The 57,671-nt window shown below is 44.1% G+C and carries 47 protein-coding genes (1 of these 47 running past the window's edge); 20 read left to right on the top strand and 27 right to left on the bottom strand.

Going from position 1 to position 57,671, the window contains the following annotated elements; all coding sequences use genetic code 11:
- The 15 genes from nuoH to ubiE form a co-directional block, all read right to left on the bottom strand.
- Window positions 1–357 carry the 5' end (the start) of an NADH-quinone oxidoreductase subunit NuoH gene (nuoH, locus tag ABD894_RS23770; RefSeq protein ID WP_345213586.1) on the bottom strand. The gene continues 714 nt to the left of window position 1, outside the view, so the window shows 357 of its 1,071 coding nt (coding positions 1–357); it begins with the start codon at window positions 355–357; the stop codon falls past the left edge of the window.
- Between the two features lie 112 nt (window positions 358–469).
- On the bottom strand, window positions 470–1,300 hold the full coding sequence (murI, locus tag ABD894_RS23765; RefSeq protein ID WP_345213585.1) for a glutamate racemase: 831 nt from the start codon (window positions 1,298–1,300) through the stop codon (window positions 470–472).
- 65 nt (window positions 1,301–1,365) lie between these two features.
- Entirely contained in the window at window positions 1,366–1,878 is a 513-nt protein-coding gene (locus ABD894_RS23760; RefSeq protein WP_345213584.1) for an OmpH/Skp family outer membrane protein, read from the bottom strand.
- Between the two features lie 48 nt (window positions 1,879–1,926).
- Window positions 1,927–2,460, bottom strand: a complete 534-nt coding sequence (locus tag ABD894_RS23755; RefSeq protein ID WP_345213583.1) for an OmpH/Skp family outer membrane protein — start codon at window positions 2,458–2,460, stop codon at window positions 1,927–1,929.
- Between the two features lie 13 nt (window positions 2,461–2,473).
- Window positions 2,474–5,029: an outer membrane protein assembly factor BamA gene (bamA, locus tag ABD894_RS23750; protein WP_345213582.1), complete on the bottom strand. Its 2,556-nt coding sequence runs from the start codon at window positions 5,027–5,029 to the stop codon at window positions 2,474–2,476.
- A 63-nt stretch (window positions 5,030–5,092) separates the two neighbouring features.
- A complete protein-coding gene (uppS, locus tag ABD894_RS23745; protein WP_345213581.1) occupies window positions 5,093–5,833 on the bottom strand; it encodes an undecaprenyl pyrophosphate synthase in 741 nt (246 codons plus the stop codon).
- A gap of 1,346 nt (window positions 5,834–7,179) precedes the next feature.
- Window positions 7,180–7,701: an ExbD/TolR family protein gene (locus ABD894_RS23740; protein ID WP_345213580.1), complete on the bottom strand. Its 522-nt coding sequence runs from the start codon at window positions 7,699–7,701 to the stop codon at window positions 7,180–7,182.
- 110 nt (window positions 7,702–7,811) lie between these two features.
- Complete coding sequence (gene porG / locus ABD894_RS23735) at window positions 7,812–8,597, bottom strand: type IX secretion system protein PorG (protein ID WP_345213579.1); 786 nt, start codon at window positions 8,595–8,597, stop codon at window positions 7,812–7,814.
- A gap of 9 nt (window positions 8,598–8,606) precedes the next feature.
- Complete coding sequence (locus ABD894_RS23730) at window positions 8,607–9,488, bottom strand: NAD kinase (protein ID WP_345213578.1); 882 nt, start codon at window positions 9,486–9,488, stop codon at window positions 8,607–8,609.
- A 7-nt stretch (window positions 9,489–9,495) separates the two neighbouring features.
- The gene (locus ABD894_RS23725) at window positions 9,496–10,158 is read right to left on the bottom strand and encodes a CBS domain-containing protein (protein WP_345213577.1); all 663 of its coding nucleotides are present in this window, start codon (window positions 10,156–10,158) and stop codon (window positions 9,496–9,498) included.
- Between the two features lie 3 nt (window positions 10,159–10,161).
- Window positions 10,162–10,923 (bottom strand): alpha/beta fold hydrolase, encoded by a 762-nt coding sequence (locus ABD894_RS23720; protein WP_345213576.1) that lies wholly within the window; start codon window positions 10,921–10,923, stop codon window positions 10,162–10,164.
- A 109-nt stretch (window positions 10,924–11,032) separates the two neighbouring features.
- On the bottom strand, window positions 11,033–11,482 hold the full coding sequence (locus ABD894_RS23715; RefSeq protein ID WP_345213575.1) for a GatB/YqeY domain-containing protein: 450 nt from the start codon (window positions 11,480–11,482) through the stop codon (window positions 11,033–11,035).
- 64 nt (window positions 11,483–11,546) lie between these two features.
- Window positions 11,547–12,311, bottom strand: a complete 765-nt coding sequence (locus ABD894_RS23710) for an SDR family NAD(P)-dependent oxidoreductase (RefSeq protein ID WP_345213574.1) — start codon at window positions 12,309–12,311, stop codon at window positions 11,547–11,549.
- Between the two features lie 71 nt (window positions 12,312–12,382).
- Window positions 12,383–13,126, bottom strand: a complete 744-nt coding sequence (gene porT, locus ABD894_RS23705) for a type IX secretion/gliding motility protein PorT/SprT (RefSeq protein ID WP_345213573.1) — start codon at window positions 13,124–13,126, stop codon at window positions 12,383–12,385.
- Window positions 13,123–13,854 carry a bifunctional demethylmenaquinone methyltransferase/2-methoxy-6-polyprenyl-1,4-benzoquinol methylase UbiE gene (ubiE, locus tag ABD894_RS23700; RefSeq protein ID WP_345213572.1) on the bottom strand — a complete coding sequence of 244 codons (732 nt, stop codon included), beginning with the start codon at window positions 13,852–13,854 and terminating at the stop codon, window positions 13,123–13,125. The genes porT and ubiE overlap by 4 nt, the downstream gene beginning before the upstream one ends.
- A gap of 195 nt (window positions 13,855–14,049) precedes the next feature.
- Here ubiE and ABD894_RS23695 point away from each other — a divergent pair, with 195 nt between their 5' ends.
- Both ABD894_RS23695 and ABD894_RS23690 read left to right on the top strand, forming a co-directional pair.
- Window positions 14,050–15,411 carry a Gfo/Idh/MocA family protein gene (locus ABD894_RS23695; protein ID WP_345213571.1) on the top strand — a complete coding sequence of 454 codons (1,362 nt, stop codon included), beginning with the start codon at window positions 14,050–14,052 and terminating at the stop codon, window positions 15,409–15,411.
- Window positions 15,412–15,424: 13 nt separating this feature from the next.
- Window positions 15,425–16,153 carry a 3-keto-disaccharide hydrolase gene (locus ABD894_RS23690; protein ID WP_345213570.1) on the top strand — a complete coding sequence of 243 codons (729 nt, stop codon included), beginning with the start codon at window positions 15,425–15,427 and terminating at the stop codon, window positions 16,151–16,153.
- Window positions 16,154–16,270: 117 nt separating this feature from the next.
- On the opposite strand, the gene ABD894_RS23685 is transcribed toward ABD894_RS23690, so the two are convergent.
- Entirely contained in the window at window positions 16,271–16,756 is a 486-nt protein-coding gene (locus ABD894_RS23685; RefSeq protein WP_345213569.1) for a VOC family protein, read from the bottom strand.
- 54 nt (window positions 16,757–16,810) lie between these two features.
- Here ABD894_RS23685 and yihA point away from each other — a divergent pair, with 54 nt between their 5' ends.
- Window positions 16,811–17,434, top strand: a complete 624-nt coding sequence (gene yihA / locus ABD894_RS23680) for a ribosome biogenesis GTP-binding protein YihA/YsxC (RefSeq protein ID WP_345213568.1) — start codon at window positions 16,811–16,813, stop codon at window positions 17,432–17,434.
- A gap of 521 nt (window positions 17,435–17,955) precedes the next feature.
- Here yihA and ABD894_RS23675 read toward each other — a convergent pair.
- Window positions 17,956–19,671 (bottom strand): amino acid permease, encoded by a 1,716-nt coding sequence (locus tag ABD894_RS23675; protein ID WP_345213567.1) that lies wholly within the window; start codon window positions 19,669–19,671, stop codon window positions 17,956–17,958.
- Between the two features lie 81 nt (window positions 19,672–19,752).
- Between ABD894_RS23675 and ABD894_RS23670 the strand changes: the two genes are divergently transcribed.
- Window positions 19,753–20,412: a phosphatase PAP2 family protein gene (locus ABD894_RS23670; protein ID WP_345213566.1), complete on the top strand. Its 660-nt coding sequence runs from the start codon at window positions 19,753–19,755 to the stop codon at window positions 20,410–20,412.
- Window positions 20,413–20,414: 2 nt separating this feature from the next.
- Here the strand turns inward: ABD894_RS23670 and ABD894_RS23665 are convergent, their stop codons facing one another.
- From ABD894_RS23665 to ABD894_RS23645, 5 genes are all read right to left on the bottom strand, one after another.
- Window positions 20,415–20,801 (bottom strand): hypothetical protein, encoded by a 387-nt coding sequence (locus ABD894_RS23665; RefSeq protein ID WP_345213565.1) that lies wholly within the window; start codon window positions 20,799–20,801, stop codon window positions 20,415–20,417.
- 76 nt (window positions 20,802–20,877) lie between these two features.
- Window positions 20,878–21,531 (bottom strand): hypothetical protein, encoded by a 654-nt coding sequence (locus ABD894_RS23660; protein ID WP_345213564.1) that lies wholly within the window; start codon window positions 21,529–21,531, stop codon window positions 20,878–20,880.
- Between the two features lie 306 nt (window positions 21,532–21,837).
- Window positions 21,838–23,538, bottom strand: a complete 1,701-nt coding sequence (locus ABD894_RS23655; protein ID WP_345213563.1) for a M3 family oligoendopeptidase — start codon at window positions 23,536–23,538, stop codon at window positions 21,838–21,840.
- A 158-nt stretch (window positions 23,539–23,696) separates the two neighbouring features.
- Complete coding sequence (locus tag ABD894_RS23650; RefSeq protein WP_345213562.1) at window positions 23,697–24,578, bottom strand: UbiA-like polyprenyltransferase; 882 nt, start codon at window positions 24,576–24,578, stop codon at window positions 23,697–23,699.
- Window positions 24,579–24,670: 92 nt separating this feature from the next.
- Window positions 24,671–26,617, bottom strand: coding sequence for a KUP/HAK/KT family potassium transporter (locus tag ABD894_RS23645; RefSeq protein ID WP_345213561.1), 1,947 nt, complete (start codon window positions 26,615–26,617; stop codon window positions 24,671–24,673).
- A 192-nt stretch (window positions 26,618–26,809) separates the two neighbouring features.
- On the opposite strand from ABD894_RS23645, the gene ABD894_RS23640 reads away from it, so the two are divergent.
- From ABD894_RS23640 to ABD894_RS23585, 12 genes are all read left to right on the top strand, one after another.
- Window positions 26,810–27,304, top strand: coding sequence for a T9SS type A sorting domain-containing protein (locus ABD894_RS23640; protein ID WP_345213560.1), 495 nt, complete (start codon window positions 26,810–26,812; stop codon window positions 27,302–27,304).
- Between the two features lie 249 nt (window positions 27,305–27,553).
- Window positions 27,554–28,165 (top strand): fumarylacetoacetate hydrolase family protein, encoded by a 612-nt coding sequence (locus tag ABD894_RS23635; protein WP_345213559.1) that lies wholly within the window; start codon window positions 27,554–27,556, stop codon window positions 28,163–28,165.
- A gap of 3 nt (window positions 28,166–28,168) precedes the next feature.
- Window positions 28,169–29,878: a M23 family metallopeptidase gene (locus ABD894_RS23630; protein ID WP_345213558.1), complete on the top strand. Its 1,710-nt coding sequence runs from the start codon at window positions 28,169–28,171 to the stop codon at window positions 29,876–29,878.
- A gap of 2 nt (window positions 29,879–29,880) precedes the next feature.
- Window positions 29,881–30,342, top strand: a complete 462-nt coding sequence (gene bcp, locus ABD894_RS23625) for a thioredoxin-dependent thiol peroxidase (RefSeq protein WP_345213557.1) — start codon at window positions 29,881–29,883, stop codon at window positions 30,340–30,342.
- Between the two features lie 51 nt (window positions 30,343–30,393).
- Window positions 30,394–31,242 carry a transketolase gene (locus ABD894_RS23620; RefSeq protein ID WP_345213556.1) on the top strand — a complete coding sequence of 283 codons (849 nt, stop codon included), beginning with the start codon at window positions 30,394–30,396 and terminating at the stop codon, window positions 31,240–31,242.
- A gap of 91 nt (window positions 31,243–31,333) precedes the next feature.
- Complete coding sequence (locus ABD894_RS23615) at window positions 31,334–32,299, top strand: transketolase family protein (RefSeq protein WP_345213555.1); 966 nt, start codon at window positions 31,334–31,336, stop codon at window positions 32,297–32,299.
- 31 nt (window positions 32,300–32,330) lie between these two features.
- The gene (locus ABD894_RS23610) at window positions 32,331–32,885 is read left to right on the top strand and encodes an RNA polymerase sigma factor (protein ID WP_345213554.1); all 555 of its coding nucleotides are present in this window, start codon (window positions 32,331–32,333) and stop codon (window positions 32,883–32,885) included.
- A 50-nt stretch (window positions 32,886–32,935) separates the two neighbouring features.
- Window positions 32,936–33,799, top strand: coding sequence for a hypothetical protein (locus tag ABD894_RS23605; RefSeq protein WP_345213553.1), 864 nt, complete (start codon window positions 32,936–32,938; stop codon window positions 33,797–33,799).
- A 2-nt stretch (window positions 33,800–33,801) separates the two neighbouring features.
- Window positions 33,802–34,284: a hypothetical protein gene (locus tag ABD894_RS23600; protein WP_345213552.1), complete on the top strand. Its 483-nt coding sequence runs from the start codon at window positions 33,802–33,804 to the stop codon at window positions 34,282–34,284.
- 179 nt (window positions 34,285–34,463) lie between these two features.
- Window positions 34,464–35,651, top strand: coding sequence for an aspartate aminotransferase family protein (locus ABD894_RS23595; RefSeq protein ID WP_345213551.1), 1,188 nt, complete (start codon window positions 34,464–34,466; stop codon window positions 35,649–35,651).
- A 247-nt stretch (window positions 35,652–35,898) separates the two neighbouring features.
- Window positions 35,899–38,175: a glycosyltransferase family 4 protein gene (locus tag ABD894_RS23590; protein ID WP_345213550.1), complete on the top strand. Its 2,277-nt coding sequence runs from the start codon at window positions 35,899–35,901 to the stop codon at window positions 38,173–38,175.
- On the top strand, window positions 38,176–39,183 hold the full coding sequence (locus ABD894_RS23585; RefSeq protein ID WP_345213549.1) for a glycosyltransferase family 4 protein: 1,008 nt from the start codon (window positions 38,176–38,178) through the stop codon (window positions 39,181–39,183).
- 328 nt (window positions 39,184–39,511) lie between these two features.
- On the opposite strand, the gene ABD894_RS23580 is transcribed toward ABD894_RS23585, so the two are convergent.
- From ABD894_RS23580 to ABD894_RS23565, 4 genes are all read right to left on the bottom strand, one after another.
- A complete protein-coding gene (locus tag ABD894_RS23580; RefSeq protein ID WP_345213548.1) occupies window positions 39,512–40,978 on the bottom strand; it encodes a glycoside hydrolase family 130 protein in 1,467 nt (488 codons plus the stop codon).
- A gap of 171 nt (window positions 40,979–41,149) precedes the next feature.
- Window positions 41,150–42,070: a DUF58 domain-containing protein gene (locus ABD894_RS23575; protein ID WP_345213547.1), complete on the bottom strand. Its 921-nt coding sequence runs from the start codon at window positions 42,068–42,070 to the stop codon at window positions 41,150–41,152.
- Window positions 42,071–42,294: 224 nt separating this feature from the next.
- Entirely contained in the window at window positions 42,295–42,612 is a 318-nt protein-coding gene (gene trxA / locus ABD894_RS23570; protein ID WP_345213546.1) for a thioredoxin, read from the bottom strand.
- 640 nt (window positions 42,613–43,252) lie between these two features.
- A complete protein-coding gene (locus tag ABD894_RS23565; protein WP_345213545.1) occupies window positions 43,253–44,017 on the bottom strand; it encodes an SDR family NAD(P)-dependent oxidoreductase in 765 nt (254 codons plus the stop codon).
- A gap of 239 nt (window positions 44,018–44,256) precedes the next feature.
- Here ABD894_RS23565 and ABD894_RS23560 point away from each other — a divergent pair, with 239 nt between their 5' ends.
- Window positions 44,257–45,198: a helix-turn-helix domain-containing protein gene (locus ABD894_RS23560; protein WP_345213544.1), complete on the top strand. Its 942-nt coding sequence runs from the start codon at window positions 44,257–44,259 to the stop codon at window positions 45,196–45,198.
- Window positions 45,199–45,552: 354 nt separating this feature from the next.
- Here ABD894_RS23560 and dnaE read toward each other — a convergent pair whose 3' ends face one another.
- A complete protein-coding gene (dnaE, locus tag ABD894_RS23555; RefSeq protein WP_345213543.1) occupies window positions 45,553–49,143 on the bottom strand; it encodes a DNA polymerase III subunit alpha in 3,591 nt (1,196 codons plus the stop codon).
- Window positions 49,144–49,372: 229 nt separating this feature from the next.
- Between dnaE and ABD894_RS23550 the strand changes: the two genes are divergently transcribed.
- The 3 genes from ABD894_RS23550 (at window position 49,373) to ABD894_RS23540 (ending at window position 57,435) form a co-directional block, all read left to right on the top strand.
- Complete coding sequence (locus ABD894_RS23550) at window positions 49,373–54,529, top strand: translocation/assembly module TamB domain-containing protein (RefSeq protein WP_345213542.1); 5,157 nt, start codon at window positions 49,373–49,375, stop codon at window positions 54,527–54,529.
- Between the two features lie 4 nt (window positions 54,530–54,533).
- Window positions 54,534–56,825, top strand: a complete 2,292-nt coding sequence (tamL, locus tag ABD894_RS23545) for a translocation and assembly module lipoprotein TamL (RefSeq protein WP_345213541.1) — start codon at window positions 54,534–54,536, stop codon at window positions 56,823–56,825.
- 166 nt (window positions 56,826–56,991) lie between these two features.
- Complete coding sequence (locus tag ABD894_RS23540; RefSeq protein ID WP_345213540.1) at window positions 56,992–57,435, top strand: aspartyl protease family protein; 444 nt, start codon at window positions 56,992–56,994, stop codon at window positions 57,433–57,435.
- Window positions 57,436–57,671: the final 236 nt, after the last annotated feature.

The following is a 57,671-nucleotide window of genomic DNA, read 5'->3' as shown; positions in this document are numbered from 1 at the left end:
TTCGATAGAGATAATGGCGAATATATAATACAAGCCAATATTTATACGCGATGGCACCAGTCCCGGCCCCCACGGCAATGCCGCGAAACCCATGTAAACCGCCACAAATATAATCACCGGGGCCAGCAGGAACAACCATTTATCGGCAGCCGCCGGAATGATCATTTCCTTTTGCAGCATTTTTAAAATATCGGCAAAGGTTTGCAGTGAACCAAACTTTCCGGTTTCGGTAGGCCCAAGCCTGTCTTGTATAAATGCCGATACTTTTCGCTCGGCGTATACGCCAAAAAGGGCAAAAAGAGCAGCAAAAGCAAATAAGCCAACCGCGACAGCAAAATATGTAATGTAGAAATTCAAGAGCAAATTTGCGTTTGGTGCAAACTTAACAAATGCTTAGAATAATTCTATATAATTAGTAGATTATGTTAATATACATTTCAACTGTAGTGTCAAAAAAATTAACACGGGCCTATTTCAGTGGTGTAAAGGATGACTGTACAGGGGCCGAAAAAAACAGCGATGCATGATGGTCAAAGTCGGCCGTATCGTCAGATGTGGTGAAGAATGCTTTGGTACCGTTACAGGTAATCCCCGTTTCAATTTCGGGATGGCGTTGCAGGTAATCGGTGAGGCTGGCGGCTACGATATCGCCCTGCGCCACTACATTGATACCGGCAGGCAAATGTGACTGTATTTTATCCTGCAACAAAGGGTAATGCGTGCAGGCCAGCAGCACGGTATCAATACCCGGTGATTGTGCCAGTAACTGATCAAGATACAGCTGTACAAAATAATCGGCACCGGGTTTATCATACTCGCCGGCCTCAATAATTGGCACCCATAGCGCGCAGGCCTGTTGATAAACCTTTACATCGGGGAAAAACTTTTCAATCTCCAGCAGGTACGATTCTGAATTTACTGTTCCGCGGGTACCCAGCACGCCTATTTCTTTTGAGCTGGTATAATTACCAATCACCTCGGCCGTAGGCCTGATCACCCCCAGTACGCGTTGCGTTGGATATGCAGGCTGCAAATCCTGCTGCTGAATAGTGCGTAATGCTTTGGCCGATGCTGTGTTACAAGCCAGTATTACCAGGCCGCAGCCTTGCTTAAACAGCCATTGCACACACTCCCAGGTATATTCGTGTATCACCTTAAAGGTGCGGTTACCGTAAGGAGCCCGCGCGGTATCGCCCAAATAAATGTAATCATACTGCGGTAAAGCGGCTGCTATCGATTTAAATACCGTTAGGCCGCCATAGCCCGAATCAAAAATACCAATGGGTTTATTTGTTAGCACGTGCAAAAATAAAAAAAGCGCCCCGTTATTACGAGGCGCCTTTGTAATAGTTTTATAATTAAATATTATTTCAAACCTAATTTCAATTTTGTTGGTGCAAGCAGGTCATCACCGTCAGGCGATACGATCAAATCAATTTGAGATGAATCTAATACATAAGTATAACCTTTTTCTTTAGCAACCTGGCTAATTGCAGCACGGGCTTTAGTAAATAAAGGTTTAGTTAATTCATTGCTTTTTGCTTCAACTTTAGCACGGGCATCGTTTTGGAAATCACCAATACGTTTTTGCAGATCCTGCAATTCAGTTTCTTTTGAGGTACGGATAGCGTCTGTCATAGTTGCTTTACCTGCTTCGTAAGCCTGACCTTTAGTTTGAAACTCCTGGGTCATGGTTGTATACTGATCTACAAATTGTTTTTGATAAGCATCAAGCTGTGTTTTGATGGTTTTAGTTTCAGGCATCTGATCAATAAGGGCATTGAAGTTAATATGACCAATTTTAGATTGCGCCTGGGCATAGCTTCCAACAAACAACATACCTACTGCCACTAAAGCAACTTTAAATAATCTTTTCATTTTTTGTTCTGTGTGTTTAATAATAGTGCGATTTTATATAAAAATAATTTACTTAGCAAATACTCCGGGCTTTAAACCTAAACGTGTTATCACATCGGCGCTTTTATCCAAACGCGGATTAGCGTACAACATGGTTACATCACTGTTCTTGTCAAATATCATATCAAGTGTTTCGCTCTCGGCTACTGCTTGTATTGCTTTTGACACCCTATCCTGAATAGGTTTAATCAGGGCGTTGCTTTTCTGTGTAAGTTCACCATCGGGGCCAAACTTTAAACGCTGAAAATCTTTCGCCTCTTTCTCTTTACCTACTATCTCTGCCTCACGGCGTTTTTTCATATCAGCGGTCATCAATACCTGGTCGGCCTGGTAGGCTTTATACAGGCGGTCAATTTCCTGAAAACGGCCGTCAACCTCTTTCTGCCACTGCTGTGATAAAGCACCCAGTTGTTTTTGCACCGATGTATATTCGGGTATGTGTTTCAATATATAATCAGAATCAACATAACCAAAACGCTGCGCAAACGCGCTTGTGAATGCAGTAAACGTTAAAAACAGGCCTAAAATTATACTCTTTTTCATTGTTGTAGTAAAATTAATTAAATCCGCCGTTCAAGCTTTGCGATATGGAGAAGTGGAATTGACCTTTACCAGCATCTGATGCTCCCGGTATCCTGTCAAAACCATAACCATAATCTAAACCAAGCAAGCCAAATATAGGTAAAAATATCCTCGCGCCTACGCCAACTGAACGTCTAACATTAAACGGATTATATTCGCCAAAATTGTTCCAGGTGTTACCACCTTCGGCAAAAGCCAGTAAGAATATGGTTGCCGACTGGCTTGCAATAACCGGGTGACGAAGTTCAAGCGTGTATTTGTTGAACACCACACTACCCGGGTTGTTACTTGCGTTGTAACCCGAACCTACCGGTACTACCGAGAAGTTTTGGTAACCACGTAAACCGATGATCTCACTACCTTGTAAAAACTGGTAACTCTGCATACCATCACCACCCAGTTTGAAACGTTCAAACGGCGACTGGCCTACTTTTGAGTTGTAGTAACCCAGGAAACCGAAACGTACCTGCGACATTAATACAAGCTTACCTGTAAGCGTTTGGAACCACTGTGCGTCAAACTTCCATTTGTGGTATTCTACAAATTTGTAACGTTCCTCAGGTGTTGCTATCCTATAGTTAGTGTTGTTAAACAATGAGTATGGCGGAGTAGCCTGTATAGTAAACTTAATGTTTGAACCCGTAGTTGGGTAAATAGGCGCATCGATAGAGTTACGGCTAAGTTCCTGGGTAAGTTTAATGTTGTATGATGTACCGGTTGAGAACAAGTATGCCGAACCATAGTTATCCAGGTTATAGTGGTCAAAGTTTAACGAATAGTTTAACTGAAAATAGTTATCAGGCCAGTTTAAACGTTTACCCAATGTTACACCGATACCGTTAATGCGCAGGTTATTATAGCGCCTGTCGGTTTTTGCAAAGTACTGCCCTGTTGAGCTACCTTGTGTATAAGCCGACAAACTGAAGAAGATAGGTTTTTTACCACCTAACCATGGCTCAGAGAAAGTGAACGAGAAGTTTTGATATGTTCTACCACTCGATTGGCCCCTGATGCTCAGTTTTTGTCCGTCGCCTTTTGGCAGCGGGCGGTAAGCTTTAAGGTTGAATATATTACGTAACGAGAAATTGTTGAACGTTAAACCCAGTGTACCCACCAACTGGCCACCACCAAAACCACCCGAAAGTTCGATCTGGTCAGATGGTTTTTCAACCACGTTGTAAACAATATCAACCGTACCTTCTGATGGGTTGATGTTTGTAGGCCTTGGTTCTGTTTTTTGCTCATCAAAGCTACCCAACTGCGAAAGCTCACGGGTACTTCTGATCAATAATTCTTTATTGAAAGGCTGACCCGGTTTGGTCCTGATCTCGCGGTAAACTACCTTGTCGTTGGTTACATCGTTACCTTTCACAATTACTTTGCTTATGGTGTACAGCGGACCTTCGGTGATACGAATATCCAGATCAACAGTATCATTGTAAATACGCGTTTGTACCGGATCGGCATTGTAAGTAAGGTAACCATTGTTCAGGTATAATGATGATACGTCGTCATTACTTGGCGTAGGGCCCGATAGCCTTTTGCCCAATTCTTCCTCGCTGAAAACGTCGCCCTTGCTGATACGTAATATCTTTACTAAATCGGCAGTAGAGTATTTGGCATTGCCCGACCACGTAATGTTACCGAAGTAATATTTATGGCCTTCAAATACCTTCATTTTTACGTCAACCGTTTTTTCATCGTGCTTGCTTACGGTGTCGCTTACTAATTGAGCATCGCGGTAACCTTCGGCCTGCATTTTTTCAACAAGTGTTTGCTTGTCTTCATCGTATTTATCCTGCTTAAATTTCTTCGAGCCGAATATGTTATAAAATTTCTTGGTACGGGTATTTTTCAGGAAACCTTTTAATTTCTTCTGGCTAAAGGCTTCGTTACCTTCAAAAGTAATGCTGTTGATCTTGATCTTGGTTTTCTTGTCAACAATAACATCCAGTATCACGTTGTTTGAATCCGCCGGATCAGGCTTCGGTTTCATATCAACTGTGGTATTCAGGTAACCTTTCTCGTTAAAGTGCCTTTTAATAATACCCGATGTGGTATTCAGCAAGTTTTGATTTACAATTTTGCCCGTTTTATCGTTCAGTTTCTTTTGTACATCTTCAATTTCACCTTTACGTATGCCGGTAATGTGCAGGCGCGATAAACGCGGGCGCTCATCAACTACAATTTCAAGGTAAATGGTATCCATGTTTATGCTGGTAATGTTCAGTTGTACATCATCAAATAAACCCTGCTCGTACATGCTTTTAATAACCCTGGCATTTGCTTCACCCGGCAGGTTAATACGGTCGCCTTTGTTTAGTTTTGATATTTGTATCAGCACATCTTTATCAAGTGCTTTTGTTCCGCTTACGGTAATACCACCTATAATATAATCCTTCGGATTAAGGTAGCTCAAACTATCAGGAGATAAAGATTTAGACAATGCTTGCCTTGGCTGATTTGATACCTGCGCCATGGCGGTTGTACTCAACACTAATAAAACTATAGCAAAAAGATATTTATTCATTCGAATATTTTAGTGGGCTAAAAATAATTTAAACAGTTGTTAAATAGTGTTAAAAGAAAAAATTTAGTTTAACTGCTCGCTTGTTTTACCAAAACGGCGTTCGCGTGTCTGGTAGTCTAATATGGCTTCAAACAGGTCTTCTTTCCTGAAATCGGGCCATAATTTTTTTGTAAAGTATAGTTCAGCATAAGCAATTTGCCACAACAGGTAATTGCTTATACGGTGTTCGCCGCTTGTTCTTATCAGCAATTCAGGGTCGGGCATATCGTGGGTATACAAATTATCGCTAAATACCTCTTCGGTAATATCATCGGCATTCAATTCACCCTGCTGTACTTTTTGCGCTATGTTTTTCACAGCCTGTACAATCTCGTTACGCGAGCTGTAGCTTAAAGCCAGTGTAAGCACCAAACCGGTATTACCCGATGTTCTTTCAATAGCCTTTAACAGTTCGCGATGCGCTTTCTCAGGCAGTTTATCCAGATCACCAATGGCGTTAAGGCGCACATTTTTCTCCATAAACGAGCTTATCTCTTTATGAATAGTGCTTACCATCAGCTCCATAATGGCCATTACTTCCAGCTTGGGGCGGTTCCAGTTCTCTGCCGAAAATGTATACAGGGTAAGATATTTCAAGTTAAGGTCGCAAGCGCCCTCAACCGCATCACGTACAGATAGCACACCATTATGATGACCAAATATCCTTAGTTTCCCCTTTGTTTTTGCCCAACGCCCGTTGCCATCCATAATAATAGCTATGTGGTTTGGCAACCTTGTCAGATCAATTTGTTCCTTATCTACCATTATTGCAGGTTAAACAGCCTTTGTTTTTGATGTACATTTAAAATATGAATGTCAAAAAACTAAGCGGTACAGGCTATTTTAATATTCAATGCTTACTTTTTTTCAGGGTACAAAGGTAAAACTTACTTTGTATTTTTTTAGTATCCGTGCAGAAAAGAAAAATTTGATTTTTATGACACTCCACAACGGAGAATATTGTAACACAGCAAATAACATTTGCAGCATAAGTAAACCGCGGCCAATTTATGTGTTGGTGCACCAGGTACCTGTAAGCGCTTGCAAATTATCAACAGGTGTTCATTATCGGTCGATGCCGTGTTCTCTCTCATCAGAGTAACTGATATGTAATAACGAATGATCAATCGTGATAGAATAATTATCTTATTTGGGCGTTGCCTTCGGCCGGGCTTTACAGGGCTCCGCTATCACTGCGGTACCTCCTTCGTCGGCACTAAACCCTTTCAATCCCTAACGCGGGTAGTTCGAATTAAGAGATAAGAAGCAGGAAGCAAGAAAGTGAACATCGCCATTTCTATCCTATGACAGATGCTTCGTACCTACCCATGACAAGAAGAGGCCCCGCAGTCGCTACGGCTCGGCCCACAGGTGTTGGGAAGACTACTTGTCATCTCGAAACGCAGTGAGAGATCTTCTTCATCATGCATGTCTGCTACTTGCTTGATGAAGAAAATTTCTCCTCGTCCTCGTTCGAAATGACAAAAAATTGGTCTTCCCAACACCTGTGCGGCTTCGGCCGAGTGACGACTATCCCGCGGCGTCCCGCCGCTGTACCGTAGAGCCGGTAAGTTGAAAGCTTACCCCATGCGTACGTCACGAGTTACGCTATGCTAAACTCGCGACAGCCTTTCTTATTTCCGTCAGCAAAGCAGTTTCGGTCGAAAGCGGGCAGAACGTTGCGGGCCACGAGCGCGAAGGCGGGCATAGGAACTTGTTGCATGTGGGGGAGGGATAGAGCGGCGGGGCAAAAGTTCCAGCCCAAAGTTCTGACCGCTTTGCAGGGAATGGCCTTGTGCAGCACAGAAGCCTTTTGCTGGACAAGGGTTTATTCGCTGTTTGTTTATTTTTTATAGGTGCTCATGAGATCGCTTCGCTTAGTATGTTACTTTTGCCCTCAAAAGTAATGGGCAACTGTGGCCAAGAGCAGACTAAAGTTAATCATAGCACAAGCCTTACCTAAAAAGATTGCTTCGAACCTCGCAATGACGATAGTGATAAAAAAACGGACTAAAACGCGACGTGATTGCTTCGTACCTCGCAATGACAATTAAAACGCAAAAAGCCAAACCGCGTTGCGGCTTGGCTTTTTTTGCCAGGGTTGAAAACTATTAATAAACACCCTTTTTCTTTAGCAGATCAACATCTGCCGATGGTATATCTACAATGGCGTAACGCTGTGTTTTGGTGATATTTAATTCATCAAGCGTATTCACCAGGTTATCGTATACTGAAGTATTGCTTGGTTTTACCAAAACAATCATGTCTTTTCCGGTTGTTTTCTTTACGTAAGCAGCAGTTTCGAGCAAGACTTTGCGGATACCATTTTTACCATAGCTAATCACCGTAGGCGCGATAATTGGCTTTGCGGCCTCGCCCAGGTAATATATTACTTTATTATCCTTGCCCAAACAAACTGTCATGGTGCGGCTTGCCGGAACAGGTCCTTCTGGGGTATCATGAACAGGCATTGCTAAATCCATGGTTTTTGGCTTGGATAGCGTGGTGGTTAAGATAAAGAAGGTAATGAGCAGAAAAGCAAGATCGACCATTGCGGTAAGGTCTACACGGGTTGATACTCTTTTGCGGTTGTGTTTGCCGGTTTTTGCGGCAGAAGAATTAAGCTCAGCCATGACGTTAAAGATTAAGGTTAAAAAAATTGGTTGAATAAGGCACCGGATGCGCCTTTTGTATAAATAGATAACGCTACCTGTGATGCTTTGTTGCGGCTTGCAAATAATAATTATCGCTCGTAATAACAGCGTTGGGTTACAAACGTAAACGATAGCGATACGTTTATAAAAAGGTAGGTATCGCGACTGCGGAAATCGCCGCGCTGGGTGCCTGCATAACCCACATAATTACCCGTCTTCTCGCCCGACCTATCGGCGAGGGTACGGGCACGGTCGTTTCTTAACAGCGCGGGGTCTACATAAACACCGCTTACATCGTCCAGGTAGTCGGTAAAGGTATAGCGGTAGCCAACATCGGCTATCAGGTTAAACTTACCCATTATATTATACTTAATACCCACGCCATAAGGTATTACCATGGTGCGATTGCTGTAGTTAACATTTTCTGTTTGAAAACCACGCAGACTATATTCCTTTTCGTTATAAATGGTTTTGGGTGAAAAGCCGGTCAGGCCCACACCTAAGAACACATAGGGAGTAAATTTATTTTTACCGGCATCGGGTATGTAATGCATAAAGTTGAACTCGCCGGTAAGGCTGGTTTCTACCAGTTTGTTGGTAAAGCTGAGGTTGCGTATGCGGGTTTGCGCGTCGTTAGAATTACTGTCGGCCGCGCCAATTTCACCATAGCCCAGGCTAAGCTTAGCCGATAGATAGCCATTGAAATTACGCTTAACAAAACCTGATAGTGAAATACCGCTAAGGGCAAGGGGTTTGTGCTGGTTTAAATCGCCCATGTAACCTGCACCGCCAATACCGCCGCCTATTTCCCAGGTTTGGGCCTTTAAGGTAAGCGAAAAGCAGATTAACAGTATAAAAGGTAGAAATTTGGGCATTTAAAACAATTAATAATTACGGGTATCAAGTCCCCACAGCAGCTTATGTCTTAACGTTGATAAATAACTTTCATTATTTAGGCGGATAAGATTTAACTCAAAATCGGCCTTCTTCACCTCAAACCGCACGGTTTCATCCAATACGGCAATCCGCGAATCGCACGATACAAGGTAGTTGGCACTGCGCGACTCTACCTCGAAACATAACTTGCTGGTATCCGGTAATACGACAGGACGCACATTAAGGTTGTGCGGAGATATCGGCGTAAGCACAATACTATTTGATTCGGGGAAGATGATAGGCCCGCCGCAGCTTAAAGAATACGCTGTTGACCCCGTCGCTGTTGACACGATGATACCATCGCTCCAGTACGAATTAAGGAAAACATTATCCAGAAAGCTATGGGTGGTGATCATGGCCGAATCATCGCGCTTGTGAATAGTGATCTCGTTAAGCGCGAAGTTATCGTTACCGAAAATATTTGTTTTTGATTCTATTCGCAGCAAGGCGCGGCTATCCAGCGTAAACTGGCGGGTAGCCACCGCGTGCATAGCCGCCGCTATGTCGTTTTTATTAACGCTGGCTAAAAAGCCAAGCCTGCCAAAGTTGATGCCTATTACCGGTATGCCCGAATCCCTGATGAGCGTTACGGTATCCAGCATGGTACCATCACCGCCAAGGGTTAAAAAAATGTCGATAAGCCCTTTTATAGGGGTATCATCGGCCAGTATAGTATATTTTACGTTGTTTATTTTGCCTTCGAGGTAGCCTTGCAGGCGGCAATGCACATAAATATTAACCTCATGCTGCGCAAGGTTATCAAATACCTGCTGAATATATGGCAATGCCTCCTGATCGTTAAACTGGCGGCCGTAAATTGCTATGTTCATGTGCTTGTTATAAGTTAAGGTAGTTCATCAATGAATCATACCGGTCCATTGAATTGTCCTTATCGTTACTATGGTTAAAGGTAGCTTTAACATCATAGTCGTACCGCATAAATGAAGAAGCTATATTTGATATATCCTGCTTATTCAGTTTTAGTGTCACCTCCATACGGGTCGAATCCGGGAAGGTTTGTACATACGAGCTTAGTATCTGCGCGTTATCTGATTCTACTATTTGCGCCATGTGCGCCAGCGAATTATTACGGTTGCTTATTTCCAGCACTATGATGCCGCCCGGGCGTTCAACCGAAGTAATGCGGGCGAAATACTCGTACATGGTATTGATGGATATCATACCCGAATAATTCTTTTTTACATCAAGCACGGGCACAATGCTCAGCCTTTGCTCGTAAAAAAGGCGTATCACATCGTATATATGCTGCTCTTCAAGTACGTAGGGGTTTACCAGCGTTAGCGCGATAGCGCCTATAGGGGTGTTGTAATCGGGCACCTCTATCAGGTCGTCTTCGGCAACCAGGCCTAAAAATTGTTCCTCGTTTACAATTGGCAAATGGCTTACCTTAAATTCCGTCATCCTGTCCATCACCTTCTGTATGGTATCAGAAGTATGTACCGGCGGAATAGTATTGGCGAGCATTTCAACTGCAAGCATGGTTTATTTTTTTAATTTTTCTAAAAACTGCTTCAAGTACTTATTAAACTCAACGGGCTGCTCCATCATAGGGGCGTGGCCGCATTCGTCTATCCAGTGCAACTCCGAGTTGGTAAGCAGCTGACTAAACTCAACGGCAACCTCCGGCGGGGTTATCTTATCGTTCTTTCCCCATATTAACGCTACAGGCATCGTAATCTTATGCAGATCTTTAGCCATATTGTGCCTTATGGCCGATTTTGCCATGGCCAGTATCCTTATAACACGGTTACGATCGTTAATTGTTTGAAAAACATCGTCAACCAGTTCATCGGTAGCTACCGCCGGGTCGAAAAAAGTGTATTCTACTTTTTGCTTAACAAAATCGCGGCTCTCCCTTTTAGGGAACGAACCACCGAAGGCATTTTCATATAAACCCGAGCTGCCGGTTAATACCAGCCCCTTTACGTTTTCGGGGTGTGCCAGTACGTATATCAACGCCACGTGGCCGCCAAGCGAATTACCTAATAATGTAAAATTGGTTAAGTTTTTATGCTTAACAAATTTATGTATATACTTTGATAATGTTTTTACACCTGTGGTAAGCAGCGGCAAATCGTACAGCGGCAGCATAGGTATAATAACACGATACTCAGATTTAAACTCGTTGATCACGTCTTCCCAGTTGCTTAACGCACCCATTAAGCCGTGCAGCAACAGCAGCACTTCACCTTCGCCCTCTTCGATATATTTGAAATCCTTTTCCTCTTTAAGTGCGAAACTCATATATATGCCAGTATAATTTTATTGTTCAACGGGGCAAGTTTACTCATTATCCCCTTATTACGCTATAAAAATAATTTATTGCTGTATACTATCAATACTTACGCAATAATTATCCTAAAAGTTGCTTCACCACTTCTGATATGGTTTTGCCATCGGCTTTGCCGGCCAGCTCTTTATTGGCCGCTCCCATTACCTTGCCCATATCTTTTACTGATGTTGCGCCTACCTTGGTAATTACTTCTTTCAGGTAAGCCTCAATTTCGTCGCGACTTAATTGTTTTGGCAAATAAGGCTCAATTACTTCCATTTCAGCTATTTCTATCTGGTACAGGTCATCTCGGTTTTGGGCCTTGTAAATATCTGCCGACTCCTTACGTTGTTTGATCAGTTTTTGCAATACTTTGATCTCTGCCTCTTCGGTGATCTCCTCGCCCGCGCCTTTTTCTGTTTTAGCTAATAGCAATGCCGATTTGATGGCACGTAACCCGCGCAACCTGTCGGCTTGTTTGGCCAGCATAGCTTGTTTTATATCCTGGTCTATTTGTGTTGATAATGACATTTCCTTTTTGATCGTTTAAGCGAACCCTATCCAACGGATATAATTCCGCTGCAAATCTGCACAATTAATTGGTGTTTCTGAAAATATTAGTAGCAGTTGCCTGCGCGGTTGGCATTACTACCAGTTCGTTTATGTTTACATGCGCCGGGCGCGATACTGCAAACCAGATGGTTTCGGCAATATCCTGGGCTACCAAAGGCTCAAAGCCATCGTAAACTTTTTTGGCCCTTTCGGTATCTCCCTTAAAGCGCACTTCCGAAAATTCGGTTTCCACAGCGCCGGGGTGTACAGCTGTAACACGTATGCCATGCTGTAGCAAATCAACACGCATACCTTTATTCAACGCATCTACAGCGTGCTTGGTAGCGCAATATACATTCCCGTTAGGGTAAACTTCTTTACCTGCTATTGAACCTATATTGATGATGTAGCCTGTTTTATTAGCGATCATCCAGTTTGATACCACCTTGCTTACATACAGCAGGCCTTTAATATTGGTATCAATCATGGTTTCCCAATCGCCGTAATCGCCGTTTTGTATAGGGTCGAGGCCCTGGCTAAGGCCGGCGTTGTTAATCAGCACATCTACTTTCTTCCAGTCGTCGGGTAAATTGTTCAGGTTATCTACAACGGCATCGCGGTTACGCACATCAAACGAGGCAATGGCTACCTCTACATTGTACTGGCTGTTAATGGCCGATGCCAGTTTCTCTAAACGTTCGCGGCGGCGGCCGGTCAAGATCAGATCGTATCCCTCGCGGGCGAATAAATAAGCACAGGCTTCACCTATACCTGCGGTAGCTCCGGTTATTAATGCAATTTTTGCCATAAGTGTATATAACTATCAGCAACGAAATTATGTTTTACTTCTGTGTAATATGTCGGCAAAAGGTAAGTATATTACTCAAAGTGCAAACTAAACTCAATGGTGTGCAGGCTTAAACTGCTTAACGGCGTTGAGTAAGGATGGTTTTCTTTGAGCAGGATATTGCCGATGGAGTTGGAAATTTTTATTTCGGGCGATAGCTTAAAGTATTCAAAGTAAATATCGCAGCCTATGCCTGCCTCGTACGAGGTAAAGAAACCTTTGTTGCGAACAAGGCGTTCGGTAAGGTCTAAATTATCATTATTCTTTTTTGAACCGATGGCCCCCGAAAACTTAACACCACCAATAAGGTAACCGCGATAATCGCCCAAACGGTCCGATTTTATTTTCAACAGCAGCGGCACATCTACCGTGGTGGTAGTTATCTTCTTATCCACGCTGCGCAATTGCGGGTCATCGGTAGCATATGTATAGTTGAGCATGCGGTCGGCAAATACCAGTGACGGCGTGGTGCGTGCTTCGAGGTGATCGGTAATGCGGTAGCGGGTAATAAAACCTACGGCAAAGCCCGATGAGTTTTTTGAGCTGATGGCGGTTAAGGCCGGTGTAAGCGGCGCCCCTGTTTCCGGATCAGGAAACGGCGTTTGCCAGTTAGGATCTTTATTAATTTTAAGGTAACTGCTTACGTACGAAAAGCTAAAACCGAAGCTGATATCCGACTGATCGGCACCACCGCCCCATGCAGGCGCATGCTGTGCAAACAACATATTGCTGCAAAAAGCGAGTAAAATTACAGTCAGGTAGCTGCTTTTTATCATTTAACGCCGGTATATATGGAACAGATACCAAACGCTAAAGGCCTGCTTTTGGTATTTTTAAACCCTACTTTATCCATCAGCGCAACAAAATTCTTGCCATCGGGGAAAGCCGCTACCGACTCGGGCAGGTACGAGTACGCGCGCGAATCTTTGGAGAACAGCTTGCCTATACCTGGCGTAATGTATGAAAAGTAAAAGTTATACAATTGCTTTATGGGGAATGCCTTGGGTTTTGAAAACTCCAGTACCACGGCTTTACCACCCGGTTTCAGTACCCGGTGAATATCGGCCAGGCCAAGTTCAAGGTTTTCAAAATTGCGCACACCATAAGCTACCGTTACCGCGTCGAAACCATCGGCATCAAACGGCAGCTTTTCCGAATCGCCCAGCTTCACCTCAAACTTGTGGCCTAAATTGCGTTTGGCTATTTTTTGCTTGGCAATATCCAGCATACCCTGCGAAATATCTACCCCGACAATTTTTTCGGGATTTAATATCGACAAGGCTTCAAAAGCGAAATCGCCCGTACCGGTGGCTACATCTAAAATAAGCTTAGGCTGATCTTTCTTTAACTCGTTGATCGCTTTTTTACGCCAGATGATATCTATCCCCAATGATAAAAAATGGTTCAGAAAATCGTACGTTTTAGATATATTATTGAACATATCGGCTACCTGTTCTTTTTTGGTAGCCTGCTCATCATGGTAGGGTGTTATGGTTTTGCTCATGGTGTTATGCCGTCAAATATAGTTAATAATGCCTTAACAGATTGTCGGCTTAATTTAAGTTTTCTACCGGCTGTTGTATGCAACGCAACATTTTGATACTGAACGCATAATTTGTTCAATATAATTGGAGATTATGGCCTGTAAATGCTTTAATCTTTTAAATTTACTTTTCACAAATAACCTAACGCAATTTCTATGGCAGAAAAATCTCCTTCATCACGCAGAAGTTTTATCAGGAAATTAGGCACCACCGCCGCGGCAGTTGCAGCCGGAAGTACCCTTTTCGCTACTGATAAACATTCACTTTACCTTTTACACCGGCACGATGGCTTTAGCGCCAACGACCAGATCAACATAGCCCTGATTGGCGCGGGCGGCATGGGCACGCAGGACGCGCTGGTGGCTTTGCAAATACCCGGTGTTAAACTGGTAGCCGTATGCGACTTGTACGATGGCCGCCTTAAAGACGCCAAAAACCGCTGGGGAGCGGATATCTTTACCACACGCAATTACAAGGAGATTTTGAGCAGAAAGGATATTGACGCGGTGATTATAGGTACGCCCGACCACTGGCACCAACAAATTTCGATAGACGCGATGCGCGCCGGTAAGCATGTATACTGCGAAAAGCCAATGGTGCATTCCATCGCCGAAGGCCCTGCGGTTATACAGGCCCAGAAGGAGACGGGCAAGGTTTTTCAGGTGGGCAGCCAGGGCGTATCTTCATTAGGGAACGAAAAGGCTAAAGAACTACTAAAAAGCGGTGCCATTGGCGAACTGAACTATGCCGAAGGTTTTTGGGCCCGCCGCGCGCCTGTGGAGGTTTGGCAATACCCCATCCCCGATGATGCTTCGGCACAAACGGTTGATTGGGAAACATATATCAGCAATACTAAAAAACGCCCCTTTGATGATAAGCGCTTTTTCCGATGGAGAAATTATACCGATTATGGTACAGGTATGGCAGGCGACCTGTTTGTACACCTTTTTTCGAGCCTGCACTTCATCACCGGTTCGTACGGGCCAAACAAGGTTTACGCCTCGGGCGGTTTACGTTTTTGGAATGATGGCCGCGAAGTGCCCGATGTATTGTTAGGCACCTTTGATTACGGTAAAACGGTGGTTCATCCGGCGTTCAATCTTTCCTTACGCTGTAACTTTGTGGATGGTACCAGCGGCACTACTTACCTGCGTTTAGTAGGCAGCGAAGGCGCTATGGATGTTACCTGGGATGGCGTGGTGCTGAAGCGCAATAAGGTGATCGCCTCTGACGATCCTTTCTATCTTGAAAAACTGAAAAAAGCAGGCGGCAGCGCCGAACGTAAAAAGATCATTCCGCCGGAAGAGATCAGTTATGAGGCAGAGAAAGGCTACCTCGGCGGACCGTATGACCACATGAGCAATTTTTTCAATGCCATACGCAATAATAAAACAGTAGTGGAGGATGCGGTGTTTGGTTACCGTGCGGCCGCTCCGGCTTTGTTATGTAACGATAGTTATTATAAGAACTCCGCCATTTTTTGGGATCCGGATAAAATGCAATTAGTAAAGAAATAACACCATACTTTATATGAGAACACAAATAATAAAAAGAACAGCACTGGCCGTAGCCTCAGCCTCGGTAGTATTGATGTATGCCGCCTGGAAACCCACCCCATCAGCCGATAAGCTGATTAAAAAAAATGGCTGGGTAAGCTTGTTTGACGGCAAAACCACCAAAGGCTGGCATAGCTACAACAAAACCGGACCTGTTGCGGGCTGGGAAGCAAAGGATGGTGTGCTGGCCAGCGTTGAAACCAGCTACGAAGCCACCAATGCCGATATAGTAAGCGATAAAGAATACACCAACTTCGAATTCGCCTGGGAATGGCGCATCGGCAAGGGCAGTAACAGCGGCGTAATGTACCACGTGGTTGAAGATGCCAAATACCCTACCACCTTCACTACCGGCCCGGAGTACCAGTTAATTGACGAAGTAGGCTGGGATGGTCCGCTGGAAGACTGGCAGAAAGCCGGCTGCGATTATGCCATGCACCTGCCTAACGATAAAAAAGTGTTAAAACCCGTGGGCGAATGGAACACCAGCAAAATTGTATTTAACAAAGGCCATGTTGAGCACTGGCTTAATGGTGCCAAAATACTGGAATTTGAAGCCTGGACCGACGAGTGGAATAAAAAACGTACCGAAGGCAAATGGAAAGAATACCCGGCCTACGGCGCAGCCAAAACCGGCCGCATAGCCCTGCAAGCCCACGGTGGCAAGGTGGCTTTTAGAAATATCAAGATCAAGGAGCTGTAATTGGGTCATTGGGAACGCATTCAGATTTACGAAGTTTTAAAAACTTCGTAAATCCTTCCACAAAACACATTCTACCGGAACCTGAAACCCCGAACCTCACAACCCAAAACACACAACTTACAACTCATTCAAAAGCCCTTCCATATCCAGCCTGCGGGTGTACATGGTGAGCTGTCCGCTGGCATCGAGCGGCCATTGGTCGCGCGGACGATCCCAGTATAGTTCTACACCGTTGCCATCAGGATCGTCGAGATAAATAGCTTCCGACACACCATGATCTGATGCGCCTGTAATAGGATATCCCTCTTCAAATAAGCGCTTTACTATCGCTGCTAAGTCTTTACGCTCGGGATATAATATTGCCGTGTGGAATAAGCCCGGCGCGTATTCGGGCGCAGGTGGCGCGCCTTTGCTTTGCCAGGTATTTAAACCAATATGGTGGTGGTAGCCTCCGGCCGAAATAAACGCGGCCTGATCGCCGTACATCACCATTAGTTCAAAACCTAACAGTCCGCAATAAAAATCGATAGACCGTTGCAGGTCGCTTACCTTTAAATGCACGTGCCCTATACGGGTTTGCGCCGGGATTTTATAATCGCCCATAACAATACATGTTTAAACATCAAATTTACACCAAACTATTTCTACCTTTGTACAATGATTGTAAAATCTGCCGAATTTATTTGCAGCAACACGCAAATATCCAAACTACCGCTGCCGTTAAAGCCCGAATATGCTTTTATAGGCCGCTCCAACGTGGGTAAGTCATCGCTTATCAACATGCTTACCGAAAAAAAGGGCCTGGCCAAAACCTCGCAAACACCCGGTAAAACCCAGCTGATCAACCACTTTTTGATCAACGATACCTGGTACATTGTAGATTTACCGGGCTATGGTTACGCGAAGATCTCCAAAAGTAAAAAGGAAGACTGGAACAAATTTATCCGCAGCTATCTTGATAAGCGCGAAAGCCTGCAAACGGTGTTTGTTTTAATTGACAGTCGCCTTGAGCCGCAAAAGATTGACGTGGAGTTTTGTAACTGGCTGGGCGAAAAAGGCCTTTCTTTTGTACTGGCGTTTACCAAGGCTGATAAACAGTCGGCCGTAAAAACAGATCAAAATATAGCTAAGTTTAGAAAAGCCCTGCTGGCAAGCTTTGAAGAAGTGCCACCGTTTTTCATCACCTCATCCGAAAATCACATCGGCCGGGATGAAATACTGGGCTTTATCAGCCAGGTAAATCAAAATTTTGAGGTGCCTGATATTAGCCATTTGCAATAAGGGAAAGGCTTTACTTCTTGTAAAATTGTCATTGCGAAGAATGAAGCAATCTCGTTGCGTTCTGTTGGCTTGTGCTGTAATTAACGGCAGCCTGCTCTTGGGCGCAGTGCCCCATTACTTTTGAGGGCAAAAGTAACATACTAAGCGAAGCGATCTCATGAGTACCTATAAAAAACAAACAAACAGCGAATAAACCCTTGTCCAGCAAAAGGCTTCTTTCGCACAAGGCCATTCCCTGCAAACCATGCAGAACTTAGGGCTGGAACTTTTGCCCCATCGCGCTATTCCTCCCCACATGCAACAAGTTCGCTATGCCCGCCTTTGCGCTCATACCCATCACAGTTCTGCCCGTTTTCGCCCGAAGCTGTATGCTGACGGGAGACGGCTCTCGGGTTGTTGCATATCAGCCCATCATCCCTACACTGTCATGCTGAGGAACGAAGCATCTGATCGTCCATCTACATGGTGGCATAGATCCTTCACTGCGTTCAGGATGACAGGTGAAATACTATCTATAATCTTTAACTCGGCGTATTCACCTCTTTACCTAACACGCTATTACGATAGCTGTAAGTAAAGTAGATCACCAGGCCTATCAGCAGCCAGGCCAAAAAGCGGATCCAGCTTTCGTACTCTAACTCGGCCATTAAGTAAAAACAGCTAAGCAGGCCCAAAACCGGGATCAGCGATAGTTTCTTTACAAAAGCCAGTATAGTTAACGAGGTCGACAGCAATATGAATAGTATATAGGGGAATTTTTGGTGAACGTTGGTGCCGGTAAAAATACCGAGCATTGGTTTCCAAAAGATGACAACACCTACAATATACAATACCGGTACTATCCACTGCGCGTTGATGTACGGTAGTTTGAAACGGCCACGCTGGGCGGCTTCTTTCGGTAATAATAATACACCGCCGCAAACCAGCACAAAGGCAAACAGGGTACCTATACTGGTGAGGTTGGTTACCTCGGTAAGGTTAAGGAACAATGCCGGGATAGCCACCACAAAACCGGTTACTATGGTAGCAAACGATGGTGTTTTAAACTTAGGGTGAATACGTGAGAATGCTTTAGGCAATAAACCATCGCGGCTCATGCTCATCCATATACGTGGCTGGCCCAGTTGGAATATCAGCAACACGCTCGCCGTGGCGATAACCGCGCTGATGGAGATTACATAGCTGATCTTTTTAAGCCCTACCTTGGCAAATACAAATGCCAGCGGATCGCCTACCTGTAAATCTTTATAGCTCACCATACCGGTTAAAACCAGCGCGATAAGCACGTATAGTACGGTACAAATAATCAATGAATAGATCATCCCGCGGGGAAGATCGCGCTGTGGATTGGTGCACTCCTCGGCCGTGGTGGATATGGCATCGAAGCCGATGTAAGCGAAGAAAACACCCGATACCCCTTTCATCACCCCCCCAAAACCGTTAGGTAAGAAAGGGCTCCAATTTGCTGGTGTAACATAAAAGCAACCCAGTATAATTACCGCTATCACCACCCCTATTTTAAGCAATACCATAGCATTGGTAACCTTTTTAGTTTCGCGGATGCCGATGTAAACAAGGTAAGTAATGGCCACCACAATAAGCAATGCCGGTATGTTGGCTATAATTTTAAAACTGCCTGAACCCGGCGCGGTATTCCATGCCAGGGCCGCATTCTTCATCCTGTCGGTTATTTCGGCAACATGGCCCGATGAGGTCAATCGTTGCACATCCTCATGCGCGGTGAATGCCGAAAAGTAATCCATGGTGAGGTAAGCCGGCATTTTGATATTGAAGCCTTCCAGCAGGTTTACAAAATATTCACTCCATGATATGGCTACGGCTATGTTACCAATGGCGTATTCCATCAATAAATCCCAGCCTATTATCCAGGCGATCAGTTCGCCGAAAGAAGCATAAGCATAGGTATAAGCACTACCTGCTACCGGTATGCGCGAAGCAAACTCCGCGTAGCATAAAGCCGAAAAACCGCAGGTAACAGCCGTAATAATAAATAATATACTCACCCCCGGGCCACCGTTAAAAGAAGCCTCGCCAATGGTAGAAAAGATACCCGCGCCTACTACGGCGGCAATACCCATGAGGGTAAGGTCTTTAACGTTTAGTGTTTTGGTGAGATGGGTGGATGCCGTGCCGGGGTGTTCGCTGTCGCTGAAACCACACTCAACGTCAGCCAGAATTTTTGTTACAGATTTTCTACGAAAGATATTTTTCGACATTCAGTTTTTTAATTGAGGTCAATTCAAAGTCAAACATAACCATTTTTTTGCATTGCATAAGTATATGCTTAATTTGCACCCATGAAAATAGGAATAAAATACGTACTCAATAAAATTAACGTATTTTTTGTTCTATACCTGCTTGTATTGTGCATTTGTATAGTAATAAAAGCGATTTTTACCCGCGAAGAGATCTATTTCGCGGTGAATAGCCATTACAGTATTGGCGCCGATGTTTTTTTCAGCTGGTTTACCAATATTGGCGACGGATTAACCACGGTAGGCGTTATACTGCTGTTATTAATGTTTTACAGCTACCGTAAGGCCTTTCTGCTGGCTACAAGCTATGCCATTACCTCGTTGTTCGCGCAGGTTTTAAAACACATTTTTGACGCGCCCAGGCCAAAAGCGTATTTCGGTATGCAGTTAGATCATATTCATTTTGCCGAAGGTGTAAAGATCTACACCCTGCACAGCTTTCCATCGGGGCATTCGGTTACCGTATTTTCAACGGCGCTGGTGCTGGCTTATTTTTCGCGCAATAAAATGCTGAGTGTGCTGCTGTTGCTTACCGCGGTACTTACGGGCTTTTCGCGCATGTATTTGAGCGAGCACTTTTTTGAGGATGTAATAGCGGGTTCGGCGGTTGGTGTGATGGTTACGCTGCTTTGGTTAAGCTTTATGGATAACTATAAGTTTCTGCATTCGGAGAAATGGAGCAAGGCTTTACTGAAGCGTTAGGTTTATAAATCGTCGCCATCCCGCGTTAGCGGTTCTTCGCCGTATAAAAACATGATTTGCTTTTCCGGGTCTATCTTTACATCCCAGGCTATGGTATCGTTTTGCCCACCGGTAGTACCCGAACAGGTGAACGAAAAACCTACCCTGAACCTGCACCTGAATTTACCGGTAAGTGTATCCGCGTCAAATTTAATATGCTCCAAAGTAAAGGCTTCCACCTGTGGAAATGTGCCGTTTCCCCAATGATAACGCTCCAAACGGTTACACATGAGGGCATGGTTATCTTTATCAGCGAAGAGCACATCCAATAAACTTTCCAGATCGATCTCTTTCCCGGTTATTTGTTGCAGCTGTAAAGCGGGTATTTGCAGTGTTATGTTTTCGGCCATTTGAGGAGCTAAATATAGTATAAAACAAAAGGCGGGTGAAATGCCCGCCTCCTGTAATCAATAGTTAGTATCGAATTTATGACATCGCTGTCTCTGTTTTTTTACGGTAGATGAAATAGCCAATCATCAGCAACACTAATGAACCGCCGCCATAAATGGCTATTTTACCTGTGCCCGATACGCCTGAACTCGCAGTGCTGATGTATTGATCGGTACGCTCCAGTTCGGGAGAGATTTTAATAGAGCCAAAATAAGCCTTATTCTCATCCTTTATCAGTTCGGCCCTGTTGGTTGGGTACAAATACTCAAAGGTATAGGTTGCATCCTTAGTATATATCAGGGCGAAATTTCTTACCTGCTGACCGTTCTCATCATTGGTTTCCAGCGCGAATACTTTCGCTTTCAGTTTACCAATGGTAGTATCACGGGCATTCATAATATCGCCCGATGACTGGCCTTGTAGTTTCTTAATGTATTCCTTAAACACGTTGTTCAGGTCGTTCTCTTTTTTAAGGGGCTGATTGTTGGCCGGGTTTTGCGCCCTGATCACCATCATATAACCCATTAAACCACTACCTGAATATATCTGCTGACCAAGTGTGTCTTTCTTAGTGAACTCACCCGGCATTGATACCGTGACAAGGCTATCTATCTTCACAGGCTTAAGCCCCTGGCTATATCCTGTAAGCGTAAATGCTGCTATGCTGAATGCTAAAATTAACTTTTTCATGCTTAGGTAACTGCCATAACTATGCCAATCGACAGCTTTGTCACCCAAACAGCTCCCCAAATTCGTGCATTATGACGGAGTTTGGACATTCTTTAAAGGAGTAATTTCAGGCCGAAATTGCTATAATAAACGTTTTCAAAATCGATATAAAAGTTTCTGAAAATCAGCCAAATACAATAAATTCATAAGTGACCAATAAGTAACCTTTCTACCAAAAAACATCGACACATTAAGTCCATGTTAAAAAATCGCACAAAAAAAGCCCGACATGTTGCCGGGCTCAGGTGTTTTAGTGTCGTATTTTGTTTACAGTTTCTCCATTTCAGCCTTTACAAAGGCGGCCAGTTCTTTTACATAGTCGGCGCTGAAATCAAATTTGATACCAGCGGTTTCGTAAATTTCCCTGATGGTTTTGGTGTATCCTAATTTCAGGGCATCCAAATATTGCTGCATGCCTTTTTCCGGATTTTCTTTGTAGTTTTTCCATACCGCTATGGCGCCTAACTGGGCCATGCCATATTCTATGTAGTAAAACGGCACTTCAAAAATGTGCAGTTGCTTTTGCCACAAGTTGGCTTCGGCATCCGGGTGTTCGCTCCAATCAACAAAACCCGCACCGAACGGCTCATAGATCTGGATCCAGGCTTCGGTACGCTGCTCGTCGGTATGGTCGGGGTTGGTGTAGATCCAATGCTGAAACTGATCCACCACGGCTACCCATGGCAGGGTTTTCAATACATCAACCAACTGGTCGCGTTTGGCACGTTTAAGATCTTCTTCGTTATCAAAATACACGTCCCAGTTATCCATCGAGATCAACTCCATCGACATGGAAGCCAGCTCGGCTACTTCCGAAGGGCAATGTTTAAAATCGTTCAGCTCCAGGTCGGCAGTTAAAAAGGTATGTACCGCGTGGCCACCTTCGTGTACCATGGTAGTCAAATCGCGAAAGGTATTGGCCGAGTTCATGAAGATGAACGGCGCGCCGGTTTCTGCCAACGGATAGTTATAACCGCCAGGTGCTTTGCCCTTGCGGCTTTCTACATCAAACAGCTGGTTATCTTTCATTATCTCCAAACGTTCGCCCAAATACCTGTTGATGTTGCTGAAACACTGTATCGATTTCTCAATCAGTTCTTCGCCATCTTTAAATGGTTTTAGAGCCGGTTTGCCCGATATGTTCACGTCGGTATCCCATGGTTTCAAGGCTTCCAGCGCAAGGGCTTCTTTCCTTTTTTCGGCCTGCTCACGCAGGATGGGTACTATCTCTGTTTCAATAGCCGCGTGGAAAGCGTAACAATCCTGCGGTGTATAATCAAACCTGCCCAATGCCTGGAACATATAATCGCGGAAGTTCTCAAAGCCTGCGTTCAGCGCCACCTTATGCCTTAACGAACGCAGATGGTCGAACAGTTCATCAAGCTTCTCTTTATCCTGCAAACGGCGCGAGGTGATCTTTTCCCAGGCTTCCTGCCTTTTAGCGCGGTCGGTATCTTTTAACAGGGCTGATGCCTGCTCCAGCGTGAACTCTTTATCACCGATATGCACCGACATGGAACCGGTGATCGACTGGTATTTTTGCTGCTCTACCTGTATCTCGGTTTGCAGCGGAATATTTTCTTCCCTGAATAGCTCTAAGGCTTTACGTACGCCACGCAGGTATATGAAGTACTTATCATTATCAAGGTGATCAACCCATTCGCTTTCGGTCAGCTTAATGTTCAGATCGTTGCTATACGGAGCCGTTTTAGGTTCAATCTCAGTAGCGAAGTATTGAAAGCTTTCCAGCAGATCGGGGTTCAGGGTATCGCAGGTCATGCGGATGTAGCGCCATGCGAAGTCCTCTTCAAGGGCGGCTTCCAATTCACTACGGTCGCGCAGCCATTGCTCCAGTTCGGTAACCGAGGTTATAGGGCGAGCCAATAATTCTTTATAAATAGGTTCAAGATTTTCCCATTTGATCTCCAGATCGGCCGGGATATATGTTCTTGTTTTTTTATGTATCATGGTGTGTTAGATGTGCAAATTTATTAATGTGCAGATGAGCGGATATGCAAATGTGCAGATGTTTTTAATTGATATGCATGGTTGATGTGCAAATATGCAAATGTTTGGGTTGGGTTATTGTTTGTGCTGCCGGATAAAAAATCACCCACCGGTGTAAACTAAATATGGAATGCCGTTAGTATACCGTGTGCCGACAGGAACCTGTCCAGCAAGAACAGTACCGCGAACACTACACTGGCCATGCCGTTGGTGGTCATGAAGGCGAAGTTTACACGGCTAAGATCGCTTGGTTTTACCAGCAGATGTTGGTATACCAACATGGTACAAAAGAACAGTATGCCTACATAATACAACACTCCTACCTGCGTAACAAACACCGGCATCACTATAAACACAGCCGATAGCACATGCAAAAAGGTAGATAGGTTTAATGCTCTTACCTTACCCAGATAAGCCGGGATAGAGTGCAGCTTTTGGCTGCGGTCAAAGTCTTCATCCTGCAAGGCATAGATAATATCGAAACCACTCACCCAGCACAGTACCGATAGCGAGAAGAATACCGGCGTTAAAGCGAACTCCCCGGTTACTACCAAATAAGCCCCTATAGGCGCCAGCGAAAGGCCTAAGCCCAATACTAAATGGCAAAGCGCGGTAAAGCGTTTAGTAGCACTGTATCCTAAAACCACCAGCAAGGCCACCGGCGACAGGTAAAAACAAAGCGAATTTATAAACCAGGTAATACCAATAAAAAGCGCGCAGTTAACCAGCGTAAATATAAGCGCGTTGGTAGCGCTTATTCTCCCTGCGGGGATGTCTCGCTGTTGGGTACGAGGATTTTTGGCGTCGATATCCCTGTCCAAATATCGGTTAAAGGCCATGGCCGAATTACGGGCACATATCATACACAATACCATCATCAGCAACTTTGGCCACTCAAACGTGTGATTAGTAGTTGTTACCGCCAAAAAGAAGCCTATAAAGGCGAATGGCATGGCAAATATGGTATGCGTAAAGGTTACTAATGATAAATACTTCTTCATTTAAAATTAAAGATACGGCCTTTGTATGTATAAGTAAAACACGCCATGCATTACAAAGCGTGTTTAAACATATTATTGCATCAGGTTTACATTTAGCTAACCCGGGTAAGCGTAACCGATTCGGGCGCTACCAGCATCAGCGGCACTTTTTCTACCGTAACAAAGCTCAAATCGAGGCCGAAACCACGCTCTTCTGAAAGACTGACCTTTTTCAACTGTACGTAGATATCCATGATCAGCTGCTCGTAAAACGACAGGTTATGCGAACGCGACAATGCTTTTTCTATCACCACGAAACGGAAATCGCCCACAATGTTATGCTTACTTAACGATTTGTATTTACTGGTGATGTTTACTTCGCCGTTCTTCACCAAATCTTCTACTACCCTTCTGAAGAGCAGGTTGATCTGTTGCTCTACCCTGAAACCCAGTTTAAAGTCGATACGGATCAGTTTATTCGGCACCAAAAAGTCTACCTCGTATTCGCGGGTATAAGGCTCATCCACCACATCTACGTGTACCAGCCAGTATACATCGGCACGCTTGGGCTGCTTTTGCAGTATGGAGTAAACTATTTTCGATTCAATTTCGGAGTTGAAGTTGGCGCTGGTTAAGTACACCAGTTGCGACGCATATTTGGGCACCGTTTCGTCATCACTTAATTCCTTTATAATGTTGAAATAATCGTCAATCTCAATAAACTTCACGTAGCGGTTCTTGATCTTGCGGGCGGTATGCCATGTCCACATCACTACAAACAGCATAAAGCCGATTGACAGCGTAAACCAGCCTCCGTGCACAAATTTCACCAGGTTACCCAATAAGAAAGTACCTTCAATCAGCAAATAAACCACTAAGAACGACCCGATGAGGTACACAGGCACCTTACGGCGTTTCAGGAATTTTGATACCAGTATGGTGGTCATCAGCATGGCTACGGTAATACTTAAACCGTAAGCCGCCTCCATCTTTTCCGATTTTTGGAAGAGTAATACCACAATGATACAACCGGCGCAAAGTATCCAGTTGATGCTTGGTACGTATAGCTGGCCTTTTTGCTCGCTTGGGTAATTGATACGCACCTTTGGCCATAAATTGAGCCTAACGGCCTCGGCGATTAGTGTAAACGAACCCGATATAAGCGCCTGGCTGGCAATAACCGCCGCCACGGTAGCCAAACCGATACCAAATATCAGGAACCATGAAGGCATGATCTGGTAAAAAGGGTTATGGGTGTTGAGGTCTATAGTTTGTCCGTTGCGTTGCAGCAACCAAACCGCCTGACCAAGGTAGTTTAATATTAAACAGGCTTTTACGTAGATCCAGCTTACACGGATGTTGTCGCGACCGCAGTGACCCAAATCCGAATACAGTGCCTCGGCTCCCGTAGTACACAGGAAAACCGCGCCCAGTATCACGAAGCCATCGTAACTGCCGCTGGTTAACAGGCTGAACGCGTAGTATGGATTTAACGCCTTAAAAATAGACGGCATTTGTATAATAAACGATATACCCAACACCCCCATCATGGTAAACCACAGGAACATGATAGGCCCGAAAGCCTTACCAACCAGCGATGTACCGAACTGCTGAATAATAAACAGTAGGGCAATAATGGCTATAACGATCTCTACCGTGGGCAAACCAGGATAGGTAGCATTTAAACCCTCTATAGCTGATGAAATGGTAATGGGCGGTGTAATGATACCATCGGCCAGCAAAGCGCAGCCCCCTACCACAGCCGGAACTATCAGCCACTTGGCCTTTCGCCTTACCAGCGAAAAAAGTGAGAATATACCGCCCTCGCCTTTGTTATCGGCAAGCAGCGTTATACATACATATTTGATGGTTGTTTGGAGGGTAAGCGTCCAGAAGATACACGAGACACCTCCCAGAACCAAAGATTCTGAAATGGCTCCTGAACCAACAATTGCTTTGAACACATATAGGGGGGACGTACCTATATCACCGTAGATAATACCTAAACTAATGAGCAGCCCGGGAACTGTTAGTTTTTGCAGGTCTTTATGATTTGACACTATTTTGTAAAAAAAGCAAAATTATTAAAATTTTCCGTTTCTAAACTTAAACCTATAACTATCGTATAAGTCTTTACAACAGAGCTACAAATAAAAGCTGTTTTTGTTAAAAATTGTTAAATTATTTATAATTAGGCAATGTTTTTGAATGATGAGAGCTTTTATTATACTTTTGTAACCATTATATAAAGCATGAATCGAAATTCTACCTATTCTTACGTAAGGTTATTAGTTATCGCAATAGCGGTATCTATGAATTTCGCTTTCGCCAAAGGCGCTTATAATCAAGACACTACCACACTGTTACGTAAAGCCAAAGCTGTTAAAACCTCATACCTGCGCAGCGGCCTTCCGTTTGCCATGCCGCCGTTAAAACCGGGGGTGGTATCAAGTGCAAGGGTTAATGTTAACAGGCAGGACGATAAGTTGCTTACCAATGTACAGGTATACCCTAACCCGGTAACCGATCAAATCAACCTGAAATACGAAGTATCGCGCAATACCAACGTCACCATAAAAATTGTTGACGTACTGGGCAACGACCTCGTAACCATTTTTTCGCAACGCGTTGAAACTGGCGATCAAAAATTCAGCTACAACATCAACAACAAACTAAGCCGCGGTTTCTACTTCATCCGCATTATGGCCGGTACAGAATCTACCATCAAAAGATTGTCTGTTCTGTAATAGTTTTCAAAGGAGATTTTATTGGGAATTAGTGTGACTTCAGGCTCATTCTACCATCACCACGCTCGACATTTAGCTTATTCTATCCTCTTTTGCTTTCCGCTTTAACCTTTCTCCTTTTACCTTTCCCCTTTAGTCTTTCCCTTTAACCCATCTCCTTTCACCTTTCAGCTTTCTCCTTTCCGCTTTAACCTTTTTTCTTTCAAAAAGCCATTATATTTTTAGCTTTGGCTTTTACCGCATTTGTGTATGAAGATAATCGCTATTGGCCGTAACTACGCCGAACATGCTAAGGAGTTGAATAACCCGGTACCCACTACCCCGGTGATATTTATGAAACCGGATACTGCCCTGTTAAAAGATAATAAGCCATTTTATCATCCCGATTTTTCGCAGGATATACACCACGAAATTGAGGTGGTGCTTAAAGTTTGTAAGGAAGGCAAGCACATCAACGAAAAATTTGCCGCCAATTATTACGATGAAGTTGCACTGGGAATTGACTTTACTGCCCGTGATATTCAGCAGCGCCATAAAGAAAAAGGCCTGCCATGGGAACTGGCCAAAGCATTTGATGGTTCGGCACCGGTGAGCGCGTTTTTACCGAAGGCGCAATTTGCCGATATGTACGCGCTCAATTTCCGGTTAGATATTAACGGCGAAGCCAGGCAAACAGGTAACACTAAAGATCTGCTATTCTCATTCGAGCGTATTATCACTTTTGTATCGCAATACATCACCCTAAAAAAAGGCGACCTTATTTTTACCGGTACCCCCGAAGGTGTGGGCCGTGTAAACATTGGCGATCACCTGGAAGCTTATCTGGAAAATCAGAAATTGCTTGATTTCTACGTCAAATAGCTAATGATCAAAAAAACACTTACTGCCCTTATATATTGTTTATGCTTGTATACCGCATCCGCGCAGGATGTTATTCAAAGCAAATTTTACCCTAAAGATTTCCGCTACCCGCTTGATCTGCCGCCAAGTACGGCAGGTTCCTTCGGCGAGTTGCGGCCAAATCACTTCCATTCCGGGCTCGATTTTAAAACCAATCAGCGCATAGGCTACCCGGTTTACGCGGTATTTGATGGTTATATTTCAAGGTTGCGTATCCAGTATGGCGGTTTTGGTCGCGCGGTATATATTACTCACCCTAACGGTTACACCACGGTTTACGGTCACCTGGATAGCTTTAGCCCAAACATTGAAAAGATTGTGCGCGATTATCAGATCCAAACCCAAAGTTACGAGGTTGATTTCGCGCCGATGCAGTTACAGCTGCCTATTTTTAAAGGCCAGCAGTTTGCCGTATCGGGTAATGCGGGAGCCTCTGCGGGACCACACCTTCATTTTGAGATTCGCGATACCGAAACGCAGGAAACCATTAATCCGCAATTATTCGGCTTAACCATTCCGGATAATGTGCCGCCGTCCATCAGCGCCATAGCAACCTACCACCTGAATGGCGCGCCCTTCAGCGAGAAAACGCCGCACATGTTTTTAGCGGTGACCGGCGCGGGAGGCAATTATCGCCTTACCAATAATCAACCGGTACATTTAAGCGGCGAGGTAGGCTTCGGGCTAACCGCGTACGACAGGAACAGTGCTTCAGTTAACCGCAACGGCATTTATTCGGTTGAGCTTAAACTCGATGGAACTACCGTATATACTTTTACGGTCGAACGTTTCGCGTTCGATCAAACCCGTGCTATCAATGCTTATGTTGATTACCCTTCCCTCCTTTCGGCAGGGCGCTGGATGCAGAAATGCTTTGTGCCGCCGGGCAGTAATGTTTCGCTATACCCGCAAGCGGTAAACCGTGGCATTATTGATTTTAATGACGATGCCATGCACGATGTAGAATACGTTGTGCGCGATGTGGCAGGCAATACTTCTACCTTAGCTATCAAAGTAAAATCAACCCCGCATGATCCTTTCCCGGCATTTAAGCCAACCGGGCAACTGTTCCGTTACGATCAGCAAAACGAATTTAACGCGCCCAATGTAAAGGTGATTGTACCCAAAGGGAACCTGTACGATAACCTTGATTTTCAATACACCAAACTCCCGAAAAAGCCGGGGACGTTTTCAGATACGCATCGCATCCACAATAAATTCACCCAGCTACATGAGGCCTTTAACCTTTGGATAAAGCCTGATACCTCTATTGGCAAAAATGCTGATAAGGCTGTAATAATGAACGCCGCGGGCAATGTAGCCGCAGGCACTTATGAGGATGGTTATGTAAAGGCGCAGTGCCGCTACTTTGGCGATTATTTTGTGAAGATAGATACCATTGCCCCGGTCATCAGCCCGGTAAATATCCGTAACAGGAGTAATTTGGCGGCGGTTAAAAGCATCACTTTACGCATCAGCGACAACCTTTCGGGAGTAAAAAGCTTTGCGGGAAAAATTGACGGGAAATGGGTATTGGTAGAGCACGATTTTAAAAGCAAGCTGTACAAATATTATTTTGATAATGATATTAAGCCCGGAAAGCATACTTTTGAGCTGACCTCAAGCGATAATACAAACAACGTTTCACAATTCACTGCTGATTTTTACAGATAATTATGGCAACACTTAACGAGGGCGACAAAGCCCCTGATTTTAATGCTAAAGATCAAAACGGTAAAGACGTAGCTTTATCTGATTTTAAGGGTAAGAACGTAATACTTTATTTTTACCCGAAAGATGATACCCCGGGTTGCACTGCCGAAGCTTGCAGTTTTCGCGATAATTACCAGTCGCTTTTGAGCCAGGGTTTCGAAGTTATCGGGGTAAGTACCGACGACGAGAAATCGCACAAAAAATTTGAAAGCAAATACAGCCTGCCATTTACGCTGATAGCCGATAGCGAAAAAGCTATTGTTGAAGCTTACGGCGTATGGGTTGAAAAAAACATGTATGGCAAAAAATACATGGGTACCGCCCGCAAAACATTTATTATTGATGGCGACGGTACTATTACCAAAGTTATTGACAAGGTGGACACCAAAAATTCGTCGCAACAGGTGTTAGACCTTTTACAATAGAACATATTTTATAATTTTTAGATTACTTTTGCGCAAAATCAACCTTAATTAATGAAACAAGACATAGCACAATTAGAGCAGACCGCCTCGCAGGTAAGGCGCGATATCGTCCGCATGGTACATGCCTGCCAGTCGGGACACCCCGGCGGTTCTTTAGGCTGCGCCGATTTCCTGGTGGCACTCTATTTCAACGCCATGAACCACAACCCGACTTTCAGCATGGAAGGTAAAGGCGAAGATCTTTTCTTCCTCTCTAACGGCCACATTTCCCCTGTTTTTTACAGCGTACTGGCTCATGCCGGTTATTTCGATAAAGCCGAACTGGCTACTTTCCGTAAACTGAACTCACGTTTGCAAGGTCACCCTACTACTCATGAGCATTTACCGGGCGTGCGTATCGCTTCGGGTTCTTTAGGCCAGGGTTTATCGGTAGCTATCGGCACTGCCTTAGCTAAAAAGCTGGATGGCGATCCGTCTATCGTATATACCTTACATGGTGACGGTGAGTTGCAGGAAGGCCAGATCTGGGAAGCGGCCATGTTCGCCCCGCATAATAAGGTGGATAACCTGATCGCTACCATTGACTACAATGGTCAGCAGATCGATGGTCCTACCAGTTTGGTACTTTCTTTAGGCGACCTGAAAGCCAAGTTTGAAGCTTTCGGCTGGGATGTTCTGGATGAGCCTAAAGGTAACGATATGGCCAGCGTAGTTGCCGTGCTTGAAAAAGCCAAGAGCCATACCGGCAAAGGTAAACCTGTAGCCATTTTGCTGCATACCGGCATGGGTTACGGTGTCGATTACATGATGGGCACCCACAAATGGCATGGCACCGCGCCTAACGATGAGCAATTAACACTTGCCTTAGCGCAATTAGAGGAAACTTTAGGGGATTATTAATATCAGGTTCCGGTGGCGGGGTTTCTGTGGCGGGTGAAAATCCCTGCTATGGTTTTACCGGCCACAGGCCACTCACAACAGACAACTCATAATGAAGAAATATACTTTCACAGAAAAAAAAGATACCCGCTCGGGTTTTGGCGATGGCTTGCTTGAGGCAGGTAAACGCAACCCCGAAGTGGTGGCACTTTGTGCCGACCTGATCGGTTCACTTAAAATGAACGATTTTATCAAGGCTTTCCCTGAACGCTTTTTCCAGATCGGCATTGCTGAAGCCAACATGATCGGTATCGCGGCAGGTTTGAGCATCAGCGGTAAAATACCTTTTACAGGTACTTTCGCCAACTTTTCTACCGGTCGTGTATATGATCAGATCCGCCAGTCGGTCGCTTATTCTGATAAGAACGTGAAGATCTGTGCTTCGCACGCGGGTTTAACCTTGGGTGAAGATGGCGCTACCCACCAGATCCTCGAAGATATCGGCCTGATGAAAATGTTGCCGGGGATGACCGTGATCAATACTTGTGACTATAACCAGACCAAAGCGGCTACCATCGCTATCGCCGAGCATCATGGCCCGGTTTACCTGCGTTTCGGTCGTCCTGTAGTGCCTATCTTTACCGATGCCGACCAAAAGTTCGAGATCGGTAAGGCCTGGATGGTGAATGAGGGTGCAGATGTCTCTATCTTCGCTACCGGTCACATGGTATGGGAAGCTATCCTTGCCGGTGAAAAACTGGCCGAGGAAGGTATTGATGCCGAGATCATCAATATCCACACCATTAAACCTTTAGATGCGGAAGCCGTTTTAAAATCGGTTGCCAAAACAGGTTGTGTGGTTACTGCCGAAGAGCATAACCGTTTAGGTGGTTTGGGCGACAGCATCGCTCAATTGTTAGCGACCAACACTCCTGCCCCGCAGGAATATGTGGCCGTAAACGACAGCTTTGGCGAAAGTGGTACTCCCGCGCAGCTCATGACCAAATATGGCCTCGATGCTGAGCATATCATCGCTGCTGTGAAAAAAGTCATCAGTAGAAAAAAACAAAACGGATAATTTTTACTTTTATAGCATTAAAAGCTAATACATGGCCGCACCGGCTGAAGACGAAGAGATATTAAGCAAATTTCGGGACGAGAGGACCAGGAACGAAGCATTTAACCTGCTACTTAAGAAGTACCAGCAGAAGATTTATTGGCATATCCGCCGTATGGTTGTTGACCACGACGACGCGGACGACCTTGTACAGGACGTATTTGTAAAAATATGGAAGAACCTGCCGGGTTTCCGTAACGACGCGCAACTATACACCTGGATGTACCGGATTGCCACTAATGAGTGCATCACCTTCCTGAATAAGAAAAAGCAGAGGAATAACATCCCGCTCGATGATGTATCATACGAGCTGGCCGAAACGCTTGCCGATTCGAGTTATTTTAACGGCGACCAGGCGCAGTTAAAATTACAACAGGCTTTGCTAACCCTGCCCGATAAACAGCGGCTGGTGTTTAACATGAAGTACTTTGATGATATGAAATATGAAGAAATTTCTGACGTACTGGGTACAAGCGTGGGTGCTTTAAAAGCATCTTTTCACCTGGCAGTCAAGAAAATAGAAGCATTTTTGCTGGCATCAAATTAATTTTTTTATTTTTATTAAACCTTTATACTAAGTATTAATCTAATGAGGGTATGAAGAGCGATATAGAGAACAAAGATTGGCTAAATGAATTTAGTGCACTGAAACAGGTTAACACAAATAACCCGTTCACGGTACCGCTTGGCTATTTCGAAAATCTTGAGGATCGTATCCTTTCCCTTAAAAATTTAGACGGATTTAATATTAATAAAACCAACCAGGGCTTTAGTGTCCCTGAAAACTACTTTAGCGATTTAAGCGCCAATATTGAAAGCCGTATAGTTATATCCAACGCGTTAAGTGTTGAAAATACAAGTTTTACGGTACCTGAGGGTTATTTTGACGAGCTAAGCAGCAATATACAAAGCCGAGTAAATATTGAAGAAGCCATGAGCGAAAGCGATGGTTTTGAAATACCTGCCGGCTATTTTGATAACCTGCACGAGCAAATAACCGCACGCATTGCCGTTGAGGAAATATTGGATGCTGAACCTGAAGAAACATTTGCAGTGCCAACCGGATATTTTGATAAACTTAACGCGGCTATTTTAGCTAAAACCGTAAATGCGGAGCAGGAAGTTGCCGAAGTAAAAGAAATTGCCGAAGCGAAACCGGCACAGCGCAAAGGTATTGTACGCCGCCTGTTTAACCCGGGTGTGTACAAATATGCCGCTGCCGCTTGTGTTACCGTAGCTATCGGGCTATCTTTCTTTATTGGTTCAACAGGTAACCATACTGCAACCGACGGGCACACGCACAGTTATTTGCACACGCAGCTATCAAACATACCGGTAAGCGATATTAAAAGTTACCTTGAATCGAGTGTTGATGCAGGCGAAACACAGGCAGGTATCAGAAACGCGAGCAACACATTGAACAACGAAGAAATACTGGATTATATTGATACCGATCTGTAATAATGAATAGGCTGACCAAGTTCATATTCCAAATAGCATTTTTGCTGGGTATTAGTTATAACGCTTTTGCCCAGGTGCCTGACAATGCCGCAGGGTTTAGAAACAATGCCGTTAATAAAAAAACAAGTATTGCAGCCAGTAAGATAGTAAGTGTTAAAAACGATTTTTTAAACAAGCAGCTTAATCTTACTCCTGCCCAGGGAAAAAAATTCTGGCCTTTATACCGCCGTTACCAGGAGCAACTGGCTACTATACGCAGGTTAAAACGCCTTAATAATACCGATGCCCAAGCCAACGGTACCGAGCAGATCAATAAAGAGTTATACTACCAAACCGAGATGCTCAACATTAAAAAGAGGTATAACGAAGAATTTCTGAAGATCCTTCCTCCCGAAAAAGTAAGCGAGCTCTACAAAAGCGAAAGCGAGTTCAATGCTGAAGTGATCAAACAACTCAGCGAACGCAGCGAAAGAGCAGGAAATTAACTATTGAGTGAGTTACTGATTGAGCGAATGAGTGATGCTTTGTAATTTATTGAATTAGTTATTTTTTAATGCCTGATTTTACCGAATAGGTTGATGAATGGTAGCATATCCTTATTTTTGCAGCGGAATCACTCGATGGCTACACTCATTCAATAACTCACTCATTCACTAAATATCCCATGCTCACCCTTCGTCAGCTTTTTTTAGCCAATAACGCGCAAACTACCCACTTTCCATTATTGCTGGAGTTTGAGCGTGCCGAGGGTGTCCATATTTATGACGCGGAGGGTAAGGCTTATATCGACCTGATATCGGGCATTGGTGTGAGTAACCTTGGGCATAGCAATCCTTATGTGATCAATGCTATAAAAGAGCAGCTGGATAAATACATGCACCTGATGGTGTATGGTGAGTATGTGCAAACCCCACAAGTTCGCTTTGCCGAAAAACTGGTAGCGGTAACGCCAGATAACCTGCAATCGGTATACTTCGTAAATTCGGGTGCCGAGGCCGTTGAAGGGGCGTTGAAACTGGCCAAACGTTATACCGGCCGCTCGCAGATCATCGCTTGCCATAATTCGTACCATGGCAGTACCCACGGCGCTTTAAGCGTAATGGGGAACGAAGAATTTAAACAAGCCTATCGTCCACTACTGCCGGGGGTTGGTTTTACCCGTTTTAATCATCTTGAAGATCTTCAAAGTATTACCGAGCAAACGGCTTGTGTAATTATTGAAACCATACAGGGCGAAGCAGGCATCCGTGTGCCCGATATAGCCTATATGCAGGCCTTACGAAAGCGTTGTAATGAAACAGGCACCTTGCTGATACTTGACGAAATACAGGCCGCGTTTGGCCGCACAGGCAAAACCTTTGCCTTTGAGCATTTTGATATAGTACCCGATATTCTGCTGCTGGCAAAAGCATTGGGCGGTGGCATGCCTATCGGGGCGTTCATGTCATCTGCCGAGATCATGTCGTCGTTTAAAGAGAATCCTATCCTTGGCCATATCACTACCTTTGGCGGTCACCCTGTGTGCTGCGCCGGCGGACTTGCAGCCCTTGAAGTATTACTTAACGAAAATTTAATAGTACAGGTAGCCGAAAAAGAAGCATTATTCAGAAAATTACTGGTACATTCGGCAATAAAGGAAGTACGGGGTAAAGGATTGATGTTGGCTATTGAGCTGGAAGATTTTGATCTGAACAAAAAAATAATAGACCGCTGTATAGAAAATGGTATAATAACCGACTGGTTTTTACATTGCAGTAATTCTATGCGCATTGCCCCCCCGCTTATTATCAGTCATGATGATATCAAAAAAGCCTGCTCTGTAATATTGGAGGCTATTAACTTTTACAGCTAAGCGCCTCAAAACCAAATGGCTTTTTTACGGGCATATATTTTTCTTTATATGCGCCGCCGTTAATTGTCTGTTGTTTGAGTTAAACTGGTACGGTTTATGCAAAATAACGGGTAATTGTACAAAAGTGACCTTTTATATGCTTATAAGTACATTTTAAAACGAATAGTTGCCCTTTTTTTCGGTCACTGCAAATACAACATTGTATTCAGCTATTAATTATTACTAAAATAAAGTACCCTACATATCTATGAAAATTGCCTATATATCAACCTATCCGCCGCGCGAATGCGGGTTAGCTACCTTCAACCAAAATTTGATGCGTGCAATAAACTCAAATTTTCCGGAGAGGCGAAGTTTATCCGAAGGCGGGTTTGTTGTTGCTTTAAATGATTCTGAAAACCTGCATGAGTACGAATATCCTGATGAGGTAAAGTACATCATCCGTCAGAACCATCAAAAAGATTATATACGGGCAGCCAATTACATTAATACCAGCAACGTAGATGCCTGTATTATGGAGCACGAATTCGGTATTTACGGCGGCGAAAGCGGTATTTATATCCTTCCGCTGATCAACAGGCTGGAGAAACCACTGATCACCATTTTGCATACCATACTGAAAGACCCAAGCTACGTACAGCGTATCATCATTCGCGAAATTGCCGAGCAATCGTCGAAAATTGTGGTGATGAGCCAGCGTGCAGTTGAGTTTTTAACTACCATTTACGAGATCCCTGTTGAGAAGATACAGATCATTGAGCACGGTGTGCCCGATTTGGAAGAGCCGGAAAACAACCCGGTGAAAAGCCTTACCGCTTTTAAAAACCACCGTGTATTGTTAACATTCGGCTTGTTAAGCCGCAATAAAGGATTGGAAACTGTAGTACGTGCCCTGCCTAAAATAGTTGAAAAGCATCCTGATGTAACGTATGTAATATTAGGTAACACACACCCGGGGGTTAAAAAGCATTCGGGAGAGGAATACCGTGATTCGTTGAAAAGTATGGCAGCACAGCTGGGTGTTTCAAAAAACCTGGCGTTCATCAATAAGTTTGTATCTGAAGAAGAACTGATCAACTACCTTACCGCTGCCGAAATTTACGTAACCCCGTATCTGAACGAAGCGCAGATCACCAGCGGAACATTGTCTTACGCTGTGGGTTCGGGCGCCGCGGTGGTATCAACACCATACTGGCACGCGCAGGAACTGTTATCACATAATAGAGGCCGATTATTCGATTTTAAAAATTCGGACGCGCTGGCCGACATCATGATAGAACTGCTTGACGATGATGCTGTGCTTGACGAATTAAAACAGAATGCCTATCAATATGGCCTGCATTTACGCTGGCCGGTTATAGGTGCGGAGTTTATTAAAGTAGCGCAGGAATCGTGCATGGAGCATGATTTTAGCGACAAGATATTAAAGAACAGCATTGTTGACCCGGAGATATTACCAAAATTCAGCCTGGCGCATGTAATACGTTTAACTGATGATACCGGGATTGTTCAGCATGCAAAATACGGCATCCCTAACTTAAAAGAAGGGTATTGCCTTGATGATAACTCTCGTGCGTTGATCATGGCCCTTATGGCCTATCAGCGTAATAAAAGCCAGGAGGCGCTTGAATTGCTGCCGGTTTACCTGAGCTATATTCACTACATGCAAACCGATGATGGTAATTTCCGCAACTTTTTAAGTTTTAGCAGGCAGTACCTGGATGAGGTAGGATCAGAAGATTCATTCGGTCGTACGATATGGGCATTGGGTCATTTGATTGATTGTGCAGCTACCAACTCATACCGTGAGTTCGCGATGGAGATCTTCCAGAAATCTATCCCACACTTTAAAACACTCCATCACCTGAGAGGCATGGGTAATACCATTATCGGCGTAAGCTTATACCTGCAAGCCGTACCTACCGACGAGGGCATGATTAAGGAATTGATAGGCCTTACCCAACCTTTGGTTGATGCTTACAACAATACCCAATCTGACGACTGGCAATGGTTTGAAGAGAAAATGACCTATGATAACGCGATACTTCCGCTGGCTTTGCTGCACTCGTGCGAGATAACCGGCAACGAAGAAGTACGTGCCATAGCGATGAAAACCATGGCATTCCTTGATAAGCTGACTTTATCGAACGGCTATTTAAGCCCGGTGGGTAACGATGGTTGGTATTATCGCGGCGGTACCTTCCCTACCTTCGATCAGCAGGCTATCGAAACTATGGCCATGGTGATGATGCATTTCCAGGCTTACAAAATTTTCCGTACGCCGGAGTATATCGAAAAAATGTTCCTGAGTTATAAATGGTTCCTTGGTGAAAATACGCTGCGTGCACCGCTTTACGATCATGAAACCAAAGGCTGTTGCGATGGTTTGCTGCCAACAGGTATCAACCGTAACCAGGGCGCCGAAAGTACTTTGGCTTACCTGATATCGCACCTTACTGTACTTAAAGCTTTTGAATTAGAGTACGAGTACAATAAGTATAACCAAAATGTTAAGGTTTGCTAAATGAAGGTAGCCGTTTTAGCGCCCGTTGCCTGGAGAACCCCTCCGCGGCACTATGGGCCCTGGGAACAGATCGCATCAAACATTGCCGAAGGAATTATTAAACTTGGCGCTGAAGTAACTTTATTTGCCACCGGTGACTCAATCACCGGTGGCAAACTCGAATCCGTATGTGAAACGGGGTACGAGGAAGACCGCAGTCAGGATGCCAAGGTGCTCGAATGCCTGCACATCAGCAACCTGATGGAAAAGGCCGGCGAGTTCGACCTCATCCATAATAACTTCGATTTTTTACCGCTTACCTATTCGGGCTTGATAAAAACGCCGTTGATCACTACTATTCATGGTTTTTCATCGGAACGGATCATCCCGGTATATAAAAAGTATAATCAGCGCGGGCATTATGTGTCTATCAGTAACTCCGACCGCAGCCCCGAACTGGATTATTTAGCCACCGTTTATAACGGACTGGACACTAAGGATTTTCTGTTTAATGATAGCCCGGAAGATTACCTGTTGTACTTTGGCCGCATCCATCATCATAAAGGTACTGCCGAAGCCATTGAAATAGCCAAACGCACCAACCGTAAGCTATTGATAGCAGGTATTATTCAGGATGAAAACTATTACAGGGAGGAAGTAGCACCCGAGTTAAACGACCAGATACAATACGTAGGCCATGCCGGACCGGATAAGCGTAAGGAACTACTAAGCAATGCTGCCGCCCTGTTACATCCCATCAATTTTGATGAACCATTTGGCCTAAGCGTTGCCGAAGCGATGCTTTGCGGTACACCCGTAATTGCGTTTAACCGTGGTTCGATGCCGGAACTGATCAAACATGAGGAAACAGGCTTTTTGGTGAGCAATGTTAACGAAGCAATTGAAGCAGTTGCTCAACTAACTCAAATAAACCGTGCCGACTGCCGCGATTGGGCAACAGCACAGTTCTCCTGCGATAAAATGGTGAGCGATTATTTTAAGCTGTACCAACAGATATTGAACAAGTAATTTATATTTCAAACATAACAGCGCCATCGTTAGGTACAAAACACCTGTGCGATAGCGCTTTGTTGTGAATAGCCCTTAAAAAAACGCGTCATTCTGGAACGCAGTGAAGAATCTTCTTCGCTATGCTTATATGCGATAGATGCTTCGTTCCTCAGCATGACAGCGGAGAGGGGTTGTGAGTTATCGTCACTTTACCTTCAAAGTCGAGAAAGAATTAAAATTCTCACAATGATGCGTCATGAGGGATAAAGCAAAAAAAGACTTACGAAGTTTTGAAAACTTCGTAAGTCTAAATACACGGATCACAATCGACGCGTGTGTTAAATATTTAAATACCGTCTTCTTTAAGTTTACGTATCAAATCATCCATATCAACTTCAGCAAATGAGGTTGAATAATCAGACAAACCGTAAGGGATGATCAGTTTATTGTTGTTAACGATGGATCCGCAAGAGTAGATCACGTTTGGCACATAGCCCTCGCGTTCATCACTATTAGGGATAATTAAAGGTTCCTTTAACCTGCCGATCTCTACTGCCGGATCATCCAGTTTCAATAAGCTCGCGCCCAGCACATAGCGGCGCATTGGTCCTACTCCGTGGGTGATCATGATCCAGCCATGTTCTGTTTCAATAGGAGAACCGCAGTTACCTATCTGTATAAACTCCCACGAAAAACGTGGTTGCTGTAACAGTTTCGGTTCTTCCCAAATATTGATCTTATCCGAATACATGATATAGTTGTTACAGCCATCAATACGCGATATCATGGCGAACTTGCCGTTTATCTTCCGCGGAAACAATGCCAGGTTTTTGTTCTGTGCACCTGCACCATAGAGCGGCATTATCTTGAAGCTATAAAAATCAGTTGTTTGCAACAACTTCGGCATTATTAATGCGCCATCATAAGCCGTATAAGTAGCATAATAAACATGACTGCCGTCATCATTAATAAATTTAACGAAACGGGCATCCTCAATACCCTTGCGTTCATATTCTGATATCGGGAATATTACCCTGTCGGATATATCGGTATCCAATGAAAACACGATCTCGTAGTAAGAATCGGCCAGCCAAAGCACCTTATCATATTCCAGCTTGTTGATATCGCTCTCCTGCAATTTCTGCGAATCGAGGATGATGCGGCGCAGGTTGGAGTACTCGAAATGATGATCGAGCTTTGATTCCAGCTCTTTCAGCACATCAATATTGATCTGCGTGCTTACCGCCTTTTCAAAAAATAGCTTTTTATTGTATACCGCGTTACGCACTATTTCGGCCTCATCAATATAGTTACCGGCCGGTAGTACGGTGATATTATTATCCTTATCAAATAATGCCCTGCGGAAAGTGATAGAGGAGATGTGTCCCTCACCCACCGCCCTGAAACTCATGATCATGCGGCGCTGCCCTTCTTCCAGTTCGGTTTGGTCGGGATCATCGATGATAGACGGATTAAAGAACGCTGCCGACTCGATAGAATACTCATGGGTAAAGTATGAACCTATCAGCAGTTTACGGTATACGGTAAGTATATCAAAATCTATCCCCAGCTGTTCAAATAGCGGCTTCAGCTTGCTGCAATGGCGGTTTAGTACCCGGGTAATGTTACGGTGGCGTTTTGAGTATTCCTGCAACAAGGGCGATACGATGCCAAAGGCAGTATCCTCGCTGATTTCCATTACTCGTTGTATTACTTCTTTTGCCCTGTCATTCCCGTTAAAGAAAAATCTTGCTATTACTCGTTTCGAATCAGGATTTACTCTTACAGGCTTTCGTTCAATGGCTAATCTCATATATGTAGAAAATAAGTTTGTATAGCAACCAGCGCTTTTTAGTTGTTTACGGCTGCACGGACTTTTTGTTTGAAATAAACGCAATCCCTTTCGCCGCTACCTTAAGTACAAATAGCAGCATTATAAGTTTAAGTTTTGTGAAAAAAGTGTACAACAGACAGCCCTAAGCCATCAAATCATTTTATTACGCTTAATTAGATAAGCTTTCAGAATGTTATTGTAGCCTTCGTGGATGTTGGCATCTACCAGATCGATGTGATATTGGGCGCATTTAAGTTCGAGCTGGTGACGGTAGTTTTGCATGGAGGTTTGGTATACCTCGCGTATTTTATTGGGATGCACTTTTACTTCCTCCCCGCTTTCAATATCAACAAAGTGGTGCGGGCGGTTATCAAAATGGAAATCCATTTCGGTTTTGCGGTCGTTCACGTTAAATATCACCACCTCGTGCTTGTTGTATTTCAGGTGTTGAATGGCGGCGAACAAGGTTTGCAGCTTTTCATCATCCATATTATTCTCCAGCATATCGCTAAAAATAATGATCATGGAGCGCTGGTGGATCTGCTGGGCTACATAATGCAATACCTGCGCTATATTAGTTTTAGCATTAACCTGCGGGTTCGCATACAGACGTTCTAACTGTGCATACAAATAAAACAGGTGTGTCCCGGTTGATTTGGCGGAGGTGAGCATTTCGGCCTTATCGGCAAAGGCGCACAGGCCGAAAGCATCGCGCTGCTTTTTAAACAACTGCATTAGTGCCGCGATGGCGTAGATGGAAAATTGCAGCTTATTGATGCCCTTATCGGGGAAGTTCATAGATGATGAGGTATCTAGCAGCAGGTAGCAGCGCAGGTTGGTTTCCTCTTCAAACTGCTTAACGAACAGTTTATCGGTACGGGCGAGTAGTTTCCAGTCGATATTTTTTACCGATTCGCCATTGTTGTATAAACGATGCTCGGCAAACTCTACCGAAAATCCATGAAACGGACTTTGGTGCAAGCCTGTAATAAAGCCCTCAACCACCTGCCGGGCCAAAAGCTCCAGGTTGCCTAATTGCCTTATTTGCTGATCATCGTTTAATTGTGGCATAAGTTTTTCTTTACCGCAGAAGAATTTTACCACAGAGGACACCGAGGTTTGGACGGAGTTACACAGAGATTTAAATAAAAAAGGCCTCTGTGTAACTCTGTGTTTTTATCTCTGTGTACTCTGTGGTTAAATCTACTTACAGGTTAAATTTTCTAAACCTAATATATAACAAAAAAGCGCTACAATATATTGTAACGCTTTTTAATATTTGGTACGCCGGTAAATTATACCTGTGCGCTTAATTTATTTGCTAATACTGATTTTGGCACTGCACCAATTTGTTTATCAACTATCTCTCCGTTTTTGAAGAATAATAAGGCAGGGATATTACGGATGCCGAACTTCATTGATATACCTGGATTGTTGTCAACATTCACTTTACCTACAACGGCCTTGCCATCGTATTCTTTGGCTAACTCCTCTACTACAGGGCCTACCATGCGACACGGGCCGCACCACTCTGCCCAAAAATCTACCAACACCGGTTTATCTGATTTTAATACAAGTTCTTCGAAGTTTGCATCAGTTATTTCTAAAGCCATGATTTCTATTTTTAAATTTTGTTATACAAATATATACTAATCAATTTGCTTGCCACAAGTAGGTGTATGACAATGTGACAATTCTATTATCCTTACCTGCCACCTTAACTTAAGCGTGACGGTAAAAGTAACTTTTTGGCATATTGGTTTAATACATTATTTATTAACAACCACGGCAATTAGGGTTACTTATTCACATAGTATAGTATTAAGTACAAATACTTAAACCATGATATTGTTATTTAGCCTCCTGATTCCCTTGCTATTAACATACTCTTCAATACCTTTGATGATATATTTATGCAATAAGCGATTAAAGCATCAAACAAAACTAAATATCGGTATTATCACAATAATTGTGATTGTATTTCATCTGTTATTATCCGCTTTAGCTATTTGGAGCACAGCGTATGGTGGTAGCCTTGCAGGTATTAAGTGCATAACGGGTATTATAGCCTTTTCAATGATGAACATCATAATAGTGAGTGCAGTTCTTCCCGTAATTAGCCTTATTAGCTATCTGTTATATTGGTATGCTAAAAAGCACACATATATTCCTTCCCATAAATAAAATACGGCAGAAGTTAAAAAGGCGTTTCAAACAAATTTGAAACGCCTTTTACTTTATTAACTTAACAAATTACACGTTCATTCCGCCCGATACCTCGATGCGTTGCGCGTTTACCCACTTCGCATCTTCGGTACATAAAAAGGCTACCACGCTACCAATATCATCCGGGCGACCAACACGGCCAAGGGCTGTTACACCGGCAATGTGCGCATTTACCTGCGCGTTATCCCTCACCATACCGCCACCAAAATCTGTTTCTATAGCGCCAGGGGCTACTACGTTAGCTTTGATACCGCGCTTGCCCAGCTCTGCTGCCAGGTATTTGGTGAACACTTCTATCCCACCCTTCATGGTAGCATAAGCGGCATAAAACGGCGAAGTAAAACGAGCCAAACCTGATGATATATTGATGATGCCACCGCCATCATTTAACAACGGCAATGCTTTTTGGGTTAAAAAGAATACGCCTTTCAGGTGGATGTTTTGCAATTCATCAAACTGTTCTTCGGTTGTTTGGGCAATTGGTGCACCAATACCTACACCGGCGTTATTCACCAGGTAATCAAAAGTACCTGTGCTGAAAGTGCTTTGCAAGGCAGCTTTTACCTGCTCAAAAAAGGCATCGAAGCTACTTACGTCACCCGCGTTAAGTTGCAGGGCTACCGCTTTTTGACCGGTCTGCTCTATTTCGGCTACTACGGCTTCGGCTTCATCCTTTTTGCTGTGGTAGGTTAATATTACGTTTAAACCTTTTTTGGCAAGGTTAAGGGCCATCTCTTTGCCTAACCCGCGGCTACCGCCGGTTACAAGGGCTATTTTAGTGTTTACTGACATTTGTTTTCGTATTGATTATATAAGTGATTTTTTAACTTTTTGTTCCGTTTATTAAAATTGCGTTGTCGCTTGTTATCATTTTTTAATATTAAATATGATGATGCAAATATGGGGTGGTTAAGCAGGCAGCAGTTTGCAAGCATCAATCCATTATTTATCAAATTCAATCATTGCCCTTGGTGTTGCACTTAATTGACAAACGGTTTAGCTAAATTTGTTTAACTAAATCAAATGATACTATGCCGGATATAACGCTGAATGATTTTTACAAGGATATATCATCCTTCGGAGAGGATAGTGTGGAGACGTTGCTGCCCGCGGGTATTAATAAGGAAATTGGGCACTTCAACATATTCTCGTTAGATGACCTGATGGCCAAGTTTAAACCGGGCGCTACCAAAATGCCTTATAACCGCCGTGCTTATTATAAGATAAGCCTGGTACGTGGTCGTAATATTGCCGAATATGCCGATAAGGTGATCAATATAGAAAAGAACGCGCTGGTATTTGCCACGCCTAAAATACCTTACCACTGGCTCCCGCAAGATTTTGAGCAAGGCGGTTACTTCTGCATTTTCACGGATGAATTTTTGGTGCAATCAAAAAGTGGTGTGGTGCTGGATGATCTGCCGATATTTAAACCCGGCGGCTACCCTATTTTTGAGCTGAGCAACGAGCAGGCCGACGAGCTGGAAATGATGTTTAAAAAGATACAGCAGGAAATAGCTTCTACCTACTTATACAAGTACGACCTGATCCGTAATTATGTTATCGAACTGATTCATTACGGGCAAAAGCTGCAACCGCTGGCTACGTATAACCAAACGCATAACGCGTCGGCAAGGGTATCATCATTATTTATTGAGTTACTGGAAAGGCAGTTCCCGATAGCATCGCCGGAGCAAAAGGTGATTTTACGTACCGCTAAAGATTATGCCGATCGTCTCGCTGTCCACAGCAATCACCTTAACAAAGTATTAAAAGAAAGCACCGGCAGAACCACCACCGAACACATCGCCAGCCGCCTGATACAGGAAGCCAAAATTCTCCTCAAACAAACCGACTGGAATATTTCTGAAATTGCCTACAGTTTGGGCTTTGAACAGCTATCGCATTTCTCCAACTTTTTCAAGAAGCAGACGACTTTGTCGCCGTTGGAAGTGAGGAGCCAGGTGGTGTAGGACGGGCTACTAAATAAACATTTAAAGCCTGTGGTCGGTGTTATCACCGCACCACCTCTATTCAGTTAAACAATTTATAAATGGTGCGGTGATAACACCGACCATAGGTTGAATGCTTATCTGCGATAGATGCTTCGTTCCTCAGCATGACAGTGGAGAGTGGTGGTGTGCCATCTTCATTTACCTTTAAAGTCCAAAAAGAATTAAAATTCCTCGCAATGACGTGAAGGAGAGAAGGGGATAGCTTCACTACGTTCGTAATGACGAAATTCTAAAACCGACCATAGGTTGAATATTAAAAAGCAGCTTTGACAGCTTTTAAAAAGTTGTCAAAGCTCACAGTTATAAGGCTCTTTACATCAACACCGGTTTCACATTAGTTAACGCGAAGATCTCTTCCATTAAATCATCGCCGGGGTTAACACGGATGCTTTTTGAGGGGAGTTCTACCAGCATAGATTCTTCGCGGTCTTTGATCATGAATTTGAGTACACAGTTTTTTACCGGGTAACGCTGACTGTTATCGTCTATCAATTTTTGCAGCTTATCGAACAAGTCGGTAGTAAGCATACTCAGGTCGAGGCATACGGTGAGCGATTTGGTGAACTTATCGCGCATTTCTGACAGCAGGCTCATCACCATAATGCGCAGATCCCAGTTATCTTTTTGCCTGAATTTTTCTTCGATATTGCCCTTGATATGCATAAAGTAGCCATCACCAAGAAGGTTGCGGAATTTTATATAATCGTCGCCAAAAAGCGCGAATTCGTACGAATCATTATAATCTTCAATTACAAAAGTACCGAAAGGCTTACCGGTTTTGGTGGTTTTATGCTGTACGTTGGCCATCAATCCGCCAATGCAAATTTCACCTTTACGGCGCAGGTTAGCAAAAGCTACGGCAATATCATCGCCACCCTCGCCCGAACGGGCCTTTTGCATGATCTTCAGTTCGGAAACCGTGGTATTGCAAAACTTCTCCAGTTCCAGTTTATAGTTATCCAGCGGGTGACCGGTGAGGTATATACCAATTACCTCTTTTTCGTATTTCAGTTTTTCAATTAGCGGCCATTCTTCCACATCGGGCATGGCCGGTTCGGGGATGTACGAGGCTACCCCGCTGCCAAATAATGATGATTGCGAACTGTTTTGAGTATTCTGATAATCATTGGCATATTTGGTTAGGCGCTCAATACCGCTCAAAATACCATTTTCTGTTTTAGCGAAAAACTGCGCGCGTTTATAGCCGAACTCATCAAAAGCGCCGCCATATACCAAATTCTCGTACGATTTACGGTTAACACTGCGCACGTTAGAGCGCTGCGCGAAATCATATACCGATTTATAGGGGCCACGTTCGTTACGTTCTTCAATAATACTTTCAACCGCCTTATCACCCACGCCTTTTACACCGGTTAACCCGAAACGCACCTGCCCTCTTTTGTTTACCGCAAAGGCCATGTCCGATTCATTAATATCCGGGCCTAATACCTGTACGTTCATCCGGCGGCATTCTTCCATAAAGAAGGTGATCTTCTCCATGTTGTTCTGGTTATTTAAAACCGCCGCCATATATTCTGACGGGTAATGCGCTTTGAGGTAAGCCGTTTGATAGGCCACAAAAGCGTAACAGGTGGAGTGCGATTTGTTGAATGCGTACTGGGCGAATGCCTTCCAGTCGGTCCATATTTTGGTGAGTTTATCTTTAGGGTGCCCTTTGGCTATGGCCCCTTCGGTAAACTGCGATTCCATTTTATTGAGTACCTCAATTTGCTTTTTACCCATCGCCTTACGCAAAACGTCGGCATCACCTTTACTAAAGCCTGCCAGCTTTTGCGACAAAAGCATCACCTGCTCCTGGTATACGGTAATACCATAGGTTTCGCCCAGGTATTCCTCCATATCCGGTAAATCGAAGGTAATAGGCTCAAGCCCGTGCTTACGCTTAATAAAGTTGGGGATATACTCTATCGGTCCCGGGCGGTAAAGCGCGTTCATGGCAATCAAATCCTCAAACTTATCGGGTTTCAGATCGCGCAGGTACATTTGCATACCATCACTTTCAAACTGGAACGTGCCGTTGGTATCGCCACGCTGGTACAGCTCAAAGGTTTTCTGATCGTCGAGCGGTATGTAGTCAATATCTATATCGATGCCATGGTTCTGTTTTATCATACGCAGGGCATCCTTAATAATAGTAAGGGTTTTAAGGCCCAAAAAGTCCATCTTAATTACACCGGCATCTTCAATTACACGTCCGTCAAACTGGGTAACCAACAGGTCGGAGTCCTTGGCTGTAGCTACCGGAACAATCTCGGTAAGATCATAAGGCGCAATAATGATACCCGCCGCGTGTACACCCGTATTACGTACCGATCCCTCAAGTTTTTCGGCCTCACGGAGTACGATGCCTTTCAGGTCGGTAGATTTGTAAATGGCTTGCAGTTCGGGCACCTGCTCAATAGCTGTTTTAAGGTTGATCCCCAGAGTATCGGGTACCAGCTTTTTCATCGCGTTCACGTCTGATAGCGGCATATCCAGCACCCTGCCCACATCCTGTATACTGGTACGGGCAGCCATTGAACCGTAAGTGATGATCTGCGCTACCTGGTTCTTTCCGTATTTATCAACCACGTAATCAATAACCCGCTGACGGCCGGAGTCGTCAAAGTCAGTATCGATATCGGGCATCGATTTACGATCGGGATTCAGAAAACGCTCGAACAGGAGGTTGTACTTCATCGGGTCGATATTGGTGATACCCGTGCAATACGCCACCACCGAACCAGCCGCCGAACCACGGCCCGGTCCAATAAATACGCCCATATCGCGGCCTGCCCTTATAAAGTCGGCCACAATTAAAAAGTACCCCGCGAAACCCATGGTACGGATGGTGAACAGCTCAAAGTTGATGCGCTCTTCGGCCTCCGGACTAATATCCCGGTAACGTTCCTTAGCCCCCATAAAGGTAAGGTGCTTCAGATACTCCCATTGGTTCAGGGTATCCGCGTCGGGCGTCATGTCACTATGTATCTTAAATTCGGGCGGAATAACGTAATTGGGCAGCAGAATATCGCGCTTTAGTTTAAGCACATCCACCTTGTCAACAATCTCGTTAGTGTTATCAAGCGATTCCGGAATATCCGAAAACAGCTTACCCATCTCCGCCTGGGTTTTAAAGTAGAACTGATCATTGGTGAAACCAAAACGATAGCCTTTACCACCCTCTTCGTCGGTAGCGATCGGGGTGCTTTGTAAATCGCCGGTGTTTACGCAAAGCAAAATATCGTGGGCATTCGAGTCCTGCTGATCCACATAGTGCGAATCGTTTGAGCAGATCACCTTCACGTTGTACTTTTTGGCAAACTTCATCAGCACCGCGTTCACGGTATTTTGCTCGGGGATATCGTGGCGTTGCATTTCGATATAGAAATCCTCACCGAACAGATCAAGCCACCATTTAAATTCCGTTTCGGCAGCAGCCTCACCATCGCGTAAAATAGCCTGCGGTACCGATGCACCCAGGCAGCAGGTGGTTGCTATAATGCCTTTATGATATTTTAATATGAGTTCCTTATCAATACGGGGCCATTTACTGTAAAGCCCTTCCATATACCCTAAGGAGCATAGTTTGATCAAGTTCTTATACCCTTCGGCGTTTTTGGCCAGCATCAGCTGGTGGTAACGCTTATCTTTTTTCTCTTTGGTAAACTGCTTTACGTGCCTGTCTGCAACCACATAAAACTCGCAGCCTACAATGGGCTTTACATTGTGTTTACCCGCCTCGGCCACAAATTTAAACGCCCCGAACATGTTACCATGGTCGGTAATGGCAAGGGCTTTCATTCCATCGGCAGCGGCCTTTTTATACAGCTTTGATATATCGGCAGCACCATCAAGTAACGAAAACTGGGTATGAACGTGTAAATGAGAAAAATCAGGCATAACAACTCCAAATCAATAAAAAACGGTAGAAATACAAAGTTATCAAAAAACAACTTGGCTTTGTTGTGTGTTGAAAAAACAACAGCACAGTGTATATACTCCTTAAAAGAGTAATGGTTTTTATAAAAACGCCTTTTTAGTGCACCGCAGTATATATTTGGTTGGCTTTTAGCATGCTGTTTGCTGTTTAGTACATAATTACATCTTCACCTTAATAAATATTACAATTTTGAAAAAATTTGGACGTATAGCACTCAAAACGGTTCTCTGGATAATTGCAAGTGTCATCTTTTTAATACTGCTTGTAGTTATTTTAATACAGGTACCCGCGGTTCAAAATTTCGCAAAAAATAAAGCCGTTACTTTTTTACAGAATAAGATACATACCAAAGTAGAGATAGGCCACATTACTTTAGGGCTGCCAAAACTGATAGTTTTAGAGGATGTTTACTTTGAAGATCAGAAAAAAGATACCCTGATAGCCGGCGATAAACTGAAAGTTGATATCAGCCTGCTGAAATTATTAAAAAATAAGGTAGAGGTAAACGAGATCAACCTGGAAGGTATTACCGCCAACATCAGCAAAGGGCGCGATAGTCTTTTCAATTTCGACTATATTATAAAAGCATTCGCGGGCGAACAAAAGAAAGAGCCTCAGCCGACCGATAGCACTGCTTCCATGCAGTTTTCGATTGATAAGATCATACTGGACAAAATAAATATTAAATACAAGGATATAACTACCGGCAACGATGTTAAATTTTTGCTGGGCCACTTTGATACCCGTATTAAGGAGTTCGACCTGGATAAGATGAAATTCTCTATCCCGAAAGTAAACCTGTCGGATGTTAACGCCAAGATCATTCAAACGCCGGTAGGTTCATCAATAGCGCAGGCCGCGGCAGTTGATACAGCTACCCAGCCACTCAACATGACGCTCGACCTCGGCGAGTTCGACATCTCAAAGATCAAAGTTGATTACAGCAGCGCGGAAATGTCGGCCAAGGTTGACCTGGGTAAGTTGCTGGTACAAATGGATCAGGTTGATCTGAAAAACCAAAAAATAGGCATCCAAAATATCGACCTTAATAATACAAACGCAGGCATCACTTTTGCCAAACCGCAAACTGTAGCTAAAGCGGCTGTAAAAACGGTTAAAAAGATAGATACGCTGGTATCGTCGCCGCAAAAATCGGGATGGGCGGTAAGCCTTAAAAAGATGCGCCTGGCCAATAATAATATCAGGTTTGATAATAACGCGCAAAAAGCGATAGCCAAGGGTTTAGATCCTGCCCACATGAACATCAAAGATTTGAATGTTGATGTACAGGATATTGTTTACACGCCCGACAGCTCATCAGGAAAGATCAACTCGATTACCTTTACCGAGAAAAGCGGCTTCCAGCTAAAAACCTTTCATACCGATTTCTTTTACGGAGCAAAAAGCGCTTCGCTGAAAGACCTGCTGGTTGAAACACCTAACACTGTACTGCAAAAAGAAGTTACTGTAACCTATCCGTCAATTGATGCCATTAGCAAAAACATTGGTGCTTTGGGTGTGGATGCCGATTTAGATGGCAGCCGTTTAGGTTTAAAAGATGTTACCCTGCTGATGCCTACCATGGCTACCATGCCGCAGCTGAAAAAAGTACAGAATGCCGTTTTCCGCATTAACGGACAAGTAAAAGGACGGGTAGATAACCTGAAGATACAAGACCTCGAAATATTGGGCCTAAGCGCTACCCGCATCAAAGCATCGGCTACCATGCGTGGCCTGCCTGATGTGGAGAAATCGTACTTTGATGTAAACCTGAAAGAGTTTAACACCAACCGCAACGATATTAACAAACTGGTTGATGCCAGCATGATACCGCCAACGGTAAGTATTCCGGCCAATATTAACCTGAAGGGTACTTTTAAAGGCAGCATGAAAACCTTTAATACCAAAATGGCCCTACGCTCAAGCTATGGCGCGGTTGACCTTACAGCGGCCATGAAGAGCGGCAAACGTAAAGGCAGCGAAACCTATTCGGCCAATATTAAAGCTAATAACCTTAACGTGGGCGCGTTAACCAAGCAGCCGCAAATGGTGGGCATGATCACCATGTCGGCCAACGTTAAAGGTGCCGGGCTCGATCCTAAACATGCCAGCCTGCAATTCAATGGTAACGTGCATAAGGCTTATGTAAAAGGTTATAGCTACCAAAACCTGGTTTTAAAGGGCAGCGCCAGCGATGGCAAATACGTAGCCAAGGCAACCATGAAAGACCCGAACATCAATTTCAGTTTGGATGCTAAGGCCAACATGAACAAAAAATACCCTGCGGTAAGCGCTACCCTACTGGTAGATAGTATCAACCTGCAAAACCTGCATTTTGTGAAAGACCCAATGCGCTTTCATGGCAAGCTGATAGCTGATGTGCCAACTGCTGACCCGGATTATTTGAATGCCAATATACAGCTGACAGATATGCTGGTGATACAAAAAGCGCAGCGCATCAAATTGGATACCGTTAGCCTCATATCAACCGCCACTGCCGATAGCAGTACCCTACGCCTAAAAGCACCGATGCTGAACGCGCATATGGCCGGTAAATACAAACTGACCGAAATAGCGCCTGCCATGCAGGATTTGATCAGCAAGTATTTTAATACCGCCATTGCCACTACGGTAAAAACAAAAGCACCGGTTAAAAAAGTAAAATATTCGCCGCAGCAATTCAGGTTTGATGTACGTTTGGTTAAAACTCCGCTGGTAGAACAATTTGTACCGCAACTAAAAACCCTCGACCCGGTTAACCTGACCGGTCGTTTCAATAGCCAGGCAGGCGAGTTAGTGGTAGACGGATCTGTACCTAAAGTGGTATACGGCACTCAAACCGTTAACAATATGAAACTGGCGGTAAATACCGGTAATAACGCTTTAAACTATAACCTCTCGGTTGATGAAATAAAGGCTTCCTCATCGGTCGATCTTTTATACACTTCGGTATCGGGTAACCTGCAAAATAATAAACTAACCACCAGTTTACAGGTACGCGATGCGGCCAAAAAAGAACGTTTCCGTATAGCGGGTGTATTGAGCGTATTGCCGCAGCAATACCAGTTCAGTTTTGTACCCGATGGACTTCTGTTAGATTACCTGCCATGGACGGTTAACCCGGACAATGCCCTCTTCTATGGCGAAAAGGGTATTATGGCGCGTAATTTCACCGTAACCAACAGCAACCAGGTGTTAAGCGTGAACAGTAATCCGCAGCAATTGAACGCCCCTATTGATGTTACCTTCCGCAACTTCAGGATAGAGGCATTGACCAAAATGGCCAAGCAGGATTCACTACAAGTAGGCGGTGTGATCAACGGCGAGGCCAACATCAGCAACCTGCAAAAATCGCCGGTATTTACAGCGGCTTTAAACGTGGGCGATTTCAGCTTTAAAGGCGATACCGTGGGCAATATTGCCATTAAGGTAGATAACCAAACTGCCAATGCCTATGCTGCCAATGTGAGCATTACCGGCAAAGGCAACCAGGTTGATTTGAAAGGTATGTATTACACCGCGCCATCAAGCAGGTTTGATATGGACTTAAACATCGTAAACCTGAGTATGAAGAGCATTGAGGGCTTTAGCTTCGGCAGCCTGCGCAATGCCAGCGGTAACATTACCGGCGCGCTCAAAATAACGGGCACTCCCGATGCGCCATCTGTTAGGGGCGATGTCAACTTTAATAAGGTAGGCTTTAACGTAGCTATGCTCAACTCCTACTTTACCATGCCGCAGGAGAGTATTACGTTCAATAACGAAGGCATCCGTTTCAACGATTTCACACTGGTAGATTCTACCGGGAACAAAGCGGTGGTGAGTGGATCAGTTTACACCAAAAAATATACTGACTATGCTTTCGGGCTGGATATCCGTACCGATAATTTCAGGGTGATCAACTCTACCCGCGAGGATAACAAGCTTTACTACGGTAAGCTGTTCCTGAACAGTAATATCAAAATACGGGGTACAATGACATCTCCGGTAGTGGATGCCAACATCACCGTTAACGATGCCACCGACCTTACCGTGGTGTTGCCAACTGTTGACCCAAGCATAGAAGACCGTAAAGGCGTGGTAGAATTTATTGACAAGGACGCACCAAAGTTGGATTCTATCCTGCTGGCCAAACAGCTCGATTCGCTACGGAAATCAGACGTTACCGGGTTGGATGTATCGGCGACGATCAACATCAGCAAAAAGGCTAATTTTCACATAGTGATAGATGAGCGTAATGGCGATGTGGTACACATGAGGGGCGAAGCCAGCTTGAATGGCGCTATTGACCCAAGCGGCAAGATCAATCTTACAGGTAGTTACACCGTTGCAGATGGCTCGTACAATCTATCTTACGCTACTGTTAAGCGTAACTTTAAATTTAAACCGGGTAGCACCATCACCTGGACAGGCGACCCAACCAGTGCCAATATCGATCTTACAGCCATCTATGTAGCTAACGTGCCGCCTATTGATCTGGTAAGCAGTCAGCTGGATGCGCAAAGTGAAACGATGTATAAGCAAAAGCTTCCCTTCAATGTTAACCTGAACCTGAAAGATCAGCTGTTAACACCACAAATAACTTTTGATATTACACTCCCGGATAGCAATTACTCGGTATCGCAAGAGGTGATCAATAACGTTACTACCAAATTGGCGCAGGTAAGGCAAGATCCTAACGAGCTCAATAAGCAAGTGCTGGGCGTACTGATACTGGGCCACTTTATTGGCGATAACCCGCTGCAAAGCCAAGGCGGAAGTACCGGTGTAGAGGGTATTGTACGTAACAGTGTGAGCGGTTTATTAACCGATCAGTTAAATAATCTGGCGGGTAATCTTATTACAGGGGTTGATCTTAACTTTGGTGTAACATCCGGCGAAGATTATTCATCGGGCACGGCACAAAACCGAACCGATTTGAATGTTGGGGTATCCAAACGTTTCCTTAACGACAGGCTCACGGTATCCGTTGGTAATAACTTTAACCTCGAAGGTAACCAGGCCGGGCAAAAAGCTACCAATATCGCGGGTAACGTTTCGGTTAACTATAAGTTGAGTAAAGATGGTCGTTATACCCTGCGCGCTTACCGTAAGGATGAGTTTGTGGTAATTCAGGGGCAGATAGTGGAAACAGGCTTAGGCTTCTCGTTAACGGTAGATTATAACCGCTTCCAGGAAATATTCCGTAAACGTACCGAAGAAGAAAAAGCGCTGCGCCGCAAATACCGCCAGGAGCAAAAGCAAAAAGAAGAGGAACAAAAAGCGCAGGAAAAGGCATTGGAGAAGAAAGACGAACAAACAGAGCAGCAACAGGAAGAACAGAAAAAGGCACAAACCTCAAACTAAACCCATGATTAAAAATTTAAGATATTTATTATTTCTGACGATACTGTTAAACGCCTGCAGCAATACCAAATACCTGCAGCCGGGGCAAAAACTGTACACGGGCGCCAAGGTAAAAATTGAGGACAAGGATATTAAAAAGAGCGAGGCAAGCGCGCTGAAAACCGATCTCACCACACTGCTTCGCCCTAAACCTAATTCGTCATTATTAGGTATGCGGATAAAGTTATATATCTATAATAAAACCCGAACCACTAAAAAATCGGGCTTTAAACACTGGCTTAACACCAAATTTGGTGAGCCCCCTGTATTGATCAGTGCTGTAAACATGGAGAAAAACAGCGAAATACTGCAAAACCGCCTGCAAAATAAAAGCTATTTCCAGGCATTGGTGAGCGGCGATACCATTACTACCAATAAAACAGCGCGTGTTGAATACACTGCCAAAACCGGCCCGGGGTATAAGATCAGGAATGTGATATTCCCTACAGGTACGGAAAATTTGGACACTGCCATTGCAGGCACCGCCAAACAAAGTATACTAAAACCCGGTGACAACTACGATTTAGATGTGATCAAAACCGAACGTTTGCGTATCGATGCGCGTTTGAAAGAAAAGGGTTTCTTCTATTTCTCTCCCGAAGATATTATTATGCGTGTGGACAGCACCATTGCCGACCACAAGGTTGATATATTCGTAGCCGTTAAAAACACCACCGGCGACAGGGACAGGCGCATTTATACCATCAACAACATTTATGTATACCCTAATTATACACTGCGCGATACCTCGCTCAATTTAGATCAGGCTGTAAAATATCGCTGGTATAATGTGGTAGATAAACGCAAAACTATCCGTCCGTTTGCATTTAAAAATACCGTGTTGCTGCAAACAGGCGATGTATACAACCGAACCAATCACAATAACTCATTGAACCGTTTTGTGAATTTAGGTCCGTACAAATTTGTAAAGAACCGTTTTGAAGATGTATCAACCGACTCATCTAAATTGGACATTTACTATTTCCTTACCCCCTTCCCGCGTAAATCGTTACAAGTGGAGCTACTGGGGCGTACCACATCTGCCAACTATACCGGCTCACAAATTAACCTTAACTGGAAACACCGCAATGCCTTTAAAGGCGCCGAGCTATTAACTGTAACATTGTTCGGAAGTACCGATGTGCAGGTATCAGGCCAAAACGGTGGTTATAATGTATATCAGGTGGGTGGACAAACACGCCTGTCGTGGCCAAGGTTTATAGCGCCTTTCAATATACGGTCAGATAACGCTTATATCCCGCACACCAATCTTACCCTTGGCTTTACGCTCATCAACCGTACAAAGTTGTATACGCTTAACTCCTATACAGGTTCTTTCGGTTACGAGTGGAAAGAGAACGCTCACAAAACACACGAGTTGAATTTAACTAACATTATGTTTGTTAAACCAACCAATGTATCTGAAGAATATCAGAGAGGAATTGATACTTCAAACAATCCTGCACTAAAACATGTGATTGATAAGCAATTTACCTTCGGCCCAAGCTATGGTTACACCTATACCAATACTACCGAAGATTATCGCACTAATACTATCTATTATAACGGCCGTGTAAGCCTTTCTGCCGCTCTATATGGTTTAGTTACCGGTGCCGATACTTTGGGCGGTAAGGTGCGCAGCTTGTTTGGTGCACCATTTAACCAGTTTGTTAAATTTGAAAACGAGTTGAGGTTTTATCACAAAACAGGGTCAAATAGTAACATAGCCAGCAGACTTATTTTAGGCGTAGGCTTGCCATTTGGTAACTCTACGGTAATGCCTTATAGCCAGCAGTTTTTTATAGGTGGTTCAAACAGCTTAAGAGGTTTCAGAGCGCGTTCAATTGGTCCGGGTAGTTACTATGCGGGTAATAATGGCGATGCGATAAACTTCCTGCCCGATCAATCAGGCGATATAAAAATTGAAGCTAATCTTGAATATCGCCCTAAATTATTCAGTATAGTAAGAGGTGCGTTATTCCTTGATGCAGGTAATATCTGGCTGATGCGTTCTAACGGATCACAACCGGGTGGTACTTTTACTAAAGACTTCCTGAAACAGTTCGCGGTAGATGCGGGTGTTGGTTTACGTTTTGATGTAACCGTATTGGTATTACGTACCGATTTAGGCTTCCCTATCCGCAAACCATGGCTGCCTGATGGTCAGCGTTGGGTGATCGATAAAATTGATTTTGGCAACAGCACATGGCGTAAACAGAACCTTATATTTAACCTTGCAATAGGTTATCCGTTTTAATGCTTGCTGAAAGGATGATTAGTTGATTATCCTTCAAATCAATAAAATAAAAGACCGGGCGAATAACATATTCGCCCGGTCTTTTATTTTAATAACATATTTTAACAGACCGCATTATTTAATACTAATTGTATTTCACATTTTTGCTGCCACATAATTCTACCTCATGCGTTTTACTATACCGCTTCAAATTATCGATCTGCACGATGATGGCTTTCACCCTTTGCTGGACGTTACCCTATTTGGGAAGCCCTTTAAACTGGTGTTAGATACAGGCGCATCAAAAACCGCCTTCGATAAAACCATGCTCTCCGCTGCCAGCGAAGAAGCCTTGATCTCTTCGACCGATAAGCTATCCACAGGCCTTGGCACAAACACCATGGAATCATTCACGGCCATTATCAGCAACCTAACCATTGGCGAAGTCAATATAGCCCAATTTGAAGTAGCCGTGCTTGACCTCTCTACCATAAACATAGCCTACGAGCAAATGAACCACCCACAAGTATTAGGTGTGTTAGGCGGCGATATTCTGATGAAATATAAAGCAGTTATAGACTACAGGAAACAGGTGCTGATTTTAAACGCAAGAAAGCGAGTTAAGTTGTAAGTTGAAAGTCGTAAGGTTTTTTTGTATAAGTTGTAGATAGATACAGGAGTTATTTCCGGAAGCGAGAATTAATTTGGAAAATCAGTACCTGTAGTTCATATTAAAGTTAGCCCCGTTCTATGCTCATACTGCACAGGCCTTAAGCTCCGGGCCGGTATCCGCTCCGCCCGGGTTTAGTGGGAGATTGAGTTGCCAGGATTCAGGTTCCAGGTTTGAGGTTTCAGGATCGAGTTGCC

The organism is Mucilaginibacter gynuensis (genome assembly GCF_039541195.1).
Lineage (GTDB): Bacteria > Bacteroidota > Bacteroidia > Sphingobacteriales > Sphingobacteriaceae > Mucilaginibacter > Mucilaginibacter gynuensis.
Note: the sequence above shows the minus strand (reverse complement) of the source record. Positions and strands in the feature narration are given on the sequence as shown.

Bases quoted from the DNA above. Each gene is read 5' to 3' on its own strand.
- ABD894_RS23615 (WP_345213555.1), top strand. From the start codon at position 31,334: ATGAAGAAATATACTTTCACAGAAAAAAAAGATACCCGCTCGGGTTTT.
- ABD894_RS23655 (WP_345213563.1), bottom strand. From the start codon at position 23,538: ATGATACATAAAAAAACAAGAACATATATCCCGGCCGATCTGGAGATC.
- ABD894_RS23685 (WP_345213569.1), bottom strand. From the start codon at position 16,756: ATGGGCGATTATAAAATCCCGGCGCAAACCCGTATAGGGCACGTGCAT.
- ABD894_RS23740 (WP_345213580.1), bottom strand. From the start codon at position 7,701: ATGGCTGAGCTTAATTCTTCTGCCGCAAAAACCGGCAAACACAACCGC.
- ABD894_RS23575 (WP_345213547.1), bottom strand. From the start codon at position 42,070: ATGCCACAATTAAACGATGATCAGCAAATAAGGCAATTAGGCAACCTG.
- bamA (WP_345213582.1), bottom strand. From the start codon at position 5,029: ATGAATAAATATCTTTTTGCTATAGTTTTATTAGTGTTGAGTACAACC.
- ABD894_RS23665 (WP_345213565.1), bottom strand. From the start codon at position 20,801: ATGGCCGAAAACATAACACTGCAAATACCCGCTTTACAGCTGCAACAA.
- ABD894_RS23640 (WP_345213560.1), top strand. From the start codon at position 26,810: ATGAATCGAAATTCTACCTATTCTTACGTAAGGTTATTAGTTATCGCA.
- ABD894_RS23670 (WP_345213566.1), top strand. From the start codon at position 19,753: ATGAAAATAGGAATAAAATACGTACTCAATAAAATTAACGTATTTTTT.
- dnaE (WP_345213543.1), bottom strand. From the start codon at position 49,143: ATGCCTGATTTTTCTCATTTACACGTTCATACCCAGTTTTCGTTACTT.
- ABD894_RS23760 (WP_345213584.1), bottom strand. From the start codon at position 1,878: ATGAAAAGATTATTTAAAGTTGCTTTAGTGGCAGTAGGTATGTTGTTT.
- ABD894_RS23590 (WP_345213550.1), top strand. From the start codon at position 35,899: ATGAAAATTGCCTATATATCAACCTATCCGCCGCGCGAATGCGGGTTA.
- ABD894_RS23650 (WP_345213562.1), bottom strand. From the start codon at position 24,578: ATGAAGAAGTATTTATCATTAGTAACCTTTACGCATACCATATTTGCC.
- porG (WP_345213579.1), bottom strand. From the start codon at position 8,597: ATGCCCAAATTTCTACCTTTTATACTGTTAATCTGCTTTTCGCTTACC.
- ABD894_RS23715 (WP_345213575.1), bottom strand. From the start codon at position 11,482: ATGTCATTATCAACACAAATAGACCAGGATATAAAACAAGCTATGCTG.
- ABD894_RS23690 (WP_345213570.1), top strand. From the start codon at position 15,425: ATGAGAACACAAATAATAAAAAGAACAGCACTGGCCGTAGCCTCAGCC.
- ABD894_RS23695 (WP_345213571.1), top strand. From the start codon at position 14,050: ATGGCAGAAAAATCTCCTTCATCACGCAGAAGTTTTATCAGGAAATTA.
- ABD894_RS23605 (WP_345213553.1), top strand. From the start codon at position 32,936: ATGAAGAGCGATATAGAGAACAAAGATTGGCTAAATGAATTTAGTGCA.
- ABD894_RS23580 (WP_345213548.1), bottom strand. From the start codon at position 40,978: ATGAGATTAGCCATTGAACGAAAGCCTGTAAGAGTAAATCCTGATTCG.
- ABD894_RS23710 (WP_345213574.1), bottom strand. From the start codon at position 12,311: ATGGCAAAAATTGCATTAATAACCGGAGCTACCGCAGGTATAGGTGAA.
- ABD894_RS23660 (WP_345213564.1), bottom strand. From the start codon at position 21,531: ATGAAAAAGTTAATTTTAGCATTCAGCATAGCAGCATTTACGCTTACA.
- ABD894_RS23725 (WP_345213577.1), bottom strand. From the start codon at position 10,158: ATGCTTGCAGTTGAAATGCTCGCCAATACTATTCCGCCGGTACATACT.
- ubiE (WP_345213572.1), bottom strand. From the start codon at position 13,854: ATGAGCAAAACCATAACACCCTACCATGATGAGCAGGCTACCAAAAAA.
- ABD894_RS23755 (WP_345213583.1), bottom strand. From the start codon at position 2,460: ATGAAAAAGAGTATAATTTTAGGCCTGTTTTTAACGTTTACTGCATTC.
- ABD894_RS23560 (WP_345213544.1), top strand. From the start codon at position 44,257: ATGCCGGATATAACGCTGAATGATTTTTACAAGGATATATCATCCTTC.
- yihA (WP_345213568.1), top strand. From the start codon at position 16,811: ATGATTGTAAAATCTGCCGAATTTATTTGCAGCAACACGCAAATATCC.
- ABD894_RS23635 (WP_345213559.1), top strand. From the start codon at position 27,554: ATGAAGATAATCGCTATTGGCCGTAACTACGCCGAACATGCTAAGGAG.
- ABD894_RS23675 (WP_345213567.1), bottom strand. From the start codon at position 19,671: ATGTCGAAAAATATCTTTCGTAGAAAATCTGTAACAAAAATTCTGGCT.
- ABD894_RS23620 (WP_345213556.1), top strand. From the start codon at position 30,394: ATGAAACAAGACATAGCACAATTAGAGCAGACCGCCTCGCAGGTAAGG.
- ABD894_RS23730 (WP_345213578.1), bottom strand. From the start codon at position 9,488: ATGAACATAGCAATTTACGGCCGCCAGTTTAACGATCAGGAGGCATTG.
- ABD894_RS23585 (WP_345213549.1), top strand. From the start codon at position 38,176: ATGAAGGTAGCCGTTTTAGCGCCCGTTGCCTGGAGAACCCCTCCGCGG.
- uppS (WP_345213581.1), bottom strand. From the start codon at position 5,833: ATGGTAGATAAGGAACAAATTGATCTGACAAGGTTGCCAAACCACATA.
- porT (WP_345213573.1), bottom strand. From the start codon at position 13,126: ATGATAAAAAGCAGCTACCTGACTGTAATTTTACTCGCTTTTTGCAGC.
- ABD894_RS23720 (WP_345213576.1), bottom strand. From the start codon at position 10,923: ATGAGTTTCGCACTTAAAGAGGAAAAGGATTTCAAATATATCGAAGAG.
- ABD894_RS23610 (WP_345213554.1), top strand. From the start codon at position 32,331: ATGGCCGCACCGGCTGAAGACGAAGAGATATTAAGCAAATTTCGGGAC.
- trxA (WP_345213546.1), bottom strand. From the start codon at position 42,612: ATGGCTTTAGAAATAACTGATGCAAACTTCGAAGAACTTGTATTAAAA.
- ABD894_RS23600 (WP_345213552.1), top strand. From the start codon at position 33,802: ATGAATAGGCTGACCAAGTTCATATTCCAAATAGCATTTTTGCTGGGT.
- ABD894_RS23630 (WP_345213558.1), top strand. From the start codon at position 28,169: ATGATCAAAAAAACACTTACTGCCCTTATATATTGTTTATGCTTGTAT.
- ABD894_RS23540 (WP_345213540.1), top strand. From the start codon at position 56,992: ATGCGTTTTACTATACCGCTTCAAATTATCGATCTGCACGATGATGGC.
- ABD894_RS23595 (WP_345213551.1), top strand. From the start codon at position 34,464: ATGCTCACCCTTCGTCAGCTTTTTTTAGCCAATAACGCGCAAACTACC.
- bcp (WP_345213557.1), top strand. From the start codon at position 29,881: ATGGCAACACTTAACGAGGGCGACAAAGCCCCTGATTTTAATGCTAAA.
- ABD894_RS23565 (WP_345213545.1), bottom strand. From the start codon at position 44,017: ATGTCAGTAAACACTAAAATAGCCCTTGTAACCGGCGGTAGCCGCGGG.
- tamL (WP_345213541.1), top strand. From the start codon at position 54,534: ATGATTAAAAATTTAAGATATTTATTATTTCTGACGATACTGTTAAAC.